Here is a 57,544-nt window from a genome sequence, read left to right as displayed (position 1 = left end):
GCGGCCCGCGATGGCGCTGGCGGGCAGGCCGAGCAGGGTGCCGGGCAGCATCATGAGTCCGGCGCCGGTCACGCTCGCGCCGAAGCCGTAGGTCACCAGCCGGGCGGCGTCCGGGGGCAGTCCGTTGGGCAGCTCGGCCAGTTTGGGCACCAGGACGTAGAAGACGAACTGGTTCGCGCCGAGCATGAAGGCCCCGAGATGGGTCATCAGGATCGGCCGGCGCGCCAGCAGCCCGATGTCGACCAGGGGATGGGCACACGACCGTTCGTGGAGCACGAAGAGGACGAACAGGACCACGCACGCCGCGAACAGCCCCAGTACGGCGGCCGAGCCCCAGCCCCGGCCCGGACCTTCCGTCAGGCCGAGCAGCGCGGTGACCAGCGAGAGTCCGAGCAGCCCGGCTCCCGGCAGGTCGAGCGGTGCGCGGCTGGTGTCGGGGCTCTCGGGGACCGTACGCAGCGTCAGCAGCAGGGTGGCGACGATCAGCACCCCACCCGCGACGAACAGCCAGCGCCAGGACGTGTGGTCGACGATGAGGCCGCCGGCCAGCAGGCCGACGCCGGCGGCTCCGGCCACCAGCCCTGAGGTCAGGCCGAGGCCGAAGGCCATGCGCCGCGGCGGCAGCGCCTCCCGGAGCAGCCCGAAGGACAGCGGCAGGATCGACAGGGCGACACCCTGCACCGCGCGGAAGCCGATGAGGGCCCCGATGTTCCAGGAGGCGGCACAGCCGATGGTGCCGACCAGGTAGACGAGCAGCACCGCGGTCAGTACGCGCCGCTTGCCGTGGCTGTCGCCGAGGCGGCTGATGAGCGGCGTGAGTACGGCGCTGGCCAGGAGCGTGGAACTGAGCACGGCCCACGAGGCGCCGACCGGCGTGGTGTTCAGCTCCCTCTGCAGGACTCCGATGCTGGGTACCAGCATCGTCTGCATCAGGGCGTAGGACAGGACCGCCACGATCAGGGTGACCAGGGTGGCCGTACCGTTCGGGCTTTTCCCGGTCGGCCGGGAACGCGGCTGGTGCGCGGGCACAGGACTCCTCGGAGATTTTGAGAACGACGTTCGCTAATGCCGGGACCCTAGCCCCGCCGTCGGGAAGGAGGCAAGGCGGGACCGCCGTCCGCCCGTGGCGCCGGGAAGCGCGGTGCGACGGGTCGTTACAGTGCTGCGAATGGAAAGCAAACGCCGTGGGCGGCCGCCCGTGCTGTCCCGGGAGAGCATCGTCGCGGCCGCGCGCCACATCGCCGATACCGAGGGCATGGAGGCCCTCACTGTCCGCAAGGTGGCCCAGGCCCTCGGGGGCGGGCAGGCGTCGCTGTACCGCCACATCGCCGACCGGGGCGAGCTGTTGTTGCTGCTGGCCCGGGATGTGGCCCTCCATCTGCCGGTCGGTGAAGAGGCGGGGGCGTCCCGGCAGTGCATGGTGGATTACTGGCGTGACGCGTACGACTACCTGGCGCGCCACCCCTGGGCCGCGCGGATTATCGCCGACGGTGAGTACGTACTGGACGAGGCGGCGCCGTTCGCCGCGTCGGCGGTGCGCGGGCTGGAGGAACTCGGCCTGCGCGGCGAGGAGGGGGAGCGGGCGTACCGTGCGCTGGTGAACCTGATGCTCGGCTGCCTGCTCAACGCCCATCCGGTTGGCCACGGTGTGACGGGTGAGGGTGCCGGTGGGGCGGGGGAGGACTCCTCCCGTACGGGTGGCCCGGCGCCGGGCCAACAGGTGGACCGCGGTGCCGACTTCGCCTGGGCGGTGGAGCGTCTCCTGTGCGGCCTTCTCGGCTGACGTCCCTTGCGAACACTGTTCGCCTAATTTAGGTTTGCCTTCCTTACGTTCGCCCTGCTGGGCACCGAGGAGGGGGCACCCTTGCCTGTCGAGACGGAATGGAACGAGTGGCCGCTGGTCACGGTGGTCGTCCGGGCGGAGCCCGCGCACGAGGCCCGCGAGGCGATCCTCGCGATGCTGCGGGCCGCCCTCGAACGGGGGCAGGGTTTCTCCGCCGTCGTCGACATGGCGCAGCTCGCGCCTGAAGCGCCTGAAGCGCCTGAAGCGCCTGAAGCGCCTGAAGCGCCTGAAGCGCCTGACGCGGCTGACGGGGCTGACACGTCTGTCAGGGCTGACGGGTCCGACGGCTCCGGTCCGCGTGACGGCTCGGTCGCCGAGCAGGCGCGCGCGGTGAAGGAACTCCGGCCCGAACTCGCCCGCACCTGCCGCGGCCTCGCCTTCGTCGTCCCGCCGACGGGGCCCGGGGGCACCGGGCAGCGCAACGCCAGCGACCGCTTCTGGGGCTGCCCGGTCACGACCGTCCAGGAAGTGGACGCTGCGGCGCGCTGGGCCCGTGAGCGTCTGGCACCGCACGCCGGGGACGGCAGCTGATGTTGACCATCATCGCGCTGACCAGTGGGATCGCCGCTCTGATACGGCGGTTACGCCGCCGCCGTGAAGCCCTTCGCGCCGCGGAGGCCGCGGAAGGTGCCGGTGCCGCGGGGCCCGTACAGGACTCTGACGGTGTGGAACCCACGGAAGGACCCTGCACCGCGGCGCCCAGGTGAACGGAAGAGGCGGCGCGGAGCGCCCGCTCACCGATCTCCGCTTCCCGGCCTCGCCCGGCGGCCCCGGATGACTTGTACGTAGAATCCGGAAATCTGTGCCCGAATCTCCATGAGGCGCAGGCCGAACCAGGAAGAGGAGGTCGCGTGCGTCGGCTCATATCGTCGTTCGCCGCGCTGTGCGGGCTGTTGGCCCTTGCGGCGGTCCTGCCCGTGACGGAGGCGCAGGCCGCGGACACCGCTGACACCGCGGACACCGCCAGGTCCGCGGGGCAGCGGTGGGCCCTGAAGTCCCAGGCGAACGGCGCGTACGTCACCGTCGAGGCCGGCGGCAGCGGGAACCAGCAGGGCAAGCTGCGTGCCGACGCTGACGGGACCGGGCCCTTGCAGCAGTTCACGCTGCACACCGGCGACAAGGGCAGCACCGTGAGCCTGCGGTCCGATGCGACCGGTCTGTTCGTCAGCGCCGAGGTCAAGGACGCGGGCAGCCACAGCGGAATGCTGCGCAACCGCGGGGCGAAGATCGGTGCGTGGGAGAAGTTCCTGCTGGTGCCGCAGCCTGACGGAACGTTCGCGCTGAAGTCGAAGGCGAACGACAAGTACGTCAGCACGGAGATCAACGGCACCGGCGGCGACCACGCTCTGCTGCGCGCCCGCTCCGACCGCGTCGGCGCCTGGGAGCGCTTCGCCTTCGAGCGGGTGAACGGCAGCAGCGCGCCACCGCCCCCCGCGTCCCCTCGCGCGGCGCAGCTCAACGTCATGACCTGGAACGTCTGCGGCAACAACAACACGCAGTGCGGCAACGCGCACACCGGCGCCGACAAGCTGACGGCCGAGCTGGTGTCCCGGCTGCGCCCATCGGCCGGCGGACCGCTGCCGGACGCGGTGTTCCTCCAGGAATTCTGCGAGAAGCACGCCAAGCCGGTGGAGCAGGCGCTGGAGCAGGCGACCGGCCGCGGCTGGAACGTGTTCTTCGCTCCCATCCACTACCACGCGGGGACGCTCAAGGCCCAGAAGCAGTGCGACACCGCCGGTGACACGGACCGCGGGGCCTATGGGATCGGGCTCGCCGTGCCGGACGAGAGTTCCTGGTTCCAGGGGTACGACCTGACCTCGCCGGACACCAATCAGCGGGGGGCCAGGACGGAGCAGCGTTCGGCCCTGTGCGCCGCGCTTCCGAGCCGCGCGCTGCTGCTGTGCACCGCCCACTTCAGCGCGGGCGGACCCGCGTACGACGACGCGGACGGAAGTTTCCGTCGCGCCCAGGCGGCCGAAATGCTGCGGATCGTCGACCGGCCCGGCTACCGCGCCGTGTTCGGCGGGGACTTCAACGTGGTCCCGCCGGACGCCGCCAAGGGCGAATCCCGCTCCGTGCTGGAACCCGTGTACGCGCAGTACGGGGAGTGCGCCCAGCTCGGCGATTTTGGCGCGCCGCGCGACGGCCGGCCGACCATCGGCGACATGAAGATCGACTACCTCTTCGCCCCGAAGAACGCCCCCTTCACGGCCTGCGCCGTCTCCCCGCAGGCACACCCCTCCGACCACCACTCGCTCTACGGGACGGTCTCCCTCCCGGCGGCCTGAGAACCCGGCACGACCCCCTCCGCACCACCCTGAACGAATCGAGAATCGAACCGTGCACAGCAGAACCCCGCGCCCGGCGTGGATAGCCACCGTCACCGCGACCGTGGTCGCAGCGGGCGCACTCACCACCGCCCCGGCGCAGGCCCTCGCCGGGGACGCCGCCCAGGACAAGGCGTACCCGTTCACCGCGAAGCTGGACATCGGCAACGGCGAACGCAGCTGCTCCGGCGCGCTGGTCGACGCACACTGGATCCTGACCGCGGCCAGTTGCTTCGCCGACAGCCCCGGCCAGGGCTTCCAGGTCCCCGCGGGCAAGCCCACCCGGAAGACCACGGCCACCATCGGCCGCACCGACCTGACCACCCAGGCCGGTCAGGTACGGGACATCGTCGAGCTGGTCCCGCGCGCCGACCGCGACCTGGCGCTCGCCCGGCTCGACAAGCCGGTCACGGACGTCACTCCGGTCGCACTGGGGACCACGGCCCCCACCGCGGGCGAGGAACTGCGGGCCACCGGATACGGCCGCACGAAGCACGAGTGGATCCCCGACCGCCTGCACACCGGCGCCTTCGCCGTGGACTCGGTCGCGGACGGCCGAATCGGTGTCACCGGCAAGGCGGGCGCCGGCATCTGCAAGGGCGACACCGGCAGCCCCGCTTTCCGGGAGAAGGACGGCCGGTACCGGCTCATCGCCGTCAACACCGCCTCCTGGCAGGGCGGATGCTTCGGAGCCGACGCGAGCGAGACCCGCAACAGCGCTGTCGCGACCCGCGTCGACGACGTCAACGAGTGGGCCCGCACCGTCGTCCGCAGGCTGGCACTGAAGTCCGTCGCGAACGGCAAGTACGTCACCGCCGAGATCAACGACAGCGGGAACCAGCAGGGCAAGCTGCGGGCCCGCGGCGACAAGGTCGGCTCCTGGCAGCGCTTCACGCTGCAGGACGACGCGGCGGACGGCACGGTGAGCCTGCGGTCCGAGGCGAACGACCTGTTCGTCAGCACCGAGGTCAAGGACACGGGCAGCCACAGCGGGATGCTGCGCACCCGCGGCACCACCGTCGGCTCCTGGGAGAAGTTCCTGATGGAGCCGCAGCCCGACGGCACGTTCGCGCTGAAGTCGAAGGCGAACGACAAGTACGTCAGCACGGAGGTCAACAACACCGACGGCGACTACGGCCTGCTGCGCGCCCGCTCCGACCGCGCCGGCTCCTGGGAACGCTTCACCGTCGAACGGGTGGACACGATGCGGACGGCGCCGTCCGCCGGGTAGACGGGCGATGCCGTGGGACGGCGGGCGGGCCGGGAGACTGCCCGTCCACCCGAACACACCCCACGCCTGCGGGGAAGATCCGTCCTGACCTGCGACTCGAAGGAGACTTTGCTCGTTCCTTGGCCACGTGCAGCGTGGCCTCGGGCCCCTCGGCCACGGTCTGCGTGATCCGGTACGCCTCCACCGACGTGGCGTCCGGTCAACAGAGTAGGAGGCTTCCGCAGCTGTCGCACAGGAGGAGGCTTGCGCAGCTTCCGCTGTGCAAGCCGCCGTCGGCGCGGACGGTCTTGCGGACGGGCAGGAGCTGAAGATCCAGGAGGGCCATGTCGGCCTCCTTCTTCCGGGGCGAACACAAGGGGCGGGAGAAGAACCCACCGGGATCACAGACGGTGATCATTGCTTCGTGTGCGGTGCAGTCTAGGGAATCGCAGGCGACCGGGGCACTGGCCGGTCGGACACATTCCGATGCAGGGGCATGGGGCGAGCGATGCTCCTGACTCCGGGGCGGAGCAACCAGCTCATTACCTCAGCTGAGGAGCCCGAGGCTGCACAGCGTCAAGAGGAAAAGCGTCAAGGCCACCCCGCAAGCCGCGGCGGCCCGCACGATGCAGGCAGGTGGCCGAGCCTCGTCCAGGTGAGCGAGAACGCCGGCCGCCAAGCCGACGATGACCGCCAGAAGCGCCGCCATCAGGATGAGCAGCAGTCTGATGCCGAACGAGAACCCCACCGTGAACCTCCGCTGGACCGGCGTGCGTTGAGTCGTCACAGCGTCGGCGCAGGTCGGTCGGGGCGTCTAGAATTCTGGGCTACCTCATCACTTGCTTGGACTAATCGGGACTATGGGGGCTCATGTGGGGCGACGCCCGGAACCGCTCGATCTCGATCACCCTTTGGGGGCCTTCGCTCACGGTCTTCTGCGTCTGCGTGACGAAGCCGGTTATGCGGGGTGGCGGGACACATGTGTGGATGCCCTTATCCGTCGCTGACGAAGCTCACGCAAGCGGATGTGGTGCATATGAACCCGGATTGAATCTGCACTCGCTGACTGAAGGCGTAGTGAGGGTGTATCTGAATGGAGAAGTGAGCGGCGTGCATCAAGCTGAACTCGTGCGAAATGGCCGACTTTCCTTGCTCTTCGCGCTGAATGAGTATCAAGATGGCACACGAAATCTTCGTGTGCCATTGACGAATGCTTTCGATTGGATTGAGTTGGCGTACAGTTATGCTTGCCATGCAAGTAGTCGGGATGAGTTGAGTAGTTGATGCAGTGAACCGCTCCCGGCGCATCTCCAGCCCTGATTCCGGGGCATTGGCGGTGAGTGCCGACAGGGTTCGGCGGGTGGCGGTGGTAGTCGGTGCCAGTGCGGGGGCGTCCATGGTGGCCGTCAGGGCGAAGGCGTGTCGGGGTGCAGGTCAAGCCGCATCCCGCTGCGGAATCCCCGTCGCCGAACATCGGCGGATTCATGTCTTCCGTTTTTCGGTGGTGTGGTTGTCGGCCTGAACCGCATCCTCGTCCGGGAAACTGGGCAGCCTTCCAGGGGAAGGGGCAGGACCGGCGGTGGGGGCGTTGCGCCTCGTCCCGCGTCGGTGTCCGCCGTCCGGGCGGGTGGTGCCGGGTGGGTGGCAACCGCGCTGGCTTGAACGGTAGTTCGGGGAGAAGCGAACTGGCGCGCGAGCGCCCCCCTCGGGGGAAGGTGGCGCGGGGTGGCGAAACGCCGAAGTGCGTCCGTACCCCACCCTCACAACAACTAGCGTGCGTGCTCCGTGAACTGCCGACGGCCGATCCGGAGAGCGCCGATGTCTGCTGCATTTCCCCAGGGGACCCCTGCCACCCAGGAGACCCAGGGCCCCCTGGGCCCCCATGGTCCCCGGGGGGCGGACCCCACGGCGGCGGCCACCCGGCGCCGGGAGCGGGAAGGCGGGCGGCACGGCCGGGCCGCGTTCCCGGAGACGGCCGCCGATTCGGCCATACGGACCCGCCTGGTGCGGCTCGCCGCCGTGCCCTGTCTCCTGGTCGCCGCCACCTGCTCGGCCGCCACCGCCTTCGTCGTACGGGTCGGCGGCGCCGGGCTGACCGGCCGCGAGTGGGCCGTACTGCTCGGCGCCTGCGGCCTGGTCTGCGCCATCGTCACGGCCGCGGGTGCCGCGGCCAACAGCGAGGCACGCGCCGCCGTGGCCCGCCACGCGCGCCTGCGCGAGGTCTGCGCCCGCAGCCAGCACGACCTCTACGACCTGCTGGACCGGGTCCGCCAGGGCGAATGGCTCCAGCCCCGGGAGAGCGAACCGCTCGCGCCGCCCACCGGCGACACCCTCGACCTGCTCACCCACGACGTGGCCGCGGCGGGCCGGGCGGCCGAGGCGGCGGTGATGGACGCGGTGGCCATCGTCCGCGGCAACGCCAGCGGCAACGAGCAGAAGGTCGAGGTGTTCGTGAACCTCGCCCGGCGCCTGCAGTCCCTGGTGCACCGCGAGATCGAGCTGCTGGACGAGCTGGAGAACCAGGTGGAGGACCCGGACCTGCTCAAGGGGCTCTTCCACGTCGACCACCTCGCCACCCGCATCCGCCGGCACGCCGAGAACCTCGCCGTCCTCGGCGGCGCCATCTCCCGCCGCCAGTGGAGCCGCCCGGTCACCATGACCGAGGTGCTGCGCTCCTCCATCGCCGAGGTCGAGCAGTACCCGCGGATCAAGCTGGTGCCGCCCATCGAGGGCACGCTGCGCGGCCATGCCGTCGCCGACGTCATCCACCTGCTCGCCGAACTCGTCGAGAACGCCACCGTCTACTCCGCCCCCCACACGCACGTCCTGCTGCGCGCGCAGCTGGTCACGGCCGGGCTCGCCGTCGAGGTCGAGGACCGCGGCCTGGGCATGTCACCGGTCGAGCAGACCCGGATGAACGGGCTGCTCGCCGACCCCGACCACGTCGACGTGGCCGAGCTGCTGAGCGACGGGCGCATCGGGCTGTTCGTGGTCTCCTCGCTCGCCCGGCGGCACGGCATCGTGGTCCGCCTCCAGAGCAACATCTACGGCGGGGTGCAGGCCGTGCTGGTCGTACCGAAGGGCCTGCTGGGCCCGGAGTCCGAACAGCCGCAGGAGGACGAGCAGTACGCGGACGCCGGGGAGATCACCCTGACGGTTCCCGAACCGCCCTCGCTCACCGGTGCGGACTCCGCGTCCGGCTACCGGAGCGGGTACGCCGACGCCGGCCTCGCGGAGCCCGGCCCGCCGGGCGGGCCGCGCCGCAGGCTCGTCCAGGCCGCTCACGGAGCGCCGGTCGCCGGGGCCGCCACCGGCGCGTACCCGGACATCGCGTACGGCGAGGGCGTATGGCCCAGCGCGACCGAGACACCGCACACCGGCCCGCGCGCCGCGCACGCGGCCGCACCACCGCACGCCACCGCGCCACCGCCCGGAGCCGCGCCACCGCACGCCACCACGCCACCGTCCGGAGCCGCGCCACCGCCCGGCACCACCGCCCCCGGCCCGGTCCTCCTGCCGCCCGCCCCGCCCGTCGCGGCGGACGACGGCGCCCGGCCGAGCCTGCCGCGCCGCCGCAAGCAGGAGCATCTGGTGCCGCAGCTGCGCGGCGAGCCGATCCTGCCGTCCGCGGGGCGCCGCGACGGCGAGCCCGAACTTGAGCACGACCCCGGTCTGATGGCCGCGTTCCGCCGCGGTGTCAGCCTCGCCGACGACAGCTACGGCCGTCCCGGCGACCACGACGGTTACGACAGTTACCGGGCCGGCGCCGACGCCGGCCACGACAGGCCCGAACCCCGCCGAGGAGACGACCGCGACCATGGTGAGTGACGTGCACACGCAGGCGCATGCGCACCTGCAGGGAGGCCAGCACACCGACCTGTCCTGGCTGCTGACCGGACTCGTGAACCGCGTACCGCACGCGACCAGCGCGCTTCTGCTGTCCTCCGACGGCCTGGTCAAAGCGGCCCACGGGTTCGACCCGGACAGCGCCGACCACCTGGCCGCCCTCTCCTCCGGCCTGTACTCGCTGGCCCGCAGTGCCGGGGTGCGCTTCGGCAACGGCGACGACGTACTCCAGGTCGTCGTCGAGCTGGCGTCCACGTTCCTGTTCGTCTCCACGGCCGGATCGGGCGCCTGCCTCGCCGTGCTGGCCGGCCGGGACGCCGATGTGGCGGTCCTCGGCTACGAGATGGGGATGCTGGTCAAGAGCGTACGGCCCTACCTCGCGACGCCGGTGCGGCAGCAGGCTCCGGCGGGTGGTCGCTGACCATGGGCGTACGGCGCCGCCGCAGACCAGGCCGGGAGATCCCGTGGCTGGACGACGAAGCCGGCCGCCTGGTCCGCCCGTACACGGTCAGCAACGGCCGGACCCGCCCGACCGCGCACTTCGACCTGCTGACCATGGTGATAGCCACCGGCGAACGGCCCGTCACCTGCCAGGGCCCCGACTACGCCGCGGTCCTGGGGCTGTGCGGCGGGCCGGTGTCGGTCGCCGAGATCGCCGCGCACATACATCTGCCCGCCGTGGTCACCAAGGTCCTGCTGGCCGACCTGGTCGACTGCGGGGCCCTGGCCGCCCGCGCACCCGTACCGGTGTCCGCCTGCGGGTCGGGCCCGAACCGTACCGACCGAGCCCTGCTGGAGGCGGTGTTGCATGGACTTCGCAAACGGCTCTGACGCCTTGTCCGCCGATGCCCGGCTCCCGTCCGCGGCGGGCTCGTCCCCCGTCGGGTCCGCGGCGGGCTTCGGCGCCGACCCGTTCCCGTTCCCCCTGGCGCTGAAGATCCTGGTGGCCGGCGGCTTCGGCGTCGGCAAGACGACCTTCGTCGGCGCGGTCAGCGAGATCGAACCGCTCAGTACGGAGGAACTGCTCACCCAGGTCAGCGTGGGCACGGACGACCTGGCCGGTGTCGAGGACAAGAACACCACCACCGTCGCCATGGACTTCGGCCGGATCACCCTCGGCCGCGAGCACGTCCTCTACCTCTTCGGCACCCCGGGGCAGGAACGCTTCTGGTTCATGTGGGACGAGTTGTCCAACGGTGCGCTCGGCGCCGTCGTCCTCGCCGACACCCGCCGCCTGGACCAGTGCTTCGCCGCCGTCGACTTCTTCGAACGGCGCGGCATCGCGTTCGTCGTCGCGGTCAACGAGTTCGACGGCGCGTACCACTACAAACCGGACGAGGTGCGCTCCGCCATAGACCTCCCGTCCGGCACCCCGGTCGTGCTGTGCGACGCACGTCAGTGCAGCTCTTCCACCCACGTCCTGGTCTCGCTCGTCCAGCACCTGCTCACTCCCGCCCTCGCCGCCACCCCGGAGCTCCCGTGACCCGTCCCGCCCCACGCGTGTCGTACGCCTCCTACGACCCCACGCGTCATCTGCTGCTCACCCCGGAGGACCACGAGGCGCCGGCCCGCGTCGCCCGGCTGCGTGCGCTGGGCATCGGCGAGTCGCCGCTGCCCGCCTTCGACGAGTTCGCGCGCAAGCTGGCCCGGACGACCCGGGCGCCGTACGCCATGGTCAACTTCATCGACGAGCACCGGCAGTACTTCGCCGGGCTGTACACACCCGGCGGCGAGCAGGCGCCCGTCGAACTGGGCCCGGCGCCGCCGAGCGCCCAGCCCGGCCGGGTGATGGCCCGCGACCACGGCTACTGCCCGCACGTCATCGTCCGCCGCAAGGCGCTCGTACTGGAGGACGTGTGCGACTACCCGCGCTTCGCGGGCAACCCGGTCGTGGACGAGATCGGCATCCGCTCCTACCTGGGCGCACCGCTCATCGACCGTACGGGCATGGCCCTCGGCACGGTCTGCGTGGTGGACCTCGAACGCCGCCCGTGGGGGCGCGAGGGCCTGGAGACCATCAAGTCGATGGCGGCCGAACTCGTCGAGCAGATCCACCGCATGGAGCGGCAGCGCGGCGAGGAAGGCTGAACGGGGCGGGCGGCGCGGACCCCGGGAAGAAGGCCCGCGCCGCCGCCTCCCTAACCGGTCGGCTGCAACTCCGTCCGCTCCCGCTGGAGAGAGGTATGCCGGCCGGCGGCGGGCTCTGCGGGCCCCGGGACCCGGTCGTCTTCCGCGGCGTCCGACGGCTCCCTGCGGACCAGGCTCGCCAGCCGCCCGGACCACTCGCCCTTGGCCGTGCCGAGCGCCAGTTCGCCCAGGCGCAAGAGCTGGATGTCGGAGGTCCCGGCCGGGGCGACGATGTGGTGGGCGTCGCGCAGGTAGCGCTCCATCGGGCGGTCCGTGAACAGCCCGCACGCGGAGTGGATGTCCATCGCGTCGCGCGCCGACTCCAGGGCGGACTCGACGTTGACCAGCTTGGCGTTCATCAGCTCCGCGTCGCACGGCAGGCCCTGGTCGAGCAGGTGGACGGCGTAATAGGCGGACAGCCTGGCGATGAGCAGCCGGGACTGGATGCGGCCGAGCTTGATCTTGATGTTGCCGAGGTCCGCCAGCGGCTTGCCGTAGCGTTCCCGCTCCGCGCAGAACCGCGAGGTCTCGTCCAGCACGGCCTGGTGGATGCCGAGCGACACCGCCGTCAGGTTCGGCCGTCCGTACAGCACGCTGGAGGAGTACGCGACGGCCAGCCCGTCGCCCTCCCGGCCGAGCAGGTTCGCCGCCGGGACCCGGCAGTCCTCGAAGACCAGCTCGCCGAAGCTGAAGCCGTGCAGCCCCATCGCCTGCTGCTGCTCGCCGACCCGCAGACCCGGCCGGTCCGCCTCCACCAGGAACGCCGACAGGCCCTTGGAGCCCTCGCCCGTCCGGACGACGACGCCGTGCAGGTCGCCGACGTGGCTGTTGCCGACGTAGGTCTTGCGGCCGTTGAGGACGTAGTCGTCGCCGTCGCGGACCGCGCGGCTCGTCATGCCGAGCACATGGCCGCCGGACTGCGGCTCGGTGACGGCGATGGTCGGCAGGCACGCGCCCGAGGCGACGGCCGGCAGCCAGGTCTTCTTCTGCTCCTCGCTGCCGAAATGGATGATCTTCGCGACGCCGAGCTGGGACGCCTGGACCATGGCGCCCATGGCGCCGCTCACCCGCGACAGTTCCTCGATGACGAGGGTCTTGGCCAGATGCCCCGCGCCCATTCCGCCGTAGGCGCGGTGCACGGTCGCGCCGATCCACCCCTGGCGGGCGATCAGGCGCGGCAGGTCGTGGCAGACGGCGCGGGCCGCCTCCATCCCGGCTATCCGGGGCCGGACCTCGCGCTCGGCGAAATCCCGCACCCGGCGCCGGAGTGCTTCATGGCGCTGGTCGGTGAAGTATCGATGCAAGACGAGCCTCCTTCGCTGGACGCTCCCGCGCTGTGCGGCTCCCAGCCTGCTTTCCGGGCGGCGCACTCCGGTTGTGCGCCCCCGGTCGCCCTGGTCTCCGCCCAAGCCGATCCGAACCGTGATGGGTTGCTTACCTCGTGCAATACCCGTTGGCATACCTGCTGCACGGCGCATAAAACATCAACACCGTGCATTTATGCGAGCAATGGGAGCGCGCAGAACGCGTTCACCACCCCTGTGGTTTACGGTGCGTGGAACACGTCCGGCGGTGTTCTCGTGGGGTGGCGAGGGGAGGCGCGACGCCGATGGCCCACGGCCCCCGCCACCCCGTCGTTCCTTGGTCCCGTACCCCGCCGACCATGGAGTCCGTCAGCCTCTGGAGGCACCTCATGACCGACGATCTGAGCCTGGGCGTCATCGGCTTCGGGCTGCGCGGTGATCTCGCGCTCACCGCCCACCGGCCGGGATACGGCGCCCGGGTCGCCGCGGTGGCCGACACCGATCCGGACGCGCTGGCGTACGCCACCCGGCGCCTCCCGGGCGCCGAGACGTTCACCGACCATCGGGAGCTCCTACGCCACCCCGGCCTCGACGCGCTGCTCCTCCTCACCCCCGACCACACCCACGCCGACCTCGCGCGCCAGGCACTGCGTGCGGGCCGCCCCGTCTTCGTGGAGAAGCCCCTCGCCATCTCCGTCGAGGACTGCGACGCGATACTGCGCACCGCCTACGAGACCGGCACCCGCCTGTACGTCGGCCACAACATGCGCCACATGCCGGTCATCCGCCTGATGCGCGAACTGATCACGCGCGGCGACATCGGCCGGGTCAGGACCGTATGGGTACGGCACTTCGTCGGACACGGCGGCGACTACTACTTCAAGGACTGGCACGCCGAGCGGCGGAACACCAACGGACTGCTGCTCCAGAAAGGCGCGCACGACCTCGACGCGCTGCACTGGCTCGCGAACGGCTACGCGCGGCAGGTCCAGGCGCTGGGCGACCTGATGGTGTACGGCGATCCCGCGATGCGGCGGGCGCCGGAGGAGCCCCGGCCGGAGGACTGGCTGGAGCACGACGCGCACTGGCCCCCCGGCAGCCAGCGCGGCCTGAACCCGCGGATCGACGTCGAGGACGTCTCCCTGGTCAACATGCGCCTGGACAACGGGGTGCTGGCCTCCTACCAGCAGTGCAATTTCAGCCCCGACTACTGGCGGAACTACACCGTCATCGGCGACGCGGGCCGCCTGGAGAACTTCGGTGACGGGCCGGGCGGTTCGGTACGGGTGTGGAACTCCCGCCAGTCCGGGTACCGCGCCGACGCCGACGCCGTGTACCAGCTGCCGGCCGGCGAGACGGACGACGAAGCCGGGCACGGCGGCGCCGATCCGCTGCTGATGGACGAGTTCCTGCGGTTCGTCCGGCACGGCGGGCCGACCGACACCTCGCCGGTCGCCGCCCGGATGGCGGTGGCCGCGGGCGACCGGGCCACCGCGTCGCTCCGCGACGGCGGCACCCCGCGCGAGGTGCCGCCCCTGGCCCCGGAACTGGTGGACTACTTCGAACGCGGCCAGACCAAGGAGAAGTGAGGGAGCGCGGGAGGCGGCGGGCGTTCGCCGCGCGCCGCCTCCCGCGCCACGCGCCCCTTTTCGCGCGGGGCCGGCCCCTCAGTCGGCCGCCCCGCAGCAGGAGTCGCGCCGGTGCTGCCGTCCCACCTCCAGCCAGTCCACCGCGCCCGCCCCGGCCCCGACCGCCCCGGCCCCGACCGCGCGGTCGCCCGGCTTGGGGAAGGCCGCCACCAGCTCCTCCTGCTCGTACAGCCGCCCGCCCCGCAACACCGCCGCCGTACGGACCAGCGCATCGAAGTCGGTGAACGGGTCGCCGTCCACGATCACCAGGTCGGCCAGCTTGCCCTCCTCCAGCGTGCCGAGGTCCCGGTCCGCGCCGAAGACGCGGGCGGGCAGGGCGGTGGCGGTACGCAGGGCCTGCGCGGCGGTGAGCCCGTAGCGGTGCAGGGCGCGCAGCGCCAGGTGCAGGTGCAGGCCGACCGGGGTCAGCGGCTGGTCCGTGCCCAGGGCGACGAGGCCGCCGCCGCGCAGCACCCGCCGGTAGACGCCGACCTCGGTCTCGATGTCGCCCAGCTGCTTCGGGGTGGGCCGGTGGCCCGCGTTCTCCCGCGCCAGCGCGGCGTCCCACGGCGGCATGAGGGTGGTGACCCGGTCGTCGTCGGCGAGGCCGGGGTCCTCCCCCAGCAGTACGGAGGCGGTGAAGGGGGTGGCGATGAGGTGGAAGTCCGTGCCGGTGTAGATCTCCTCCACGTCCTGGTAGGCGTGGCCGGTGGCGGACACGGCGTGGCCGAACTCCAGACGCTGGGTGGCCTGGAGGTGGGTCGTCAGGTCCTGGCCGAGCTGCACGCCGGGGGACAGCAGGTGGCTGCCGGACCGCACCCCCAGCCGCTGGTGCGCGAAGCGTGCGGCTTCCTCCATGATCCAGCCGGGGGCCCTCACGTACGTCTTGACGAAGTCCCAGTCCAGCGCCGCGCCCCGCTCCAGCGACCGGCGCAGGCCCTCCCGCGTGGCGTGGGCGCGGCCCATGCTGTAGGCGACGCGGCTGCCGTCCAGCAGCTCGCCGCAGGACAGCAGGCGGGGACCGACGAGCGTCCCGGCGGCGACGGCTTCCCGGATGCGGGCCTGTTCGTAGGAGAAGCCGCCGAAGGAGACGGCGGTGGTGATGCCGTAGGCGAGCTGGAGCGCGGTCTGGCGGCCGCCGTATGTGGTCTGCCAGGGGTGGGTGTGCGAGTCCCACAGGCCGGGGATCACGGTGCGCGTGGAGGCGTCGACGTGGCGGGCGGAGTACCGCCCGCCACGGCGTCCGTGCGGCTCGACGGAGGTGATCCGGCCGTCCCGCACCACCACGTCGACGTCCTCGCGGACCTCCTCGCCGGTGCCGTCCCAGAACCGGCCCGCGTGCACGACCGTGTCCCGGGCGCGCGAACCGCGGTGGTCCAGGGTCACCCGGACCGTACGGGCGGGGCCGCCGTCCACGCCGGTCAGCCGCAGCCGGCCGGCCGACAGGTAGAGGAGGGTGCGGGAATCGCCGGACCAGGACGGGTGGTCGGCGCTCTCGTCGGTCAGCCGGCGCGGGGCGCCGTCGGGTGTGCCGTCCGGGCGTACCGGCAGCACCCACAGCGCGGATTCGGCGATCAGCGCCATCCACCGGCCGTCCGGCGACCAGACGGGTCCGGAGTCGTAGCGGTCGGAGATCGACCGCAGTGTGTGCCCGGGGTCGGGGGCGTGCAGCCGGTCCTTGCCGGTGCGGGTGTCGAGGACCCGGATGAGGTTGTAGCCCTCGCGGAAGCGCCGGTTGAGGCGGTTGCGGTCGCAGAAGGCCACATAGCGGCCGTCGGGGGACCAGCTGGGGCGGCCCGGGACCCCGCCGCCGCCCAGTGGCGCGGTCACCGTCTCCTTGCCGTCGGCCACATTCCGTACGATGAGATTTCCGGACATGTCGATCGCGGCGAGCTGCCCGCCGTCCGGGGACAGGGCGGGCTGCACCCGGCCTCCGCCCGCCAGCACCGTCTCCTCGCCGGTCGCCAGGTCGTGCCGGCGGACCGCGAACAGCCCGTCGCGGTCGTCGGCGTACAGCAGGGAGCGGCCGTCGCGGGCCCAGCTCGGCCCGAGGACGTACCGGGTGGCGTCCGCCCGGACGAGCCGCCGGGGCCTGCCGCCCGAAGCGGACACCAGCCACAGCGAGTTGAGGGCGGCGAAGGCCACCTGGCGCCCGTCGGGGGAGAGCGCGGGCAGGTGCACGCCGCGTACCGGCCGGACGCCGGTGCGCTCGAAGCCGTAGTCCTTGACCTCGTAGCGGGGCCGCCGCACCGGCAGGTCGGCGGTGAAGGGAATGGTTTCCGCGGTGTCCGGCGAGGCGGGCCGCAGCACCGTGAACTGCCCGCCGACGGTCAGCAGCAGCTCCTCGCGCGAGATCCAGCGCGGCGGTACGGGCTCCACGTCACCGTCCACCGCGACCTCCGCGCCGTCCACCACGAGGGCGCAGGTGGCGCCGGGACGCTCGGTGGTCCGCAGGTAGGTGAGCCGGGCGGCACCGCCCTTCGCGGCGGGCGCCACGGCCGGGACCATGGCCTGGGTGCCGGAGGCGGCGGTGTGCTCGGTGACGACCTCGCCGCCGCCGTCGGCCCGTACGGACGCGATGGTGCGGCTGTCCAGGGCGGTACCCGCCACCGCGCCGCGCACGAACCACAGCCGTTCGCCGTCCGGCGACCAGGTGGGGTCGAAGTCCTCCCAGGCGCCGTCCTGGTGCGGCCCCTGCTGTCCGGCCCGCCCGGTGACACGGGTCAGCTTCCGTGTCCGTACGTCCAGGACCCAGATCCGGTACGGGCTGCCCGTCACCGGGTCACCGTCCCGCTCGGAGGCGAAGGCGAGCCGGGTGCCGTCCGGGGACCAGGCCGGGCCGCGGTCGTCCCACGGGCCGTCCGTCAGCTGGCGCAGGTCCGAGCCGTCGGGGCGCAGCGTCCAGATGTGGAAGCCGCCGCCGCGGTAGGCGCAGACGGCGAGGCGGCTGCCGTCGGGGGAGAAGACGGGCCGGGTGGGCTCCAGGTCCGGCGGGGTCAGCGCGCGGGCCTCGCCGCCGTCGCGCGGAACGGACCACAGGACGTTCTGGACCTCGGCGATCAGGCGGTCGCCGCGGGGGGAGAGGGTGGCGGCGCCGTTCGTGGCGGCGGTGAAGGAGAGCGTCGGCAGCCGGGCGGCGGCGTCGGCGGCGGGAGCGGCGGCGTGGGCGGCGGCGGCGAGCGGGCCCGGCAGCCCGGCCAGGCCCGTGACCGCCGCGGCGGAGGCCGTGCCCTGCAGGAAAGTGCGCCGGGAGAAGGGCCGCGGAAGGTCCGCGGCCCGGGAAACGTCGTCAGATCTGTCCGTGGTGTCCAACGGTCCTCCAGCCATGGCGGGTTGCGTGGGTCGGTGGCCTGCGACGAGCCGACCGATCGTGTCACGCGCCGATGGCCCGAGGTCAACACCCCACGGCGGGTAGCTCTTGGCGCGTCGCGGGTTCCGGGGGGAGAGTGGGGCCGAAGATCCGCGGCGGCGGCCCGCCCCGTCCGTCGCCGCCGCCCGTGCCCGTACGTCCCGGCAGTCAGGAGAGCGCGCCATGCAGCAGGACTTCCACCAGGCCCCGGACGGTGCCCGCATCGCCACGTACACCTGGCTGCCGGAGTCCGGGCAGCCGCGTGCCCTCGTCCAGATCGCGCACGGCGCGGCGGAGCACGCCCGGCGCTACGACCGGTTCGCGCGCTTCCTGACCGGCCACGGCTACGCGGTGATCGCCTCCGACCACCGGGGCCACGGCGCGACCGCCGCCTCCACCGGCGGCCTGGGCGTCGTCGGTGACGACGCCTGGCGCGCCATCGTCGGCGACCTCAAGCACCTCGGCGACCGGGCGGGCGCGGACCACCCCGGACTGCCGCTGGTCCTCCTCGGCCACAGCATGGGGGCGATGCTGGCCCGCGACTACGCCCAGGAGTACGGCGCCGACCTGGCCGGGCTGATCCTCAGCGGCACCTTCCGCAGCCTGCCCGGAGCCGAGATCGAGACCAGCGCCGCCGGCCTGGAGGCGGAGATCGCCGAGAGCGGCCGGGCGGCGCTCTCCGGTTTCGTGCCGCACCTCTTCAGCTCCTTCAACGACCCGTACGAGCCCCGCACCGGCTTCGAATGGCTCTCCCGTGACACCGCCGAGGTGGACCGCTACGTGGCCGACGAGGAGTGCGGCTTCCCCTTCAGCGCCGGGCTGGCCCTGGACTGGGTACGGGCGGTCCGCAAGGTCAACGACCCGCGCCACCTCGCCCGCGTACCGCTCGGACTGCCCGTCCACCTTGCCGTCGGCGACCAGGACCCGTGCAACCAGCGGCTGACACAGGTCGCCGAACTCCTGGAGGACTTCCGCTACCTGGGCCTGCGCGACCTGACGTGGCGGGCCTACCCCGGGGCCCGCCACGAGATCCTGAACGAGACCAACCGCGACGAGGTCCAGCGGGACCTGCTGGCGTGGCTGGACGAGCGCGTGTAGTCCCCGGTATCCGGGGACCGGGTGTCCCCGGGCGCCCGGGGACCCGGCGTCACCACGTGAGGAAGCCGGTGATCCGCTCGCGCAGCGACCACGCGTCCAGGCCCTGGCCCGCCAGGTGCTCCTCGATCTCCCCGAAGCGGCGCAGTTCCCGGCGCCCGACGCCGAGACCGAGGACGCGGTGCGGCACCTGCTCCAGCGCCTCGTTCACGTGCCGGTTCGAGGTGCCCTCGTGGTACGGCTCGACGATCACCACGTCCGCCGCCGCGCTCGCGGCGACCGCGGTACGCAGCGCCGCGCCGTCGAAGGGCCGGACGGTCGTCGCGTACAGCACGGTCACGTCCAGGCCCTCGGTCGCGGCCAGGACGTTGTCCAGCATCGGCCCGACCGCCAGCACGACGCCGCCGCGGCCTTCGCGCAGCGTCAGGAAGCGGGCCCCGTCGACCGGCCGCGGCGCTTCGTTGCTCTGGACGGACAGCCGTACGTAGACCTTGTCGTCACCGGCAGCGGCGGCGTGCCGCAGCAGCGTCTCCGCCTCGTCCGGGTGACCGGGGACGTGCACGGTCCAGCCGTCCAGACTGTCCATGAGGGCGATGTCGCCCGGCGCCATGTGGGTGAAGCCGCCGGCCGGCCAGTCGTACGAACCGCCGGCGCTCACCAGCACCCCGCCCGTGTCCTGGTGCCCGAAGTCCAGCTTCACCTGCTCGAAGGGGCGCTCCACCAGGAAGCTGGCGAAGGTGTGCACGACGGGCCGCAGCCCCGTCAGGGCGAGGCCGCCGCCCACCCCGACGAGCAGCTGCTCTCTGATCCCGACGTTCACCACCCGCCGGGGGTGGCGTTCCCGGGCGGACCGGAAGCCGTCCACGCCGATGTCGGCGAGGACGACCGCCAGCCGCGGGTCCTCGTCCAGGAGCTGGGTGGTGACCGAGGCGAAACGTTCGCGCATGGTGTCCATCAGAATGATCCTTCTCGAAGTCGGTGCGGTGCGGTGCGGTACGGGTACGGGCCGGGCGCGGCTCAGGCCGCCTTCGGCTTGGGCTTCGGCTCGCCCACGTACTCCTTGGGCTCCACCCGGGCGACCACCGCGTGCGGCCGGTCCGGGTGGGGCGCGGTGAACGCCGCGTACAGCGCTTCGTGGTCGCGCCCGTCCACGGTCACCGCGGACCAGCCCGCGGCCTCGAACCGCGAGGCGATGCCGCCGCGCCAGCCGTGGGACGACGAGGAGTTGTCGACGACCAGGGTGTGCAGCCGGGACAGGCCCGCGGCGCCCGCGTAGGCGATGGCCTCGTGGTTGCTGCCCTCGTCCAGCTCGGCGTCGCCGATCAGGACCCACACCGCCGGGTCGGTGAGGTTCTGGGCGTGCAGCCCCAGCGCCGTGCCCACCGCCAGCGGCAGCCCGTGCCCCAGCGAACCGCTGCCGATCTCCGCGCCCGGCACCAGCACCCGGTCCGGGTGGTGGCCGAGCGGCGAGTCGTACGAGCCGAAGCCCGGCAGCCACGCGGCGGGGAAGAAGCCCTTGGCGGCGAGCACCGCGTAGAAGGCCATCGGGCCGTGTCCCTTGGAGAGGAGGAAGCGGTCCCGGGACGGGTCCTGGGCGGTGGCGGGGGAGACCCGCAGCACCCGGTCGTAGAGCACCCACAGGGCGTCGAGCGTGGAGGTGGCGGCCGGGCCGTGCTTCTCGTCGCCGGTCATCAGGCTCATCAGGCCGGGGAGTTCGGCGAAGCCGGCGTTCCGCGAAGTGGCCGCTTGCGTGGTCGTGTTCGTCATGGATGAGAGCTTGCAACTTCAAGCGGACTTGAAGTCAAGCGCTAATCTCGGGGGATGACCTCACCCCATGACCGCCTCCCGATCGGGGAGCTCGCAGGGCGCAGCGGACTGGCCGCCTCCGCGCTGCGCTACTACGAGGAACTGGGCCTGATCCACTCCGAGCGCACCGGCGGCGGGCAGCGCCGCTTCACCCGTGCCACCCTGCGCCGCATCGCCTTCATCCGGGCGGCCCAGGTGGTCGGCCTCTCCCTGGAGGAGACCGGTGCGGCCCTGGCCAAGCTGCCGGAGGACCGCGCGCCCAACGCCGCCCAGTGGAACAGGGCCGCCCGTACCTGGACCCGCCGGATCGACCAGCAGATCGCCGAACTCCAGAAGCTGCGCGGCCAGTTGTCCAGCTGCATCGGGTGCGGCTGCCTGAGTCTGCGCAAGTGCGGCCTCTACAACCCGGGCGACGCCGCCGCCGCGAAGGGCGCGGGCGCCCGCTACCTGATGGGCGACCGCCCCGAAACGGTCTGCGCCGAGGCGCCGGGTGTCAGACCTGACCCGGCTTGAAGACGTCCTGCTCGATCAGGAGCTTGTCGATCCTGGCCTTGTCGACCCGGTTGGTGACCTCCTCGACCTCCTGCCGGTCCCGTACGCACTTGGCGAGCGTGAACGCCGACGAGACCACGAAGAGCAGACCGAGCCCGAGGAACCCGCGCTCCCAGGCGCCCACGGGCAGCTTGGCGATACCGACCGTCAGCGCGACCAGGGAGAGCCCGAACGAGATCGCGGACTGCGCGAAGAAGGCGGTGGTCGTCGGCCGCTGTATCGATGGAGTGGTCATGCGCGTAGCGTCCCGCCGCCCCGCGGGGGGCGCATGAGTACGCGTACTCATCCACGCCGCGCGCCGGCGCGGGCCGGGCCGGAGCCGCCGGGAGGACCCGCTGCCCGGAACCTGGCGGTGGACACCCCCTGACATGCGGTATTGTTCTCATGCACGGCCAGCCGGGGAAAGAAACCGGCCGGACGGGTATCGGGACGTGGCGCAGCTTGGTAGCGCACTTGACTGGGGGTCAAGGGGTCGCAGGTTCAAATCCTGTCGTCCCGACCAGCGTTTTCGCAGGTCGTAGGCCGTTTCCGCAGAAATGCGGGGGCGGCCTTCGCGGCGTTTTCCCGCGGTGTCGACGGGCCGGGGCGCGCGGCCGCGGTCGCGGACCGGCCCCCGGTGGCCCGCGGCGTCGGCCACCCGCGGCGCAGGCCCGAACGGGGCGGCGTGCGGCGGCGGTTCGTGGAGGCGACCGGCTGGGAATCCTTGGCGGCGGGCCGCTGTTTCGCCGCTTTTCACTGTCCGTAAGTGGACTGGTGCGCAATATCGCACGCGTGACAGGATTCAGGCTGCGGTTTCGGCGGTGACAACTGCGTGCGGGGCGCGGGCGGCCGGGATCCGGGGGAGCACAGCCGGGGGGCGAATGCTGATGGGGGGCGCGCGGACCGGGAACGGGGCGCGGAGCGTGCGCAGGAAGCGGTGGAGCTGCCTGCGCGCGGGCGCGCGGGCCCGGCGTGTACGGCACCGGTGTGAGCGGCTGGTCAGGGAACTGGCCCTGCCCGCCACCACGGACCTGGCGGACGTGTGCGACGCCGTCGCGGCGCGTCTGGGGCGGCCCGTACGGATCGTGCCGATGCGGCTGGGCGGCACGGCCTCCGGCCTGACGGTCCGCACCGCCGACGGGTACTGGATCTTCTGCGAACTCAGGACCACTCCCTGGCACCAGACGCACATCGTGCTCCACGAACTCGGCCGGTTGCTGCTCGACCACGGCACGGCCGACAGGCACGGGCGCGGCACACCCGGGCCGCACGCAGCCGCACACGGGGAGGCCGAGGTGCTGGGCGCGCTGCTCATGGAACGGGTGGTGCCCTCGGCGGTGGACCGCGGCCCCGCGCCGACGGGGCAGGCCGCCGAGCTCGCCGCCGCCCTGGCCCCCGCGCTGCGGCACCGGCGCGCCGGACAGCGCGGCACGGGCCGCGCGGGCGGCGCCACCGGCGGTAAGGACGGCGCCGCGGGCGGCGCCGGGACAGCTGACTCGGACGGGGGATCGAGTGTTTGACGTGCTGTATCTGAGCTTCGGCGCGGTGGCCTGGACGGTCGTCGCCTTCAAGACCCGTGCCTGGCTCCGCGACCGCGGCAACGCGGATCTGGGCCTGACCTGCGTGATGAGCGCGAGTGTCGCCACGGTGTTCGTCTTCTCCGCACCCAGCGTCTACCGGTGGTTCGACCGGCTGACGGGCGTGCCGAACCTCGCGATGGTCCTCGTCTACTCCTCGGTCGTGGTGTTCGCGGCCGGTGCGTTCGTCCTGCTGCTGCGCTGGAGCAGCGGCGCGGGCGCGGAAGGGCGCGCGCGGGCCCGGCAGCGGTCCCGTACGGCCGTGGCCGCCGTGGCCACGGCCTGGGCCGCCGCGGTCGCCTGCTTCGTCTTCGGACGGCCCGACGACGTCGAACACCCCCGTGACTTCACCACGGCCTACGCCGGCTCGCCGGGGGTGATGGCGTTCCTGGTGCTGTATCTGGCCATTTTCGGCACGAGCCTCGCGGGGCTGGGCACCCTCTGCCCGCGCTACGCCGGGCAGCTCGGCCCGTCCTGGCTCGCCCGCGGCCTGCGGGTGCTGGCCGCGGGCTGCTGGCTCGGCCTGGTGTACTGCGCCTGCAAGCTGGCCGGCGTCGCGCTGTTCTGGGCCGGGCACCGGGCGCTGTGGCTCTCCGACGCGGTGGCACCGCTGAGCGCGTCGGTCGGCGCGGTGCTGGTCCTGGCCGGGCTCGCACTGCCGGCCGCGGGCACCCGGGCGTGCGCCTGGCGCCGCCTGCGCCGCCTGCACCCGCTGTGGAAGGACGTCGCCGCGCAGGCTCCGGAGGTGACCGTGCGGCACACGGTCTGGGGGGACCGCTGGCCGCTCACCGGTCTCCAGTGGCGCGCCGACCGGCAGATGGCGGAGATCCGGGACGTCCAGCGCGGCATCCGGCGGTACGTGGAGTCGGACACCATCGACATCGCGCGGGAGCGCGGCCGCGCGGTCGTGAGCGACGAACGGCAGCTGGCGGCCGTCGCGGAGGCCGCCGCGCTGCGCCGCGGGCTGGAGAACCGGGCCATCGGGCTCGTCCCCGTGCTCGGTGCCGACAGCGTGGTGGTGATGGCCGAGGAGCGGCCGGGGGAGCGCGCGCCGCAGTGGGCGGCCGCGGGCCGCCGGGAGCAGCTGCCGGACGGCCGGGCCGCCGGTCCCCGCCCCGGACGGTTCGCCGAACCCGCGGCGGAGTACGAGCACTTGGCGCGGGTCGCGGACGTCTACCACTCGCCGCTGACCGACACGGTGCTCACCGAACTGCGGCAGCGCAGCGCCGCGCAGCGACACTGAAGCCGCACTGGACCGGCACCGGAGCGGGGCGGCATCCGGTACCGGACCGGGGCGGCACGGGCACCCGGCCGGGGCGCACCGGCGGGGCCGCCGCCGACCGTTCCGGACACCGTTTCGGCGCCCCTAGAGTCGTGCACCATGCAGACCACCGCCGAGACCGGCCCCGACGACGACCCCATCGACGTGACGCACCTTCTGGACGACCCGTACACCGGCTACGCCGCGCTGCGCGACGCCGGGCCCGTACACCGCATCGCCGGACCCGACGGGCATCCCGCGTGGCTGGTGACACGGTACGAGGACGTGCGCCGGGGCCTGTCCGACCCCCGGCTCTCGCTGGACAAACGCCATGCGCACGGCGGCTACCGCGGTTTCTCGCTGCCGCCCGCCCTGGACGCCAACCTGCTCAACATGGACCCGCCGGACCACACGCGGGTGCGCCGCCTGGTGGCGAAGGCGTTCACCCCCGCCCGGGTCGAGAAGCTGCGGGAGCCCGTACGGCGGCTCGCGGACGGCCTGCTGGACGCGGTGCAGGACGCCGGGCGTACCGATCTGATGGAGAGTTACGCCGGTCCGCTGCCCATCGTCGTCATCTGCGACCTCCTGGGCGTACCCGAGCGGGACCGCCCGGACTTCCGGAGCTGGACGGATGCGCTGATCACGCCCGATCCGGCCCGGCCGGAGCAGGCGAAGGAGGCCGTCGTGGCGATGATGCGCTACTACACCGGTCTGATCGCGGCCAAGCGGATCGCGCCGGGGGACGACCTGCTGTCCGACCTGATCATGGCCAGGGACGGCGGTGCGGACGGCGGCGGCACGGACGCAGGCGCGGGGCCGGAGGGCGCCGGGGACCGGCTCACCGAGGACGAGCTCACCTCGCTGGCGTTCCTCCTCCTCTTCGCCGGCTACGAGAACACCGTGCACCTCATCGGCAATTCCGTACTCGCCCTGCTGGACCACCCCGAACGCCTCACGGCGTTGCGCGCGGATCCAGCCGAACTCTCCGGGGCCGTGGAAGAGTTCGCGCGCTACGACGGGCCGGTCCCGCTGGCCATCCGCCGGTTCCCCCTGGAGGACATCGAGATCGGCGGCGTCCGGGTGCCGGCGGGCGGGACTGTGCTGCTCTCCCTTGCCTCCGCCAACCGGGACCCGGACCGCTTCCCCGGGGCCGGCACGCTGGATCCGGGCCGAGACGCCGGGGGCCACCTCATGTTCGGGCACGGCATTCACTACTGCCTCGGCGCGGCCCTGGGACGGATGGAGACGGAGACCGCGCTCACCGCTCTCATCAGCCGTTTTCCCGGGTTGCGGCTCGATGTTCCGCGGGCCGCGCTGCGCCACCGCCGGACGCTGCGCGCACGTGGCTTGATCTCGCTCCCCGTCGCCTGGTAATCGCGGGACGAACAAGTTTTTGAGGCATAACCGTTCCTTCATGCGGTAGAAAGGTCGTGAGGCCCGCCCGGTGTGCATCCCCCGTCGCACCGGGCGGGTCCTCGTGCGTACGGGGCGGGTGCGGCGCGAAGTGCCGTGCCGCGGGCCCGGCCGGGACCTCCGGCCCGCCCGTAGCCGCCCGTGAGCCTTTGGCCTCTGATGCGCTCGATGCACTCGATGTGCCTGGTTCACCCGCATTCCGCCCGCGTCCTGCCCGTATCCCGTGCGTGTTCCGGCGCTTCGGCCGTCTGGCGTAGGCCCGTCTGCGGGCGAAGTGCGGGCTTCCTAGCGTGAAGGCATGGCACTTGACATGCTTTTGTCCCGGAATGCCGGTGTGCTGGCCGTCATCGCCGCCACCGGGCTGACGCTCACCTCCATACCGGCGGCGGCTCACGCCGAGCACGTGGCGGTGAGCCGGCGGGCCGCGGACCCCGGGGCGGAGGCGGCCGGGGGCCCGGCGGCGGACCGGCTGGCGGACCGTACGGGACGCGAAGTGGCGGGGGCCGGCGCCCCCGCGCTGCCGACGGGGGTCTCCGCCCGCGCCTGGACGGTGACGGACGTCCGTACGGGCGACGTGCTGGCGGCCAGGAACGCGCACCAGCGGCTCGCGCCCGCCAGCACCCTCAAGACCCTGTTCGCGGTCACCGTGCTGCCGAAGTTCCGTGCGGGGGCCGTCCACAAGGTCACCCCGCAGGACCTGACGGGCATCGGTCCGGGCAGCAGCCTCGTGGGCATCCAGGAGGGCCGCAGCTACCGGGTCGCCGACCTGTGGCGCGGTGTCTTCCTGCGCTCCGGCAACGACGCCGTACGGGTGCTCGCCGCGATGAACGGCGGCTGGTCGGCCACGGCCCGGGAGATGCAGGCCAGGGCGCGGCAGCTGGGCGCCCGGGACACCTCGGTGAAGTCGCCGGACGGGTACGACAGCCCGGGGCAGGTGTCCTCGGCGTACGACCTGAGCGTGTTCGGCCGCGCGGGGCTCGCCAACGCGGACTTCGCCCGGTACTGCGCCACCACGACGGCCCGGTTCCCCAGCAGGGGCAGTCCCTCGTTCGAGATCCAGAACACCAACCGGATGCTGTCCGGGGCGAGCGGGATGCGGCGCTATCCCGGGATCGTCGGGGTCAAGAACGGCTACACCAGCAACGCGGGCAACACGCTGATCGCCGCGGCCGAACGGGGCGGCCGGACGCTGCTGGTGACCGTGCTGAATCCGCAGTCCGGCGCGTCCAACGCCGTCTACCAGGAGGCGGCTTCGCTGCTGGACTGGGGTTTCCGCGCCGCGGGCAAGGCCCGCCCGGTGGGCTCCCTGCAGGCCGCCGCCGCGCCGGGCGGCCGGGCCGCCCCGTCCGCCGACGGTGCGCGGAGCGGTGCCGGGCACCGCTCCGCCACCGGGCGGCCGGTCGCCGCGGAGGTCTCCCGGGAGCCCGGACGGTGGTCGGAGACCGCGCTGTGGGCGGTCGCCGGGGGTTTCGCCGTGGCGCTCGCGGTGGGCGCGGTCTTCGGCTGGCGTATGTACGTACGCGGTCGGCGCACGTCAGGGGACGGCTCCTGAGCAGGGGGCGACCCCCGGTCGCGTGCGGGTTCACGGCACCGTCGGAATCCGGCCATTGACGCGGCCGGTCGTCGGGCCGTGACCGTACGGCCGACGCCCCGGCCGCACACCGCCCCGTCACGCGCTGCACAATCGAACCGTGAACGTGACGCGACGCGACGAGGGCGGCGACCCCGCCTGCTGGCTGGACCAGGTGTGCCAGGAGTGCGGCCGGATCACGGACCGCCCGGCGGAACCCGGCTGCGAACACTGCGGAGCCGGAGCCGGAGCCGGAGCCGGAGCCGGAGCCGGAGCCGGGACCGGGACCGGGACCGGGACCGGGACCGGGACCGAGACCAGGGCCAGGGCCAGGGCCAGGGCCGCAACCGTGCCCGGAGCCGGGCCCGCTACCGCCCCCGCCGCGGACCTGCCGGAACCGGAAGGACGGACCATGGCTGCCGGCGACCCGAACATGAACCCGAGCGAGGACCCGGACGACGGTTCGGGCGGAGACCCGGACGACGCTCCGGGCGGACGCTCCGGTGACGGCCCGAGCGAGGACCCGCCCGCCGCCCGGGACCGCGACCCCGAGGGCCGGGCCCGCAACGCCCGGCCGCGGGACGGCCTCGGCCGCCCGCTGCCGTACGGCGCCCCGGGCGTCGAGCGCCAGCCCGAGGGCGTCGAACGCAGCCCCCGTGAATCCCTCACCGAGGCCCAGGACCTCCTGGACCGCGGGATGCCCTTCCACGCCCACGAGGTGCTGGAGGACGCCTGGAAGATGTCCCCCGAGCCGGAGCGGCAGCTGTGGCGCGGTCTCGCCCAGCTCGCCGTCGGCCTGACCCACGCCGCCCGGGGCAACGCCAAGGGCGGCGCGGCGCTGCTGCTCCGGGGCGCCGGTGCCATCGCCCCGTACGAGGACACCGTCCCGTACGACATCGACGTCACCGGGCTCACGGCCTGGGCACGGGACTTGGCGGACCGGCTCGACGGGCCGGTGGCGGCGGCCGGGAACGCGCCGCGCCTGTGCGCGGTCGGGGGCGCCCGGACGGCGGAGTAGCGGACCGGCCCCGGTCAGCGCACCAATGCGGGCGACGAGGCCCCGGCCACGCGCAGCACCGGGGCGCCGGTGCCGTCCGCGGGGACGGTCCAGATGTCGCTGCCCTTCCTGCCACCGCTCTGCCCGCCGCTGCCCGGCAGCGCGTAGCCGAGCGTGCGGTCGTCCAGCCAGGCCGCCTGGTCGTCCACGCTGCGCTGCTCCGCGAGCGGGTGCTCGCGCATCGTGCGCAGGTCGAGGACGTACAGCCGCCAGGGGTCGCGGGCCCCTTCCCGTACCCGCTTCTTGAAGGCGAGGCGGGTGTTGTCGGGGGAGAGGGACGGGCACTCCACGTTCTCGCGCAGGGTGCGGGCGGCCCAGCGGCGCATGTCGCCCTCTACGAGGTGGGTGCGGCCCTTCGTCGAGACGGTGGCGTAGAAGCGGTTGTCGTCGCGGGCGAAGGTGACGCCCCAGTAGTTGACGTCCGGGGAGTGGTAGCGGCGGCCGTCGAGGGTGAGCGGGATCTCCTCCATGTTCTTGATCAGGTAGCCGGTGCGGGTGTCGAGGATCGAGGTACGGGTGGAGAAGGACGTGGTGGCGTAGGAGTCGCCGGTGGCGAACATCGTCCAGGACAGCATCCGGCCCGAGGCGGAGACCCGCGCCCGGTTGGGGATGCCGGTCAGGGCGATGCGGCGCTTCTCGCGCAGCCGTTCGTCCAGGACGACGGCGTACGACGCCGGAGGGATGCCGGGGCGGCGCTGGAGGCACAGGGCGGTGCCGCCGGCCGCGTGGAAGCGCTCGCAGGCGGGACCGCCGGTGGTGCGGTGGTCCGCCGCCGGGCCGGCGGCCTTCGCGCTCAGCGCCGCGGCGCCGGGCACGGCAGGAGGGGCGGCCAGGCGCGCGACCCGGCCGGTTCCGGCCCCGTCCTGCGTACTGCGGAAGTACAGCTGTCCGCGGTCCAGGCCGAACGCCGAGGGCGTGTCGGCGGAATCGGCGCGCCGGGCCGCCGTCACCGTGTAGACCACGGCGACCGTGGTGAGGACGGCGGTGGCCACCGCGATGGCGACGATACGCGCGCGCATCGACACCCCGGCCGGGCCCTTGCGGGCCGCGCTCCCGACGTCCCCCGCCTCCGGTGAACGTGCCGTTTCTGTCACGACCACTACGACCGCCTTTCCGTACGGGGGAGCAGCGCGGCGGCGCCCGCGAGGGCGGCCGCGAGGACGATGAAGGCGGCGGCCAGTGCCGCCCGGCTGCCCCACAGAGTCCAGGCAGCGCCGAACCCTGCCGCGGCGAGCAGCCGGCTCAGTGCCTGGCCCGTTTGCAGCAGGGCCATGCCGCTCGCCTGCCGTGCCGCCGGAAGGACCGGGCCCGCCAGGGCCATCAGCACGCCGTCGGTGGCCGCGTAGAACACTCCGGCCAGCACCAGCACTCCGGCCAGCAGGACGGTGCCGTCGCTGACGGTGAGCAGCAGCAGGTAGGCGGCGAGCAGCGCCGCGTGGCCGAGGAGGAAGGGGACCCGGCGCCCGATGCGGTCGCCGAGCCGCCCGGCGGGCACCGCGAGGAGCAGGTAGACCGCGGCGGTACCCAGCGGCAGCAGCGGGAACCAGCGCACCGCGAAGTCCAGTTGCCGCTGGAGCAGCAGGTAGACGAACGAGTCGCCGATGGTGGCCGCGCCCAGCAGGGCGGCGGCCAGCATGATGCGCCGGAAGGCGGGGTCGCGCAGCGGCTCGGCGATCCTGCTGCGCAGCGGGACCCGCGGCCCGGCGGGCACGGCCACCGGGCCGACCGGGTCGGCCCGTCCCGGTACGAACGCGACGAGCAGCAGCACGCCGAGCAGCCCGACGCAGAAGCTGACGACGAACACCGCGTCGTAGGCGTCCGCGGTCGCCCACAGCAGGGCGAACGCGGCCAGCGGACCGAGCAGCGCGCCCGTGGTGTCCATCGCGCGGTGCACGCCGAACGCCCGGCCCAGTGCGTCGGGCGGGCTGCTGAGCGAGATCAGCGCGTCGCGCGGGGCGGTCCGTACGCCCTTGCCGATGCGGTCGGCGGCGAGGGCCGCGCTGATCCCGGCCGCGCCGCCGCCCGCGAGCAGCAGGCCCAGCCGGGACAGCGCGGACAGCGCGTACCCGGTGCCGGCCACCAGCTTGTGCCGCCCGCCGCGGTCGGCGGCGTGCCCGCCCACCAGCCGTACGAGCGCGGTGACACCGTTGTAGAGCCCGTCCAGAAACCCGAACTGGAGCGGGGAGAAGCCGAGTTGGAGGACGAAGTAGAGCGGCAGCACCGCGGTGACCATCTCCGAGGAGATGTCGGTGACCAGGCTGACCGTGCCGAGCGCGAGGACCGGTCCGGCGACGCGGCCGCGCGTCAGCTGTGTGGTGGCGGCGGCCGCGCCGGTGGAGGCGAGATACATGAGGGGCGGGTCCCGGGCCGGTCAGTGGCACCGGTAGGACGGGCTGCTGTCCTTCGTGGACCCGTCCGTGCCGACCAGGTCCCAGGAGAACCCGTCGTCGGTGAAGTTCAGCTTGACCACGCCGAAGGTCTTCGTCAGCCGCTTCTCGCTGTTCGGCTGGACCTCCTCGATCTTGTACGGGTTGGCGCCGCCCATTCCGGCGAGCAGCTCGACCAGGCCCTTCGGGTCGGCCTTGCCGTCCGGGTTCTGCGGCGCGAAGCGCTCGTAGTGGTGGTCGTGCCCGTTGAGGACCAGCTCGGCCCCGGCGTCGTACAGCAGCTTCCACACCGGCCTGCTGACCGGGTCGTTGCCGTGCTCGCCGGAGGAGAACAGCGGGTGGTGCCAGTAGGCGGCCACGCACTTCTTGGAGCTGGCGGCGAGGTCGGCCTTGAGCCACTTGGTCTGGGTGGAGTCCAGGCTGTTGGAGTCCAGTGCGATGAAGTGCCAGTTGCCCTGGTCGAAGCTGTAGTAGCTCTTGCCCTGGGGGTAGGCGACGGAGCCGAAGTAGGACTTGTACCCGGCCAGTTTGCCGGCCGGGTCGTACGTCTCGTGGTTGCCGGCCACCGGGTGGGTCTTGGCCTTGAAGGCGCCCCAGGAGGTGTCGTAGTACTTCTGGAAGTCCTTCAGCCGGGCGTCGTCGTACTGGTTGTCGCCCATGGTGAGCACGAAGGCCGGGTTGATCTTCTTGACCTGGGCCGCGGTCTTCGGGTGCTCGCAGCTGCTGCTGCTCGCGGTGCACCGTTCGGCGATGTCACCGGCGGCGACGGCCGTGAAGCCGCCGGCCCGCGCCGCGGTCCGCTCCGGCGCGGCGTCCGCCTGCCCGGCCGGCGACCACAGCAGCGCACCGCCGACGAGCGCGAGGACCGCGCCCGCGGCGGTGGGTATGCCGGTGCGGGGGTTGGTGAGGAAGGGTCTGGACGGGCGGGTGGTGCGGGACTTCGCGGCGCGGGGGGTGGGCGTCATGTCCGTCTCCTCGGTCGGCAGGGGTGCCGTTCGGAGGAATCTTGACGACAGCGCATGTACGCGTCAATAAGTCCGGCGGAGAATAGTTAGGAAACTTTCCTACTCGCCATCGGGCCGTGCCGCTACACCAACTCCGCCGCGTAGAAGCACAGATGGTCCTTGATCTGCGCGACCGCGGACTTCGGCGCAGGGTAGGCCCACGCGATGTCCTCCGGGCCACCGGAGAGTGACCAGTAGGAGGCATCTCCCTTGAACGGGCAGTGGGTGCGGGTGCCGGACGGGACCAGCAGATCCGTCCGTACGTCCGCGGGCGGCAGGTAGTACCGCACCGGATAGCCGGTCTCGTGCAGCAGCAGCGGGCGGCGGCTGTCGGCGACGACCTGGCCGTCATGGACAACCCGGACGTGGTCGGTGCCCTGTTCGACGGTGATGCGGTGGCCTGGTACGGACGGCATGACGGTTCCTCTCTCGACGGTGGCGCGGCCCTCCAGCGTCGCACCGCGCGGCGCGTGGACGGCCGACCGGAGCGGGCGCGCCCCCGGCCGGCCGGGGACACGCCGTGCAACGCCCTCCTACACCTCCCGGATTCCCCGCCCCGCCCACTCCGGCGCCGCGCGGACCAGCTCCGCCAGCCGCTCGTGCGCCCCGTCGGGCAGCGGCGCGGCGCGCCCCTCGTCCTGGTGGACGTGCAGGGCGAAGATCTCCTCGGTCGCCACCGGATCGCCGGACGCGTCACCCACGTACATCTCGTGGACGAAGCGCGCCTTCTTCGCGCTCACGCCCAGGACCGTCGTCCGGACGAGGAGTTCGGCGCCCCGCGGCACCTCCGCGAGATAGCGCACGTGCGCCTCGACCGTGTAGAGCGAGTGGCCGGTGCGGGTGCGGTAGGCCGCGTCGAGGCCGGCCGCGTCCATGAGGGCGTCCGTCGCGAAGCCGAAGACCAGGACGTAGTACGCCTCGGAGAGGTGGCCGTTGTAGTCGATCCAGTCGTCCTGGACCGTCCGCCGGAACAGCGGCAGGCGCGCCGTCACCGGGCGGGCCCGTCCAGGCGGCCGGTCGCGCGCAGCACGTCGATGACGCCCCGGTCGCGCTCGGCGACGAGCTGCGCGTACGTACGGCCGTCGGCGGCCCGGTCGCAGCCGTCGACCACCGCGTCCCGCAGCGCCCGGTCCAGCTCCGGCGCCTCCAGCCGGGTCCAGGGGGACTTCAGCGACGGGCCGAAGTGGTCGAGCATGTGGGCCATCCCGCCCTCGCCGCCGGCCAGCGCGAACGTCAGCATCGGGCCCATGAACGCCCAGCGCAGCCCCGGCCCCTCGGTGATCGAGGTGTCGATGTCCTCGACCGTGGCCTCGCCGTTGGCGACCATGTGCAGCGCCTCGCGCCACAGGGCCTCCTGGAGGCGGTTGGCGATGAAGCCGGGCAGCTCGCGGTCCATGGTGATCACGGACTTGCCCGCCACCTCGTAGAACGCGGCGGCCCACTCGACCGCCGAGCGGTCGGTCCGCTCGCCGCCGACGACCTCGACCAGCGGGATCAGGTACGGCGGGTTGAACGGATGCCCGACGACCAGGCGGCCGGGGGTGGCGGCCGTGGTCTGCATGTCGGTCATCGGGTAGCCGGAGGTGGAGGAGGCGATGACCACAACGGGCGGGGTGGCGGCGTCCAGCTGGGTCAGCAGGTCGCGCTTGAGCTCCAGCTTCTCGGGGGCGCTCTCCTGCACGAACTCGGCGTCGGCGACGGCTTCGGCGAGGGTCGGCGCCATGGTGAGGCGGTCGGCGGAGGCGCCCTCGGCCAGGCCGAGCCGCTCCAGCGCGGGCCAGGCGGCCGAGACCAGGCGGCGCAGCTTGTCCTCGGCGTCCGGCGCGGGGTCCCACGCGGTGACGTCGTAGCCGCGGGCGAGGAAGTGGGCGACCCAGCCGCCGCCTATGACGCCGGCGCCGATGCACGCCACACGGCGTACGGAGGAGGGAGGGGTGGGGGACATGGGGACTCCTGGGGTGGGGCGTGGGGTACGGAGGGTGGCGGCCGGTCCGGGCTCAGCCGCGCGGCCGGGGCGCGCGCGGGGGACTTCCGGCGCGCGGGGGACGGTCCGGGCTCAGCCGCGCGGCTTGAGGCCGAGGCGTGCGCGGGCCTGGTCCGGAGTGGCGACGGTGGCGCCCAGCAGCTCCGTGATCTGCGCGGCCCGCTCGACCAGCTGCCCGTTGGTCGCCTTGACGCCCTTGCTCAGGTAGAGGTTGTCCTCCAGGCCCACCCGGACGTTGCCGCCGAGCAGGATGGACTGCGCCACCCACGGCATCTGCATCCGGCCGAGCGCGAAGCTGGCCCACTGGGCGCCCTCCGGGAGCATCGCGACCATCGACTGGAGCACGCCCGGGTCGGCCGGGGCGCCCCACGGGACGCCCATGCACAGCTGGAAGACGGTCGGGTCGTCGAGCAGGCCCTCGGCGAGCAGCTGCTTGGCGAACCACAGCTGCCCGGTGTCGAAGATCTCCAGCTCCGGCCGTACGCCCAGCTCCTGGATGCGCCGGGCGCCCGCGCGCAGCATGTCGGGCGTCGAGACGTAGAGGTTGGAGCCGTCGCCGAAGTTCAGCGAGCCGCAGTCCAGCGTGCAGATGTCGGGCAGCAGTTCCTCGACGTGCGGCAGCCGCTCCAGGCCGCCGACCAGGTCCGTGCCGGGCAGGTGCCGCAGCGGCTCGTCCGGGTCGACGACGAGGTCGCCGCCCATGCCGGCGGTCAGGTTGATGACGACGTCGGTGCCGGTCTCCTTGACGCGCTCGACGACCTCGGCGTACAGGCGCGAGTCACGGGACGGGGCGCCGGTCTCCGGGTCGCGTACGTGGATGTGGACGACGGCGGCGCCCGCCGAGGCCGCCTCGACGGCGGACTTGGCTATCTGCTCGGGTGTGACGGGCACGTGCGGCGAGCGGCGCACGGTGTCTCCGGCGCCGGTCAGCGCGCAGGTGATGATGACCTCGTTGTTCACGGGGATTCCTTCGGTGGGGAGGGGCGGGGGTGGGTGGGTTGCCTGCTCACGCGGTCAGTTCGCTGTCGACGAAGGCGAGCAGCGCCGCGTGCATGCTGTCGGGGCCGGTGCTGTCGGGCGCGGTGGCGAGCACCTGGGTGGCCAGGCCGTCGATGAGCGCCGTCAGCCGCAGCGCGGTGGTCTCCGTGTCGACGGCTCGGAAGACGCCCTGGTCGACGCCTCGGCGCAGGACTTCGGCGACGGTGGTCCGCCACTGCCGGTAGTAGTGCTCGTGCAGTCGGCCGACGGCGGTGGAGCGGGCGGCCTGCGCCCACAGGTCGAGCCAGACCAGCCACTGCCGCCGCTGCTGGTCGGTGCGCGGTGTCTGGAGCGCGATGAGGTGCAGCAGTTCGGCGCGGGCGTCCGGTGCGTCGGCCAGGCCCGCCGCGCGCCGGGCGGTGTCCTCGTCCATGCACCAGCGCACCGCCGCTTCCAGCAGCTCGTCGCGGCCGGGGAAGTGGTAGTGCACGGCGGCCGTGCTGGTGCCGCAGGCGGCGGCGATGTCGGCGACCCGGACGCCGTGGAAGCCGTGCTCGGCGATCAGCCGGACGGTCTCCCGGACGATCTGCAACGGCCGGCCGCCCTCGGGCACCGCGACCGGCTCCCGGCTGCGGGCGGGCGCGGGGGAGCCGCTCCGGGAGCCGAGCAGCCACGCCACGTCCACGCCGCCGATGTCCGCGACGCGCACGATCTCGGCGAGGGTGAAGCGCCGGGTGCCGCCCAGCGACCGGGACAGCTTCGAGGGGTCCATCACAATGCGCCGGGCGAACTCGCGGCGGCTGCATCCGAGGCTGTCGGCCACCTGCCGGACGCGGTCGCTGACATCGCCGTCGTCGGGGACCCGGGTGCCGGGGTCTTCGTCCATGGTCCGGGACCGTAACAGTGTGTTGAGATCATCGCAACGACCTCATCGGGAGGCGACGGCATACAGTCGGTGTATTCAGGGGCTGTGTGATGGTGTTGAGAACTGACTGATGCGAAAGTCAGGGGTTGGCCGGGCTGTCGGGCCTTGCCGCCCGGAATGCCCGCGAATCGGGCAAATGTGGCAAAGTTGCGGACATGGCTGACCGGGGCGCGAAGCGGCCGACCGTGTCGGTGCCGGACGACTGGCCCGCTCATCCGGACCTGACCCTGGCCCTCAACGGCATGGGCGGCTTCGACTGGGACCTCGACAGCGGCCGTATGCACATGGACGGCTCCGCTCTGGAGGTCTTCGACCTGCTGCCGGAGGAGTACGACTCCGACCCGGCCGCCCTGGGCTGCCGCCTGCCGCCCGACGAAGCCGCCCGCCTGGACAGCGTCGTCTCCCAGGCGCTGAAGGACGGCAGTGACTCCTACGGCGCCTACTTCCGCGTCCGCCTCCGGGACGGCACGGTGCGCTGGACCCACACCCAGGCCAGCATCCGCCGGGACGCCACCGGCAGGCCGCACCGCATCATCGGCGTCGTCCGGGACGCCAGTCAGGAGTACGTCCAGGCGGCGGAACGAGCGCAGGCGCACGCCCGCAAACTGCGCAACACCGGCCTCGTCGAGCGGACCACCGCGGCGCTCGCGCACGCCAGGACCGTCCGCGACGTCATCGCCGTGCTCGGCGACGACCAGGCCCTGACCCGGCTGGGCGCGCGGAACGTCATCGTCGGACTGGTCGAGGCGGGCCGCATCCAGGTGATCCACGAAGGACAGGAGGGCAGCTTCGTACCGCAGCACGAGGTCCTGCGGGTCGGGGAGGAGTTCCCGATGAGCGAGGCGGTGCGCACCCTCCAGCCGTGCTTCATCCGCTCCCGCGCCGAGTTCGCCGAGCGCTACCCGGCGCTCTGGCCGCACCTCGAAGGGATGGACTTCGGCTCCGCCGCGTACCTGCCGCTCATCGCGCAGGCCCGGCCGATCGGCGTGGTCGGACTGTTCTACCGCTCGGAGAACCCGTTCGGCGTACAGGAACGCAACCTGCTGCTGGCCCTCGGCTCCAGCGTCGCGCAGAGCCTCGCCCGCGCCATGCTCTACGACCAGGAGCACGACCTCGCCGAGGGACTCCAGCAGGCCATGCTGCCGCGCCGCATCCCCGGCATCCCCGGCGCCCAGATCGCCGTCCGCTACCGTGCCGCCCGGATCGGCCGGGACATCGGCGGCGACTGGTACGACGTGGTCCCGCTGCCCGAAGGCCGGGTCGCCGCGGTCATCGGGGACGTCCAGGGGCACGACACCCACGCCGCGACCGTCATGGGCCAGCTGCGGATCGTGCTGCGGGCCTACGCCGCCGAGGGCCACCCGCCCGCCACCGTCATGGCCCGCGCCTCCGCCTTCCTGGGCGAACTGGACACCGACCGCTTCGCCACCTGCACGTACGCGGACGCCGACCTGGCCACCGGAACGGTGCGGCTGGTGCGCGCCGGACACGTGGACCCGCTGCTGCGGCACGCCGAGGGCCGGTGCCGCGTGCTGGAGGCGGCGGGCGGCCTCCCGCTGGGCATAGCCACCGGATTCCGGGACCTGGACTACCCCGTCACCACCGTCCACCTGGGCGTCGGCGAGACCCTGGTGCTGTACACCGACGGGCTGGTGGAACAGCCGGGCGCCGACATCGACGACGGCGTACGCCACTTGGCCAGGGCGGTGCGCGACGGCCCGCAGGACGTCCAGCAACTGGCCGACCGGCTCTGCGACCTGGCGGCCGAGCAGGCCGGCGAGGACGACATGGCGATGCTGATCCTGCGGCGCGGCGGTGAGCCCGCCGCGCCGGCCGCCGGACGGCTCCGGCAGCACGTCGCCCCCGGCGACGCCCGGGGGTTGTCCGCCGCCCGCCACATGATCCGCGCCGCGGTACGGGCCTGGGGCGCCCGGGAGCGCGCCGAGGAGGTCGAACTGGCCGCCGACGAGCTGATCACCAACGCGCTGCTGCACACCGACGGCGCGGCGGTGGTGACGGTACGGATGCCGCACGGCACCGGCCGGCGGCTGCGGCTGGAGGTGTCCGACCGCTCCAGCGCGCTGCCGCGGCGCCGCGATCCCGACGAGTCCTCGATGACGGGCCGCGGACTGCTGCTGGTGGAGCAACTGGCGGATGTCTGGGGTGTGGAGCCGCGCGGCAACGGAAAGTGCGTATGGTGCGAGTTCGACTGTCCGTGACGACCGGTCCGGCCCTCGGAGGGACGGACGGACATGCCCGGCCGCCCGGCGGGGCTCACCGGGCAACCGCCCCCGGCCGGGGGCGCCGTGGACGGGCAGCGGGCAAAGGCACAGCGATCGGCCGACGGACGAGCGGCACGGCGGAATGGGGACACGCGCTATGGAACCGGGGCCTGCGCAGCAGTGGGGCGACGCCCGCCGGACAGCGGCACGGCTGGACGCCGAACACGTCCACGCCATCGCCCTGACCTGGGTCGACAACGCGGGCATCGCCCGTACCAAGACCGTGCCGACGGCCCGGCTGGCGCCCGCGGTCCAGCGCGGCGTCGGCATGTCACCGGTCTTCGACGTCTTCACCTCCGACGACGCGATCACCGCGTCCGCACACGCCGGCGGGCCCGACGGCGACCTCCGGCTCTTCCCCGACCTGGACCGGATCACGGTGCTTGCCGCGCAGCCCGGCTGGGCCTGGGCCCCCGCCGACCGGTACGACCAGCTCGGCACCCCGCACCCCGGCTGCCAGCGGCAGTTCGCCCGCCGCATGGTGGACCGCGCCGCCGACGCGGGACTGGTCCTCCGGATGGGCTTCGAGACGGAATGGGTGGTCACGCGCATGCCGGGGACGGACGGCGGCGGGCACCCCGGCGGCTCCACGGACGCCGGTGAACTCCTGGAGTACCCCTGCGCGGGCCCCGCCTACAGCATGACCCGGGTCGTCGAACTCTCCGACTACCTCCGCGACGTGGCCGAGGCGCTGGCCCTCCAGGACATCGACGTCCTCCAGCTCCACCCCGAATACGCGCCGGGCCAGTTCGAGGTGTCCACCGCGTCGGCCGACCCGCTGCGCGCCGCCGACGACCTGGTCCTCGTCCGCGAGACCGTACGGGCCGTCTCGCTGCGGCACGGCCTGCGGCCCAGCTTCGCCCCCTCGGTCGTCGCCGGGCAGGTCGGCAACGGCTGCCACCTCCACCTCAGCCTGCACCGCGGCGAACGCAGCCTGCACCGGGCCCCGGACGCCGAACGGGGCCTGGACCCCGACGCCGTACGGTTCCTCGGCGGCGTCCTGGAGGCGATGCCCGCCCTGCTCGGCATCGGCTGCCCGTCCCCCGCGAGCTACCTGCGGCTGGGCCCCTCCGTATGGGCCGGTGCCTACCAGTGCTGGGGCGTGGAGAACCGGGAGGCCGCGCTGCGCCTGGTCACCGGCGCCCCCGGTGACCCGGACGGCGGGCATGCCGAGATCAAGCCGTTCGACGCCGCCGCCAACCCGTACCTGGCGGTCGGCGCGGTGATCGCCGCCGGGCTGCACGGCCTGTCGACGGGCGCCGCGCTGCCCCCGCCGGTCAGCGGCGACCCGGGAGTCCTGGGCGTCCGCGAGCGCGCCCGGCGCGGCATCGTCCGCCTGCCGTCCTCACTGACCGAGTCCACCGACCGGCTGGCGGAGTCGGCGGTGCTGCGCGAGGCCATGGGCGAGGTGCTGCACGGCGCCGTGATCGCCGTACGCCGCGCCGAGGCCGCGCACCTGGGCGACAGCGAGCCCCACGAGATCGCCGCCGCGACCCGCTGGAGGTACTGATGGGCACGGCCGCCCCCGGCGCCGACCCGGCCCTGGACCTGCCGCCGCTGGTCGACCAGCACTGCCACGGCGTGCTGCGCGGCGATCTGACGGCCGCCGCATTCGAGTCGTACCTGACCGAGTCGGACCGGCCCGCCGCCGCGGGCACGACCTTCTTCGACACCCAGACGGGCTTCGCCGTGCGCCGCTGGTGCCCGCCGCTGCTCGGCCTCGCGCCGCACTGCCCGCCCGGTGAATACCTCGCCCGGCGGCGCGAACTGGGCGCGGCCGAGACCCGGCGCCTGCTGCTCGGCGGCACCGGCATCGGCACGTACCTGGTGGACACCGGCCTGCCCGGCGACCTCACCGGCGCCCACGAGACGGCCGAGGCGGGCGGCGGCACCGGGCACGAGATCGTCCGCCTGGAGACGCTGGCGGAACGGGTCGCGGCAGGCGTACGGGCGGCGGGGGAGGAGGGCACGGGCGCGGCAGCCGAGGTGTTCGCGGCCCGGCTCGCCGACGCCGTACGGGACGCGGCGCGCAACGCCGTGGGCTTCAAGTCCGTCGCCGCCTACCGCCACGGGCTGGCCCTGGCCCCCGAACCGCCCGCCACCGCCGACGTCGTCACCGCCGCCCGCGACTGGCTCGCCACCGGCACCCACCGCCTCACCGACCCGGTCCTGCTGCGCCACCTGCTGTGGCTCGCCACCGGCACCGGCCGCCCCCTCCAGCTGCACACCGGCTTCGGCGATCCCGACCTGCGCCTGCACCACGCCGACCCGGCCCTGCTCACCGACTTCGTCCACGCCACCGCGGGCACCGGCACCGACCTGGTCCTGCTGCACTGCTACCCGTACCACCGCCAGGCCGCCTACCTGGCGCACGCCTTCCCGCACGTGTACGCCGACGTCGGCCTGGCCCTCGGGCACACCGGGCCGCGCGCGGCGGCCGTGCTGGCCGGTTTCCTGGAACTGGCCCCCTTCGGCAAAGTCCTCTTCTCCACGGACGCCTACGGCCTGCCGGAGCTGTACACCGTCGGCAGCGCCGCCTTCCGTACGGCGCTGGCGGAGGTGCTGACCGGCTGGGTGCGTACGGGTGCCTGGTCGGCGGCGGACGCCGACCGCGTCGCGGCGCTGGTCGCGGCCGGTAACGCCCGCCGCGTGTACGGCCTTTCGGTGGGCCGGTAGCCGTACGGCCGGTGTCATGATCAGGCCACCCAGTTAAGTGTCACCACCACGGATCGTGCTTTACTGCCCCGTGCCTCCTGCCATATCCGACCCCAAGCCCCGACCTCCGCTGTACACCCGCCTCTTCGCCGACATCACCCCGCTGCGCACCTCCGCGGACTACCGACGCCTGTGGTTCGGCAACACCGTCTCCTGGGTCGGCCAGCAGATGACCGCCCTGGCCGTCTCCCTCCAGGTGTACGCCCTCACCGGCTCCACCTTCGCCGTCGGCGCGGTCGGCCTGTGCTCCCTGGTCCCGCTGGTCGTCTTCGGACTGTACGGCGGCGTCATCGCCGACACCGTCGACCGCCGCAAACTCGGCCTGTACAGCGCGGTGGGCGCCACCGTCCTCTCCGTCGCCCTCGCCGCCGCCGCGCTCCTGGACGTACGGCAGGTCTGGATCCTCTACACGGTCGTCGCCCTCCAGGCGGTCTGCTTCGCGATGAACGCGCCCGCCCGCTCGTCGATGATCCCGCGCCTCCTGCCGCCCGCGCAGCTGCCCGCCGCCAACGCCCTCAGCTCGCTCACCAGCAACCTCGGGATGATGGGCGGCCCGATGCTCGGCGGCGTCTTCGTCGGCCTGTGGGGCTACCAGGCCGCGTACCTGATCGATGTCGGCTGCTTCACGGCCGCGCTCTACGCCATGTGGCGGCTGCCCGCCATGCGCCCCGACCACGGCGGCGGGGACGCGCCGCGCCGCCCCTCGGTCCTGGAAGGGCTGCGCTTCCTGGCCACCCGCCCCAACCTGCGGATGACCTTCTTCGCCGACCTGGCGGCCATGGTGCTGGCGCAGCCCCGCGCGCTGTTCCCGGCCGTCGCCGTGCTCTGGTTCGGCGGCGACGCGAAGACGGTGGGGCTGCTCGTCGCGGCGCCCGCGGTCGGCGCCGTGCTCGGCGCGCTGTTCTCCGGGTGGCTCGGCTCCGTCCGACGCCAGGGCCTGGCGATCCTCGTCTCGGTCGCCGCCTGGGGAGCGGCCGTCGCCTGCTTCGGCCTGACCCGCCACCTGTGGCTCGGCCTGTTCTTCCTCGCCGTCGCCGGGTGCGCGGACACCGTCTCGATGGTCTTCCGCGGCACCATGCTGCAGGCCGCCGCGCCGGACCGGATGCGCGGCCGCCTCCAGGGCGTGTTCATCGTCGTGGTCGCGGGCGGCCCCCGGCTCGGCGACTTCCTGGCCGGATCGGCGGCCGACCTCGCCTCACCGGCCGTGGCGGTCGTCGGCGGGGGACTCGCCTGCGTCGTGACGGTCCTGCTCCTGGCCCTGTGGCGGCGCGACTTCGCCCGCTACGACGCCCGCGACCCGCAGCCCTGACGGCGCTCCCGGGGGCGGGCCGGGCGACCGGCCCCCGGACCCGCCGCCGTCACCGCCCGGTGCCCGGCCAGCTCCACTCCTCGACCTCCGGCAGGTCCGTGCCGTGCTCGCGGATCCAGCGGTGGTGACGCTGCCGTACGTCCGCCATCGCCTGCCGCACCCCGGCGGCCCGCACGGCCAGCCCCGGCACCCGGTCGATGACGTCCATCACCAGCCGGTAGCGGTCCAGGTCGTTGGTGACCACCATGTCGAACGGCGTGGTCGTGGTGCCCATCTCCTTGTAGCCGCGTACGTGCAGGTTGGGGTGGACGGCCCGGCGGTAGGTGAGCCGGTGCACCAGCCACGGGTAGCCGTGGTACGCGAAGACCACCGGCACGTCGCGCGGCAGCAGCGCCTCGAACTCCCGCTCCGTCATGCCGTGCGGATGCTCCTCGTTGGGCTGCAGCCGCGTCATGTCGACGACGTTGACGACCCGTACCGACAGGGTCGGCAGGTGGGTGCGCAGCAGGGACGCGGCGGCCAGCGTTTCCTGCGTCGGCACGTCACCGGCGCAGGCGAGCACCACCTCGGGCCGGCTGCCGGGCTGCTCGGTGCCCGCCCACTCCCAGATGCCCGCGCCGCGCGCGCAGTGCGCCCGCGCCTGCTCGATGTCCAGCCAGTCGAAGCACGGCTGCTTGCCCGCGACCACCACGTTGACCACGTCCCGGGTGCGCAGCACATGGTCGGCCACGCACAGCAGGCTGTTGGTGTCCGGCGGCAGGTAGACCCGTACTGTGTGCGGGTCCTTGTTGAGGATGTGGTCGACGAAGCCGGGGTCCTGGTGCGAGAAGCCGTTGTGGTCCTGGCGCCAGACGTGCGAGGTCAGCAGGTAGTTCAGGCCCGCCACGGGCGCCCGCCAGGGGACGTCGCGGGCCGACTGGAGCCACTTGACGTGCTGGGAGGCCATGCTCGACACGATGTGCGCGAACGCCTCGTACGAGGAGAACAGGCCGTGCCGCCCGGAGAGCACGTAGCCCTCCAGCCACCCCTGGCACAGATGCTCCGAGAGCACCTCCATCACCCGCCCGTGCCGCCCCAGGTGCTCGTCGGTGGGCTCGGTCCTGGCCTGCCACGCCTTGTCGGTGGCGGCGTACACGTCCTGGAGCCGGTTGGAGGCCGTCTCGTCCGGCCCGAACAGCCGGAAGTCGCGGCGGCCGGCGGTCCGCTCCATCAGGTCGCGCAGCAGGCCGCCGAGGATACGGGTCGGCTCGTGCATCCGGGTGCCGGGCTTGTCGACGGGCACCGCGTACTTCTCGGGCTCGGGCAGCGGCAGCGTACGGACGAGGCGGCCGCCGTTGGCGTGCGGGGAGGCGCCGAGCCGCCGGTCGCCGCGCGGCACGCAGGCCAGCACCCGGTCCAGAGGCCGGCCCTCGCCGTCGAACAGCTCGCCCGGCGCGTACGACCGCAGCCAGCCCTCCAACTGGCGCAGGTGGTCCGGGTTGTCCCGGACGCCGGACAGCGGGACCTGGTGGGCGCGCCAGGTGCCCTCCACGGGCGCGCCGTCCACCTCGGCGGGGCCGGTCCAGCCCTTGGGGGTGCGCAGCACGATCATCGGCCAGCGGGGGCGGGCCCGCTCGCCGTCGCCGCGGGCGGTGCGCTGGGCGTCGTGGATGCGGAGCAGCGCGGTGTCCATGGCGGCGGCCATGTCCCGGTGGACCTGCGCGGGGTCGGAGCCGGTGACGTACAGCGGCTCGTGCCCGTAGCCGCGCAGCAGCGCGTCCAGCTCGTCCTCGTCCAGCCGGGCGAGGACCGTCGGGTTGGCGATCTTGTAACCGTTCAGGTGCAGGATCGGCAGCACGGCGCCGTCGTGCGCCGGGTCCAGGAACTTGTTCGCGTGCCAGGAGGCGGCCAGCGGCCCGGTCTCCGCCTCGCCGTCGCCGATCACGCACGCCACCAGCAGGTCCGGGTTGTCCAGCGCGGCGCCGTACGCGTGCGCGAGGGAGTAGCCCAGCTCGCCGCCCTCGTGGAACGAGCCCGGCACGTCCGGCGCCGCGTGGCTGGGCACCCCGCCGGGGAACGAGAACTGCCCGAACAGCCGGGCCATCCCGGCCGCGTCCCGCCCGACGTCCGGGTTCAGCTCCCCGTACGTCCCCTCCAGCCAGGCCCCGGCGAACACCGACGGCCCGCCGTGCCCCGGCCCCCACACGCACACCGCTTCCTGCCCGTGGGCGCTGATGACCCGGTTGACGTGGGTGTACACGAGGTTCAGGCCGGGACAGGTGCCCCAGTGGCCGAGCAGCCGCGGCTTGATGTGCTCGGGGCGCAGTTCCTCGGTGAGCAGCGGGTTGCCGGTCAGGTAGATCTGGCCGGCGGCGAGGTAGTTCAGTGCCCGCCAGTGGGCGTCGAGGTCGAGCAGGTCGCTCTCGGTGAGCGGGGTCGGCGACTCCATCGGGGCCCTCCGTCGGGGGAAAGGTGATCAGGGAGCGCCTCTCCACCGTACGGGCCGCCATGCACCGGCGCCGCCCATAACGGGCCGTCCGGACGCGCCGGGGCTCGGAGCCGGGGTCGCGGACCGGTGTCCCAGAGTTTTTCCCGGGTAAAGGTTGTCCCGTAACTGATGTGGTGGGTGGAGCGCTGTCTGATCATGGGCGGGGTGATGTCAGCTGATGATCCGAAATGGATCGAGCCGTTCGTCGGGTTGAGCCCGGTGCCGTTCGACCGGCTGGTTGCGTTGGTGCGGCGGCGTGGTGGTGACGTTCAGCGGGCCGGCCGTGGCGATTGCCGTTGTAGGACCGGGTGCTGCTGGTGGCGGCCTACTGGCGGACGAACCTGACGCTCAGGCGGGTCGCGCCGTTGTTCGGGATCTCGAAGTCGGCCGCGGACCGGATTTTGGACCACCTCGCACCGCTGCTGGCGCTCTCGCCGGCCCGCCGTAAACGCGAGGACACCGCCCGCATCGTCGACGGAACGCCGGTCCCGACCCTGGACCGCACTGTCGCGGCCTCGGGCAAGAACTATCGGTACTCGACGAATCTGCAGGTCGTCACCGGCGCCAACAGCCGCCTGGTGGTAGCCGTCGGCGATCCGCTGCCTGGTAATCGCAACGACTGCCGGGCTTTCACCGAGTCCGGCGCCGAGCGGGCGTGCCGTGGTGTTCCCACCCTCGCCGACGGCGGCTGCCAGGGCACCGGGCTGCTGATCCCGCACCGCAGACAACGAGGCCAGGATCATCTCAGCCCGCAGCAAGAGGCTGAGGAGGCTGTCCGCCGTCGTGCTCGGGCACGCGTCGAACACGCCCTGTCCCGCCTGAAGAACTGGAAAGTCTTGCGGGACTGCCGGCTCAAGGGCAACGGCGTCCACCACGCCACGCGCGGCATCGCCCGCCTGGACAACATGGCCCTCACGGGATAACCCGAACCCCATACGGGATACCGCTAGTAGCGGCTTCAGTAAGGCGGACGGGACTGCCTACTTCCAGCCATCCAGCGATACCTGAGATCCACCAGTCAGGTACCGGTCAAGGGCACTTGCGGTCGTTTCGACGAACTCCTCGGGGACGGCGTCGGCGTCGACCCACCGGACTTGGGCGTGCTTGTGGGGTTCGCGGTTTTCGGGTTCGCCGGTCCATTCGTGCGCGGCAAAAACGACGGTGAGGAAGCCGTTGGGGGCTTCGACGCCCCAGGCGCCGTGGATGATGTGGGCGACCTTCAACGACTCGGGCTTCACGGTCAGGCCCGTCTCCTCGTACAGCTCGCGCACCGCGGTCTCGGTGATGGGCTCGCCGGGTTCGCTCTTGCCGACGGGGAGGTCCCACATGCCTTGGGCGAACTTGGCGTTCTGGCTGCGCTGGAGGAGGACGACGCGGTGGGTGGCCTGGTCGTGGACGATGACGGCGGCGACCAGGAGGGTCATGGAGTCGAGGGCGGGCTTGAGGGCTTTGGGCTGGTCGTCGGTCTTTGGCTGAGCCATGGCGGTCCTGGTCCCTTCGTCGGCCGGGTTGATCGGAATGTTAGGACAGCGCTTCTCGGGCGCGGCGGGCGAGTTCGATGGCGCCGGGCACTTTGCGCCGTTGGTAGACCGCGAGTGTCGATCGGATGGAGGTGATCGCTTTGCGGGTGCGGTCTGAGGTCACGCCTTCCATCAGGGTGAGGGCTTGTGTCCAGGCTGCGACCGCTTCGTCGGCGCGAGCTTGTGCGGCGAGGCTGTCGCCTAGGTCGGCGTGGGTGAGGGCGTGGACGCGCTTGTACTTCTTGGGGTCCCAGCGAACCAGGGCGTCGCGGTGCTGCTGCTCGGTGCCGACGTGATCGGCGAGGTCGGTGAGCGTGCGGGCGGTGTGGCTGGCCACGGTGCCGGCGGCCGGGCCGCTGACGAGGGAGAAGCTGGGCTGAGGGCCGTCTTCCCGGAGCAGGGCGTCCTCGGCGGCGAGCAGGGCGCGGGCTGCCGCGGAATGCTCGTCGGTGGCGGCGAAGGCGCGTGCGTGGGTGATGTGGAGCAGGGCCTCGGTCTGGCTGTCGATGTGGCCGAGTCCGCGGGACAGGGCGCCTTCGACGAGGTCGACGCAGTGGTGGGGCTGCTTGAGGCTGAGGGCCTGGTGGGCGAGGGCGCGCATCATCCAGGCGGCGTGGCCGTGCGGGTCGGCCTCGCAGGCGAGCTGGTACCCGACCTGGTAGTAGCGCTGGGCGGCGCCCTCTTGGCCGAGGTCGTGATGCTTCCAGCCCGCGAGGTAGGCCAGTTCGGCGACGGCGCCGAAAGCGTTGCGGCGTAAAGCGTCGGAAGTGAAGCGGGCCCGGAGAACAGGGGCGGCGGTGTCGGCGAGGTAGGCGGTGACGGTGGTCAGGCCGTGACCACCACCCAGTCGCTCGTCGGCCGCGCTGAAGGCGGCTGTGATCTGGCGGACAACCTCGATGTCCTCCGCCCCGACCAGCGATCTTCGGGTGCGGGCGCGCAGGAGGCGGGAGGTGGCTTCCTGGTCGTACGCCAGCGGCATGGCGACGCCTGCCGTGGTGAAGGCGGCCACGGCCAGGAAGCGGCGTCGTTCGACGTCGGCCCGGCCCAGGTCAGTGGCGGTGATGACGGGGTCGGAGTCCTCCGCGATGGCGGTCTCCGGATCGCGCAGGCCGATCTCGGCGAGGGTGATGGTGCGGGCGGCGCGACGGGAGAGTGCTTCGGCCAGGTACTGCCCGGTCCGTCCGGACGGCTTCCGCGTGCCCTTCACCCAGTGGGATACGGCCGACTTGTTGGTGTGGATGATCTCGCCGTTCTCCGCCGCTACCCGGCGTACGCCCCTCGCCAGCGCTTCATAGGTATGGCCGGACGCGGCGATGGCTTCGCGCAGACGGACGTTGGGCTGGTTGAGTGCCGCCACGACCTTCCCCGATCCGAGGCTGTAAACCGCGTATACCGCTTGGCCTTTCCTCCACCGTACCCACTGTGCGTGACGGCAGGTTCACTTATCAGCAGCCGCCCGGAACGGCTCGACCGGTCCAGGCTCCCCGCTTGTCCGGGCGGCACCCCACAGTTCCGTACGCGCCGATCCGGCTCGGGCATTCCTGTGCCCGGCCCCGGCCGATCAGAGACGGAGACACCGGTGACCACCATCGACACGACGACCATCACGGTCGAACTCCCCGAGGCGTTCGATCCGCGCTGGAGCCGCCTGCCAGGCATTCAGGTCCACGGCCGGCGCATCACCATCGACCCGGCCGAGTACTTCTTCCGCTTCGAGTCCAGCACATGGCTCATCGCCGGCTGGGAGCTGGTCAAGTCCCAGCTTCTGGAAGCGAACGAGACCACGGAAAGTGCGGTCGAGCAGCTTGCGCTGGACTTCATCAAGGCCCACAGCGCGTCCACCTCCGACGCGGGCCGTGTCCTGGCCACCGCGTACGAGGTGTACGCGTACCTGTTCCGCGACGAGCACCTCGACGGGCTCGGCCTGCCGAAGATCACCGCCGAGCATCTGGGGATGCTGAGGCAGGCGGCGACGCTGATGGCCCTCAACAAGGTGGAGCTGGACGGACACATCTCCAACGTCGGACCGTGCTGGTTCTTCCCCGCCGCCACCTCCGTCGTCTTCGACCTGGACGACGAGATGGGCAGCACGCTCGACGAGGTCTACCACGGCGGCTGGTTCAACGAACACCGCCGCATCGAGTCCATCAAGGCTCACGCCGCCCTGGGCGGACGGCTCGTGCACGGCTGCCAGTCCGTGCCGGACCAGTCCGGCGGCGTCATCGCGCCCTACGGTGCGTCGATGGCCACCTTCCGCGAAGACCTGGCCGCCTTCAAGGCCGGCTGGATCGAGCAGGTCTACGCCCACCGCGTGATCCGAGCCGCGTAACACCCAGCAGGCTCCGGGGCGGGCCGGCCCCACTCGCCCGCCCCGGACGCCACCACACCGCAAGGGAGCCCCCACGCATGGACGAGAACTTCAACGCCGAACTCCTCGCCGACCTCTGCACTCTCACCGGGCGGCCCGCCCCCAAGCGTGATGAGGTGCGGGTGTGGTCCATGTCGGGTGTCGAGCGCCTGACCTTCCCCGACGGCAGTACGGCCATCTACAAGTACGCCAGGAGGCCCTTCGACAGCGAGGACCAGGCGCTGCGGCTGGCCCGCACCCTCGGAATCCCCGTGCCCCATATCCATGCCTCCGCGAGGATCGGCGGCTGGCTCGGCATGCTCCTGGAGGACCTCGGCACCCCCATCCACGACGCGGACAGCCTCGACGGTGCCGCCGCGGCAGTCGTCCTCCACCGCACCCGGGCCGCCTCCGCACTGTCCATGCTTGACGCGGAAGCACTGGGCGCCTTGCCGAGCCGCGCCTTGGACCACCTCGACCAGCTCCGCAAGGCCGATCGCTGGCAGGACACCGAAGACATCAAGCACGCACTCGACCAGATTGCCCAGGCAGCCGATGCCCGTGCCCAGGGCACCACGGTGGAGCCCTTCGGCTGGGTGCACTCCGAATTCCACCCCACCAGCCTCCACATCGGGAAACGCGGCTGGCGGCTGCTGGACTTCGCCCGCGCCTTCACCGGCCCCGGACTGCTCGACCTAGCCAGCTGGGACGGCACCCTCGACGCACCTGACCCAGCTCGCCTGCGCGACTTCATCGAGTCGTACGTCAACGAGGGCGGCGCCCCCGACGCACTGGCCGAGCGAGGGGGCCTGGCCGCCGAAAAGTGGGCGCTGGGCTGGCACCGGATGTGGGCGGTCGAGTGGTTCATGGAGCAGTCCATCCGATGGATCAACGATCCGGCCGCCGACCCCGCCTACATCAACGTCGTCCGCCGCCACCTCACCGGCGTCCTCCAACTACTGGAGGTCTAGGTGCTCGCCCAAGCCACCCCCTGGCACACCCACGCCCTCCAGCGCGCCGCCGCCGGACCCGCCGCGCCACTGGCCGCGCCGCCGCGCATGGAATGGGCCACCGCCCCAGGGCTCGGCCCCGGCGCCGAGGTACTCGGCAGTGATCTATGCCAGCGCCGCGTACTGGAACTCGGCTGCGGCCCCGGCCATAACGTCGCCTACCTGGCCGCACGCCGCAGCGCCCGCGTCACCGGAGTCGATCTGGTCGGCCTGCAGGTCCGCCGTGCACGCTCGCACTACGGGCGACTGGCCGGCGCCGGCTTCGTTGCCGGTCACGCCCTCCACTACCTGCAAGCCAGTCGCGAGCGGTTCGACGCGATCTACTCGGTCTTCGGAGCCATCGGCCTCGTCGCTCCCCAGCTACTGTTGCCCGCCATCGCCGTACGCCTGCGACCCGGCGGTGCCCTCGCCTTCTCCGTACCCCATCCCAGGCGTGCAGGCAGGTATCCCTCTGCCGACAGCCTGCCGCGTCGCGACTACGTGACCCTGCCCGATCGGACCCGTCAGCCCATCGCCCGGTGGGAATTCGACGCCGAGCGCTGGACGGAGCACCTCGCCCGAGCCGGACTGTCGCTCACGTGCGCCCAGGAACTGCGCGACCCTCGCCGAACCAGCTTCCCGACCACTTTGCTGATCGCCGCGCGCAAGGACTGACCCGACTCAACCTCGCGGAGCACCGATGCGCCTTCCCTACCTCCTGCTCGACATCGACGGAGTCCTCATCCCCTTCCCAAGCCAGGACGGGGCCATCCCGGAGACACACCTTCGCCACGATGTCCTTCCGACCGGCCGTGACCCCAGTGATCCCGTCACCATCTGGCTCAACCCCGCGCACGGCCCGATGCTCACGGACCTGATGAGGAACCGGCTCTTCACCCCGGTGTGGTGCACCAGTTGGCGCCAGGACGCCACCACCATGATCGGTCCCCTCCTCGGGCTCCCGCCGCTGCCCCACGTCGACCTGCCACGCCTGAAGATCACCACCAGCCACCCCAACGGCTATCTGTGGAAGCGCGACCATGTCGACGCCTGGCTCGGTGAGGCACCCGCAGCTTGGATCGACGACGACTTCACCAGCCTTGACCATGGATGGGCCGCGGAACGTACAGCCCGCGGTCTGTCGACTCTTCTCGTTCAGCCTGATCCCCACGTTGGGCTGTGCGCCGATCACCTTGGCCAGGTCGTGACGTGGGCAGGTCAGTTGGCCGCCGTGCCGACCAGTGAACCCGGCGTTTCGTGCGGGGCCGTAGTGAATGCCGCTGCCGACGTAGACCACGGCCCTCGGTAGGTGCGATCGCCAGCGGCGCGGACGTCAACGTCGTCGAGACCAAGAAGGCACGCGAGGCTGCAGCCACGGTGACGCCCTGGAGAGTGTCGCGCTGTGATGTGTGCTCGATCCGTGCGGAGGAGGCCCGTCAGGCGTCTCCAGACCAGCGAGCGGCACTTGGCGTCATGACACCGACCAGCTGTTCCTCGGAGCCCGGTTCACGTACGGCCGCATGAAAGCGTCCATCGTCTCGCCGGCTTCGCGCATCGCCAGTCGGCTGATTCCATCAGGAACCTCGCGGTCGTAGTGGACGAAGAGACGCCCGTCCACGGAGTGGTCTCCAAGCGGTCGACGAGGTTGTCGTAGCGGCGCTTGCTCAGTTCGTCCTTCGCGGGCATCGCGGTACAGCTCCCCACTCTCGGCGCACACCTCATGTGTGCTGAATCCGTGACGGAAGTCAGAGGCCCTGTCGCCCTCGGTGGGCGACAGGGCCTCTGACCTGCTGCTTAAGCGTGCTACCGGCAGGATTCGAACCTGTGGCACCCGCTTCAGGAGTCTTCCTGATCAAAGCCGTGACTTGGGGAAACGTCGGACGCAGTGTGTCTGGCCCGGGAAATTACTCCTACCTAGTTCTCAGGTGTTTGTAGGGTTTTTTCGTCCTCATGTGCGCCGAATCCGTTCCGCGGGGCCACTCGCCCATGGTGTTCGCGAGGGCGTGGAGTCCCCAGCTAGGGATATCGGGTCAGCGCCTGTGAGCACCATCCTTGAGATGACGCAGGACGTGACCCTAGGAAGGGCAAGCCGATAAGTCCTTCGGGAGGCTCACGCCTGTGCGAATGACAACCTCCGTTCGAACCCATCGGCGACACTGGCAGCTGTGGTGCTGCACGATCGCCCGCCGCCGCAAGCCGGCTCCGCTGTGACGCTGTTTCTGTTAGTCAGCATCGCATGGCATGACGTTCCTTCCCGACGCAGATGCATCAGGCCATCCGCTCATGCACTGCCTCTGCCTTCCTGGGCTACGTCTCCTCCTCGGACTCCTGAGCCTCATTGAGTTCTTCATACCGATCCGCCCAATCTGCGAGCGTGCGGTCAATACGGTCGAGCTTTCTCCGAAGGGACGAGACTTCTTCCGAGTCCCACCCGTCCCTGTCCACAAGGTTGGCGCCACCCTCTTGGTCGGGGACTGTCTGCATGCTGGCCAAGGACTTCTTCAAATTCTCGGCGCTTGCGCAAACCCCGGCCCAGCACTGACTTGCAGCTTTGTACCCGGTCGTCATTCGCGCCAGCGCTTCGCCATTGTAGGTGTGGCGCACCAGGGCATCGGTCAGCTCGCGAGGCTTGCCATCGGCCGTGATCACCAGTGCCCCATCGTCGTCTACCTCGTACAGCTTCTGACCAAGCCGTCCTGCTCGTACGACCTCGTATGCCTGTAGTACGCCGCGTCGGCGCGAGAGCATGGCGCGAAGCACCGCAGCTGGACTCCGGTCGTCCTCGTCTCCAGATCCGCCGAACACTTCACGTTGCAAGCCCATCGGTTCCGCGATCGACATATGGTAGGCGGCCTTCACCGCGAGCTCCGTCTGTGCGATGCTCAGCCGCCCGTTGTCACCGAATCCGGAGTCCACCTCCTCCAGAGACTCATCCCGTAGACGCTCCAGCGATCGAGAGCCCTCGGCGGACCCTTCCAGTGGCGAATCGGCTAGCGATTCCCTGATTTCGGGCATCCGGTATGCCCGTTGCAGCACTGCGCGTCGCGGTCGAATGAACTGGGGTGAGTCGTTCTTCTCTGTGCGGACTGGGCGGAGGATCAGCTCGACAGCGATGTCGACACGATCCTCATGCTTGGGTCGCTGCTTTGCTGTCAGTGAGCGAATGCCGTCGTTAACACGACGCGCAGTACCGGTCCTGCCACCTAGCAGTGCACGGACGATTTCTGCCACCCGGACATCGCGATATCGGCTGAAGCCTTCAGCTTGGGCTTCCTCTTCGGTGATTACTCCAGCAAACCATCGTTTTTCCGATGCAGAGATGTGAGCGGAGCGGGTCCGCGTAGGCTGGGCCAATGTGTCAAGCACGGCGTCGGCCTTCGCCTCGTTCTCCACGGCCGAGCCGTACGGCTTGGGCGGACGGATGTGGGTCAAGCCGATGAAGTTACGTACCGCCGTGTGGAAACGATGATTCGATCGTGTGTCGGCGCGGAACCCCACGACTACACGCGCGGGAATGGTTAGGGCGCGTACCCTCGCCTGCTCCTCCTCACTGAGTCCGCCCCAGCCTTGCTTCTGAACCAGTCGGTTCCACCGGTTGACTTCTTTGCGAAACTTCCGGTCATCGCCGCCCCACTCGTACGCGACCTTCGACGGTGAATATCCGAGCAGATCATGCACTGCACTGATACGACTCGAACCGTCTGCGGCGATCAACAGTGGTGCCGCAGGATGGCCGTTTCGGTGATGTGCAGTCAGCGGAACAATAGTCAGTGGTTGGAGCACGCCTTCCACCCAGATGTCCTCGCTGAGGGGATTCTCCCTCACCAAACGCTCCTTGGCGTCTTCCAGCCGCTGAGCGAGTGCGTTGGGCTCCTCCACGCGGATCTCCAGCTCTGCCGCGCCGCCCAAGGCCGAGCTGGGCTCGGGCAACTCCCACATGCTGGCTCTGCCCCCACCCAGTGCGTAGCTTCTACGGCCGTACTCCCGTGGGTTAGTTGGATGAGGCACGACTGCCGCAGACCACAGCCGCGTCTCTGCGATTAGCAAAGTACCGCCCTGCACCCGAAGTTCGGCCGCCTCGGCCAGTCTCCTCCGCATGTCGTCTGGGCGCACTGCTGCTCGCGACAGAATGCGGACGGGGCCTTCAGAGAGCCCCCGTCCGAAAAGCGCGGAGGCGAGGTTGTCGACAGCGGCGCTCCGGGGGAGGGTCCACCGTGCTGGCTGCCAGCCGTCTTCGGCGTTGTCGGCCTGGTCAAGAGACTTATCGGTCACTGGTTGCCTCCGTGATTCGGTCCGCGAGAAGGAGCGCCTGACGTGCCCGCCTTCGGTTTTCATGGATCGCGGGTGTGCCCCCTGGAGTTCGCGAAAGCTGCGCAGCGTGCTCGCTGAGTGCCGCGCGTACCTGGTACCACCCCTCCAGCGTGAGGGGGACCATGTAGAGGCGCTCACCGTGCAGGTTGACGACACTGCAGTGCAGCTCCTGCTCCGTGATGTCAGTCCAGTGGGCGGCGAGCCTCCCCAGGGTGATCCCCGCGCCCTGATCTGCTGGGGCTTCGGGTGGGGTGACCGCGTGGCACTCCTCGGCTGCATGCTGGAGCACGGCTGCAACGAGCCACACCTGGGCCTGATCGAGAGGAATGGGGAACGTGATGGTGTCGGACACGGAAAAGGTCTCCGGCAAGGTCAGCCGATGGGGCCATCGGCATGTCGGCGTCCAGCTGTCCGGTCGTGGGTACGCCGGACAGAGCGAGAGCGCGGACATGCTGACCGCCGACCTCCACCCGTGTCGGTCCACGGAATAGTAAGCGCCGGGACGTCTGGTGCTGTTCGAGCCACACACCAGCCGGCCCGAAGGGCGAGGTGGTCATGAACCTCATTCCCGAGGGAGCACAGCGAGACGGTTTCGGCTGCTCGGCCGATAGTTCGTGTTTCAACCGAGAGGGCCGCTCCATCATGGCGCGGGGGCATCGAACGAGTCGCTCGGCGGGGAGCGTAGTGGGACCGTCACTGTGTGTGCAAGGTAGTCGTCCCACGTAAACCTTGAGCCTCTTCGTGCCCCTGAGGGTGAGGGGCAAGTCCAAGGTGGCGTCTCTACCTCGGATCGCAGAATTGTTCGCCGTAGTGGCCTACTCGTAAGTCCATACTCGGCCAGCCTGGCGGTACTCCTTCCCGGGGCATCGGTTCGACGCCAGCTCGCATGCGGTTGGTGTACAGCGGCGCGTCTAGGTGGTCGATCTCGTGGTGGATGAGGCGGGCGAGGCCGCGTTCGTAAACGGTGGTCGTGGTCTCGCTGGCCAAGGTCGTGCTTTCCACCGTAATGTCCAGTGCACGGGGGCCAGAGCCGCACGTCGAAGAACGACAGGCACCCCTCGCACTGCTCGTCTGTCTCTTCGGAGCTGGCGGTGATCCGCGGGTTGAGGAGGACGATGGCGGAAGTGTCGCAGGGCGGCTGGACGACAGCGGCGGCACGTCCGATGCCGATCTGCGGGGTGGCGATGTCCATACCTGTGGCGAAGGGGCCCCGGCAGTATTCGAACCTGAGACACCCGCTCAGCCGGTGTCTCAGAGCAGGACCGGTGTCAGATCGGGGTCCTCGAAGCCCTCGTCGTCGAACGGGTAGAGCGGGCGGACCACCCGGTGGTGGCCCAGGCGCAGCAGGTCCTGGTCCACGCCGCCGGGGGTGAGGGCGAGCAGCCAGTCGGCGGCCATCGTGTGCAGCTCCGGCTCCAGGTAGCCGGTCTTCACGGCGACGATGTCGTACGCGGCCGGGTCCAGCGTGCCGAAGTCCGCACGGGTGTGGAAGGGCTTGCGCCGCTCGGTGAGGACGGCCGTCACCCCGCCCCGGGTGACGGCGGCGGTGCGGCCGCCGCCGTCGTACGCCGGGTTGCCGCGCGGGGCCCCGGGGGCCGGTGCGGCCGGGGCCTCCAGGGCGGTCACCGTGCCGGTCAGCTCGTACGGCTCGGCGTGCGGGCCGGTGCCGGCGCTGACGTGCCCGCCGACCTTCAGGGTCACGCGCGCGCCCACCCCGGCGTCGAAGCAGGCGGTCACGGCGGCCGGGTCGGTGATGCCCGGGTGCAGCGCGGTGACCTGCCCGGATGCCAGCTGCTCGTGGGCCAGCAGGCGTTGCAGCAGGTACGCGAGGTCCCCGGCGCCGCCCGCGGTGGGGTTGTCCCCGGAGTCGCTGATCAGGAACGGGCGGGCGGTGGACGCCGCGGCGCGGGCGATGCAGTCGTCGGCGTCGCCGGTCGGGCCGACGAAGACGAAGTCGCGGCGCACGTCCCAGTATTCCCGGGCCAGGCTGCGGGCCTGCTCCAGCGTCAGGTCCGGGTCGTCGCCGGTCACCACGACCGCGGCCCGGCAGCGCGCCTCGTCGGCCCAGGCGTAGCCCACCCAGACCGCCGCGTCCACGATGCCGTCCATCGCCTCGACCGAAGCGAGCCTGCCGTACAGGGACTTGGCCGGTTCCAGGCGGGTGCTGGTCTTCTCGCCTGGGAGCAGGACCGGCACCTGCACCCAGGCGCGGTACGGACGGCCCTTGCCGGACGCCAGCCGCCCGACCAGGTTGCGGGCGGCCCGCTCGCGGGTGTCCCAGGCGTCCTCGTGCGGGGCGAGGCGGTGCGCGGTGAGCAGGTCGAGCCGGTCGGCGAGGCGGCGTGAGACGTTGCCGTGCAGGTCCATGGCGGCGGATATCAGGACGTCGGGGCCGAGCGCGTCGCGTACGGCGCCGGTCAGGTCGGCCTCGGCGTCGTCCAGGCCGACGACGCTCATGGCGCCGTGGATGTCGTAGACCATGCCGTCCAGCGGCCCGGCCTCCCGGATGCGCGCGACGAGTTCGGACGTGATCCGGTCGTACGTCTCCCGCTCGACGGGCCCGCCCGGCAGCGCCACCGCGTGCACCAGCGGCACCCACTCCACCCGGTCCGCGAGGTCACCGTCCGGGCGGGTCCAGGTGTAGCGGTCCAGCAGCGCGGCGCCGCGGGTGACGCGGAAGTCGTCGTAGGCCGAGCGGTGCGGGCAGAACTGGCTGGACTCGATGGCCATGCCGCCGATGGCGATGCGCATGCGGGGGTGCACCTTCCGTCGGGGCCGTGGGAACCGTTGGGGCTGTTGGGGTCGTTCGGGGAGCTACGTACGGGAGACGGGCAGGGCCGGCAGCCCGCCGTCGGCCGCCAGTTCGCGCAGCGCGGCGTGTCCGGCGCCGAGCAGCCCCGCGTCCGGGCCGCAGCTCGCGGCGACGATGGACAGCTCGCTCGTCGCCATCGGCAGACAGCGCTCGTACAGCACCCCGCGCACCGCCGCGACCAGGGGCTCGGCCGAGGCGAGCGCCCCGCCCAGCACCACGGCCTCCGGGTTGAAGAAGTTCACCACGACGCCCAGCACCGCGCCGATGTGCCGCCCGGCCTGCCGCACCAGGGTCGTCGCGTGCGGTTCGCCGTCCTCGACGAGCCGCAGGATGTCGGTGGCGGAGTGCGCCTCGATGCCCTGGCCGCGCAGCGCGGCAGCGATGGCGGCGCCGCCGGCCACGGTCTCCAGGCAGCCGATGTTGCCGCAGGAACAGGGGCGTTCGGCGGCGGCGTCCACCCGTACGTGGCTGATGTCCCCGGCGCAGCCGCGGGCGCCCCGGTAGAGCCGGCCGTGGCTGATCACTCCGGAGCCGATGCCGCGGCCCGCCTTGACCACCACGAGGTGCCGCAGCCCGGGGTGGGCGGCCCGGTGCTCGCCCAGGGCCAGCACGTTGGCGTCGTTGTCGACCAGGACGGGCAGGCCGAGCCGTTCGGCGAGCCGGTCGCCCAGCTCGTACAGGTGCCAGCCCGGCATCCGGGACGGCGCGACGACCCGGCCCGACGCGGGGTCGACCGGGCCGGGGAAGCCGACGCCGACACCGCAGACGGTGCGCCCGGCCGCGCGCTGGCGGTCGGCCAGCGCGGTCAGCCGTTCGGCGAGCAGGCCGACGGCCGGTTCCGGGCCGGCCGTCAGGTCGAAGGCGCACTCGTCGACGTCGAAGCCGGTGCCGGTCAGGCCCACCGCGCCGGTACGGATGTGGTGGCTGCCCAGGTCGGCGGCGAGCGCCACGGTGCCGCCGTCCGGGACGCGCAGCAGCCGCGGGCGGCGGCCGCCGCGCGAGGCGCCCTCGCCGGACTCGGTCAGCAGTCCGGCCTCGACCAGTTCCTGGACGCGGGCGGAGACGGTGGAGGCGGCGAGCCCCAACTCCCGTACGAGGGCGGCGCGCGAGCGGGCGGTGCCGGTCGCGACGAGTTCGAGGACGTGCGCGGCGGACCCGGGCTCGGCGTCGGTCATGGCGGTGCCCTTTCGGCCGGGGACGGCGGAAAACCGCGGGAATGCTGGGCCCGATTCCCCTTCTTTCTTCGATCACCGAAGAAAGAAGGGGAATCAAGTGCCTTTCAGTCCACACCAATTGCCGATGTTCCGCCAGACCCCTGACTTCTTTTCACGGCCGTCCGTACTTTTCTCGCACCCTTCGACCCGCTCTACACGGCCGAGAAAAAGGGTGCGGGCCTGACCACGGACAACCCGCGCAACCTCGCCGAACAGCCGCGCTACAGCGACGGCGACACCAAAACCGTCAGCGGCCCCTGGAACATCGAGAAGTGGACCACCTCGGGACAGCCCTAGGCGCTGTTTCTCGGATCATGTGCGGAGCCAGATGATGAGTGCTGCGAGGGTGACGGTGC

49 protein-coding genes, 1 tRNA gene and 2 pseudogenes (1 of these 52 cut by a window edge) are annotated in these 57,544 nt (G+C 72.1%); 27 read left to right on the top strand and 25 right to left on the bottom strand.

All coding sequences use genetic code 11. The features are described from left to right. Positions 1-1,029, bottom strand: the 5' portion of a protein-coding gene (locus A6A06_RS23695) for an MFS transporter (RefSeq protein WP_073763378.1). 495 nt of this gene lie to the left of the window's left edge; only the first 1,029 of its 1,524 coding nucleotides appear in the window; it begins with the start codon at positions 1,027-1,029; the stop codon falls past the left edge of the window. Positions 1,030-1,168: 139 nt separating this feature from the next. Between A6A06_RS23695 and A6A06_RS23690 the strand changes: the two genes are divergently transcribed. The 4 genes from A6A06_RS23690 to A6A06_RS23675 all read left to right on the top strand — a co-directional run bounded on the left by A6A06_RS23690 (position 1,169) and on the right by A6A06_RS23675 (position 5,401). After that, complete coding sequence (locus A6A06_RS23690) at positions 1,169-1,783, top strand: TetR/AcrR family transcriptional regulator (protein ID WP_073763377.1); 615 nt, start codon at positions 1,169-1,171, stop codon at positions 1,781-1,783. 81 nt (positions 1,784-1,864) lie between these two features. Continuing rightward, positions 1,865-2,374, top strand: a complete 510-nt coding sequence (locus tag A6A06_RS23685) for a hypothetical protein (protein ID WP_073763376.1) — start codon at positions 1,865-1,867, stop codon at positions 2,372-2,374. 320 nt (positions 2,375-2,694) lie between these two features. Continuing rightward, a complete protein-coding gene (locus A6A06_RS23680; RefSeq protein ID WP_073763375.1) occupies positions 2,695-4,131 on the top strand; it encodes an endonuclease/exonuclease/phosphatase family protein in 1,437 nt (478 codons plus the stop codon). A 52-nt stretch (positions 4,132-4,183) separates the two neighbouring features. Beyond that, positions 4,184-5,401 carry a trypsin-like serine protease gene (locus A6A06_RS23675; protein WP_073763374.1) on the top strand — a complete coding sequence of 406 codons (1,218 nt, stop codon included), beginning with the start codon at positions 4,184-4,186 and terminating at the stop codon, positions 5,399-5,401. Positions 5,402-5,600: 199 nt separating this feature from the next. Here the strand turns inward: A6A06_RS23675 and A6A06_RS43990 are convergent, their stop codons facing one another. Together A6A06_RS43990 and A6A06_RS23670 are read right to left on the bottom strand one after the other, a co-directional pair. Further along, entirely contained in the window at positions 5,601-5,726 is a 126-nt protein-coding gene (locus A6A06_RS43990; protein WP_199931111.1) for a SapB/AmfS family lanthipeptide, read from the bottom strand. Positions 5,727-5,927: 201 nt separating this feature from the next. Further along, entirely contained in the window at positions 5,928-6,128 is a 201-nt protein-coding gene (locus tag A6A06_RS23670; RefSeq protein ID WP_073763373.1) for a hypothetical protein, read from the bottom strand. A gap of 1,070 nt (positions 6,129-7,198) precedes the next feature. Between A6A06_RS23670 and A6A06_RS23665 the strand changes: the two genes are divergently transcribed. Genes A6A06_RS23665 through A6A06_RS23645 form a run of 5 tightly spaced genes read left to right on the top strand, consistent with a single transcriptional unit; the run spans position 7,199 to position 11,314 of the window. Beyond that, complete coding sequence (locus tag A6A06_RS23665) at positions 7,199-9,208, top strand: sensor histidine kinase (RefSeq protein WP_242440908.1); 2,010 nt, start codon at positions 7,199-7,201, stop codon at positions 9,206-9,208. Further along, positions 9,198-9,647 carry a roadblock/LC7 domain-containing protein gene (locus tag A6A06_RS23660; RefSeq protein ID WP_073763371.1) on the top strand — a complete coding sequence of 150 codons (450 nt, stop codon included), beginning with the start codon at positions 9,198-9,200 and terminating at the stop codon, positions 9,645-9,647. Before A6A06_RS23665 ends, A6A06_RS23660 begins: the two co-directional genes overlap by 11 nt. 2 nt (positions 9,648-9,649) lie before the next feature. Further along, a complete protein-coding gene (locus A6A06_RS23655; protein ID WP_073763370.1) occupies positions 9,650-10,057 on the top strand; it encodes a DUF742 domain-containing protein in 408 nt (135 codons plus the stop codon). Then, complete coding sequence (locus A6A06_RS23650) at positions 10,035-10,709, top strand: GTP-binding protein (protein ID WP_242440907.1); 675 nt, start codon at positions 10,035-10,037, stop codon at positions 10,707-10,709. Before A6A06_RS23655 ends, A6A06_RS23650 begins: the two co-directional genes overlap by 23 nt. Further along, positions 10,706-11,314 carry a GAF domain-containing protein gene (locus tag A6A06_RS23645; RefSeq protein ID WP_199931110.1) on the top strand — a complete coding sequence of 203 codons (609 nt, stop codon included), beginning with the start codon at positions 10,706-10,708 and terminating at the stop codon, positions 11,312-11,314. The genes A6A06_RS23650 and A6A06_RS23645 overlap by 4 nt, the downstream gene beginning before the upstream one ends. A gap of 50 nt (positions 11,315-11,364) precedes the next feature. On the opposite strand, the gene A6A06_RS23640 is transcribed toward A6A06_RS23645, so the two are convergent. Then, on the bottom strand, positions 11,365-12,657 hold the full coding sequence (locus A6A06_RS23640) for an acyl-CoA dehydrogenase family protein (RefSeq protein WP_073763368.1): 1,293 nt from the start codon (positions 12,655-12,657) through the stop codon (positions 11,365-11,367). Positions 12,658-13,046: 389 nt separating this feature from the next. On the opposite strand from A6A06_RS23640, the gene A6A06_RS23635 reads away from it, so the two are divergent. Continuing rightward, positions 13,047-14,246: a Gfo/Idh/MocA family protein gene (locus A6A06_RS23635; protein ID WP_073763367.1), complete on the top strand. Its 1,200-nt coding sequence runs from the start codon at positions 13,047-13,049 to the stop codon at positions 14,244-14,246. Between the two features lie 78 nt (positions 14,247-14,324). Here A6A06_RS23635 and A6A06_RS23630 read toward each other — a convergent pair whose 3' ends face one another. Then, on the bottom strand, positions 14,325-17,597 hold the full coding sequence (locus A6A06_RS23630) for an amidohydrolase family protein (RefSeq protein ID WP_073763366.1): 3,273 nt from the start codon (positions 17,595-17,597) through the stop codon (positions 14,325-14,327). A gap of 220 nt (positions 17,598-17,817) precedes the next feature. Here A6A06_RS23630 and A6A06_RS23625 point away from each other — a divergent pair, with 220 nt between their 5' ends. Next, positions 17,818-18,732: an alpha/beta fold hydrolase gene (locus tag A6A06_RS23625; protein ID WP_073763365.1), complete on the top strand. Its 915-nt coding sequence runs from the start codon at positions 17,818-17,820 to the stop codon at positions 18,730-18,732. A gap of 49 nt (positions 18,733-18,781) precedes the next feature. Here the strand turns inward: A6A06_RS23625 and A6A06_RS23620 are convergent, their stop codons facing one another. Further along, on the bottom strand, positions 18,782-19,684 hold the full coding sequence (locus tag A6A06_RS23620; protein ID WP_073763364.1) for a transketolase family protein: 903 nt from the start codon (positions 19,682-19,684) through the stop codon (positions 18,782-18,784). Positions 19,685-19,746: 62 nt separating this feature from the next. Beyond that, positions 19,747-20,496, bottom strand: a complete 750-nt coding sequence (locus A6A06_RS23615; protein WP_073763363.1) for a transketolase — start codon at positions 20,494-20,496, stop codon at positions 19,747-19,749. Positions 20,497-20,550: 54 nt separating this feature from the next. Between A6A06_RS23615 and soxR the strand changes: the two genes are divergently transcribed. After that, positions 20,551-21,048, top strand: a complete 498-nt coding sequence (gene soxR / locus A6A06_RS23610; protein ID WP_073763362.1) for a redox-sensitive transcriptional activator SoxR — start codon at positions 20,551-20,553, stop codon at positions 21,046-21,048. Here the strand turns inward: soxR and A6A06_RS23605 are convergent. Further along, on the bottom strand, positions 21,029-21,322 hold the full coding sequence (locus A6A06_RS23605) for a YiaA/YiaB family inner membrane protein (protein WP_073763361.1): 294 nt from the start codon (positions 21,320-21,322) through the stop codon (positions 21,029-21,031). The two genes, soxR and A6A06_RS23605, sit on opposite strands and share 20 nt — an antisense overlap. A 190-nt stretch (positions 21,323-21,512) precedes the next feature. Between A6A06_RS23605 and A6A06_RS23600 the strand changes: the two genes are divergently transcribed. The 6 genes from A6A06_RS23600 to A6A06_RS23575 all read left to right on the top strand — a co-directional run bounded on the left by A6A06_RS23600 (position 21,513) and on the right by A6A06_RS23575 (position 27,905). Then, positions 21,513-21,589, top strand: a tRNA-Pro gene (locus tag A6A06_RS23600). 400 nt (positions 21,590-21,989) lie between these two features. Beyond that, positions 21,990-22,586, top strand: coding sequence for a hypothetical protein (locus A6A06_RS23595; RefSeq protein WP_242440906.1), 597 nt, complete (start codon positions 21,990-21,992; stop codon positions 22,584-22,586). After that, the gene (locus tag A6A06_RS23590) at positions 22,579-23,886 is read left to right on the top strand and encodes an MAB_1171c family putative transporter (RefSeq protein ID WP_073763359.1); all 1,308 of its coding nucleotides are present in this window, start codon (positions 22,579-22,581) and stop codon (positions 23,884-23,886) included. Before A6A06_RS23595 ends, A6A06_RS23590 begins: the two co-directional genes overlap by 8 nt. A 138-nt stretch (positions 23,887-24,024) precedes the next feature. Next, positions 24,025-25,278 carry a cytochrome P450 family protein gene (locus tag A6A06_RS23585; RefSeq protein ID WP_073763358.1) on the top strand — a complete coding sequence of 418 codons (1,254 nt, stop codon included), beginning with the start codon at positions 24,025-24,027 and terminating at the stop codon, positions 25,276-25,278. A 337-nt stretch (positions 25,279-25,615) separates the two neighbouring features. Further along, positions 25,616-26,869, top strand: coding sequence for a D-alanyl-D-alanine carboxypeptidase family protein (locus A6A06_RS23580; protein ID WP_242440905.1), 1,254 nt, complete (start codon positions 25,616-25,618; stop codon positions 26,867-26,869). A 451-nt stretch (positions 26,870-27,320) separates the two neighbouring features. Then, entirely contained in the window at positions 27,321-27,905 is a 585-nt protein-coding gene (locus A6A06_RS23575; RefSeq protein ID WP_079194389.1) for a DUF309 domain-containing protein, read from the top strand. 14 nt (positions 27,906-27,919) lie between these two features. On the opposite strand, the gene A6A06_RS23570 is transcribed toward A6A06_RS23575, so the two are convergent. From A6A06_RS23570 to A6A06_RS23535, 8 genes are all read right to left on the bottom strand, one after another. Then, positions 27,920-29,044, bottom strand: a complete 1,125-nt coding sequence (locus A6A06_RS23570) for a hypothetical protein (RefSeq protein WP_242440904.1) — start codon at positions 29,042-29,044, stop codon at positions 27,920-27,922. After that, positions 29,044-30,294, bottom strand: coding sequence for an MFS transporter (locus tag A6A06_RS23565; protein ID WP_073763356.1), 1,251 nt, complete (start codon positions 30,292-30,294; stop codon positions 29,044-29,046). Before A6A06_RS23565 ends, A6A06_RS23570 begins: the two co-directional genes overlap by 1 nt. A 21-nt stretch (positions 30,295-30,315) precedes the next feature. Then, entirely contained in the window at positions 30,316-31,296 is a 981-nt protein-coding gene (locus A6A06_RS23560) for a metallophosphoesterase family protein (protein ID WP_073763355.1), read from the bottom strand. Positions 31,297-31,418: 122 nt separating this feature from the next. Next, complete coding sequence (locus tag A6A06_RS23555) at positions 31,419-31,751, bottom strand: DUF427 domain-containing protein (RefSeq protein WP_073763354.1); 333 nt, start codon at positions 31,749-31,751, stop codon at positions 31,419-31,421. 117 nt (positions 31,752-31,868) lie between these two features. Further along, positions 31,869-32,327, bottom strand: coding sequence for a thioesterase family protein (locus tag A6A06_RS23550; protein WP_073763353.1), 459 nt, complete (start codon positions 32,325-32,327; stop codon positions 31,869-31,871). Continuing rightward, complete coding sequence (locus A6A06_RS23545; RefSeq protein WP_073763352.1) at positions 32,324-33,280, bottom strand: 3-hydroxyacyl-CoA dehydrogenase NAD-binding domain-containing protein; 957 nt, start codon at positions 33,278-33,280, stop codon at positions 32,324-32,326. Before A6A06_RS23545 ends, A6A06_RS23550 begins: the two co-directional genes overlap by 4 nt. Positions 33,281-33,391: 111 nt before the next feature. Continuing rightward, the gene (locus A6A06_RS23540; protein WP_199931203.1) at positions 33,392-34,285 is read right to left on the bottom strand and encodes a 3-keto-5-aminohexanoate cleavage protein; all 894 of its coding nucleotides are present in this window, start codon (positions 34,283-34,285) and stop codon (positions 33,392-33,394) included. A gap of 40 nt (positions 34,286-34,325) precedes the next feature. Next, positions 34,326-35,183, bottom strand: a complete 858-nt coding sequence (locus A6A06_RS23535) for a TetR/AcrR family transcriptional regulator (protein ID WP_073763350.1) — start codon at positions 35,181-35,183, stop codon at positions 34,326-34,328. Between the two features lie 194 nt (positions 35,184-35,377). On the opposite strand from A6A06_RS23535, the gene A6A06_RS23530 reads away from it, so the two are divergent. From A6A06_RS23530 to A6A06_RS23515, 4 genes are all read left to right on the top strand, one after another. Continuing rightward, a complete protein-coding gene (locus A6A06_RS23530; RefSeq protein ID WP_073763349.1) occupies positions 35,378-37,441 on the top strand; it encodes a SpoIIE family protein phosphatase in 2,064 nt (687 codons plus the stop codon). Positions 37,442-37,601: 160 nt separating this feature from the next. After that, a complete protein-coding gene (locus A6A06_RS23525) occupies positions 37,602-39,014 on the top strand; it encodes a glutamine synthetase family protein (RefSeq protein WP_073763348.1) in 1,413 nt (470 codons plus the stop codon). Beyond that, the gene (locus tag A6A06_RS23520; protein ID WP_073763347.1) at positions 39,014-40,180 is read left to right on the top strand and encodes an amidohydrolase family protein; all 1,167 of its coding nucleotides are present in this window, start codon (positions 39,014-39,016) and stop codon (positions 40,178-40,180) included. The genes A6A06_RS23525 and A6A06_RS23520 overlap by 1 nt, the downstream gene beginning before the upstream one ends. Before the next feature lie 70 nt (positions 40,181-40,250). Continuing rightward, a complete protein-coding gene (locus A6A06_RS23515; RefSeq protein ID WP_242440903.1) occupies positions 40,251-41,528 on the top strand; it encodes an MFS transporter in 1,278 nt (425 codons plus the stop codon). Between the two features lie 49 nt (positions 41,529-41,577). On the opposite strand, the gene A6A06_RS23510 is transcribed toward A6A06_RS23515, so the two are convergent. After that, positions 41,578-43,956 (bottom strand): phosphoketolase family protein, encoded by a 2,379-nt coding sequence (locus A6A06_RS23510; RefSeq protein WP_073763346.1) that lies wholly within the window; start codon positions 43,954-43,956, stop codon positions 41,578-41,580. 195 nt (positions 43,957-44,151) lie between these two features. Here A6A06_RS23510 and A6A06_RS23505 point away from each other — a divergent pair. Beyond that, a pseudogene (locus tag A6A06_RS23505) lies at positions 44,152-44,918 on the top strand (transposase). Between the two features lie 57 nt (positions 44,919-44,975). Here A6A06_RS23505 and A6A06_RS23500 read toward each other — a convergent pair. Together A6A06_RS23500 and A6A06_RS23495 are read right to left on the bottom strand one after the other, a co-directional pair. Beyond that, positions 44,976-45,476: an NUDIX domain-containing protein gene (locus A6A06_RS23500; protein WP_073763345.1), complete on the bottom strand. Its 501-nt coding sequence runs from the start codon at positions 45,474-45,476 to the stop codon at positions 44,976-44,978. Between the two features lie 40 nt (positions 45,477-45,516). Beyond that, positions 45,517-46,872 (bottom strand): helix-turn-helix domain-containing protein, encoded by a 1,356-nt coding sequence (locus A6A06_RS23495; protein ID WP_073763344.1) that lies wholly within the window; start codon positions 46,870-46,872, stop codon positions 45,517-45,519. A gap of 222 nt (positions 46,873-47,094) precedes the next feature. On the opposite strand from A6A06_RS23495, the gene A6A06_RS23490 reads away from it, so the two are divergent. From A6A06_RS23490 to A6A06_RS23475, 4 genes are all read left to right on the top strand, one after another. Continuing rightward, positions 47,095-47,844 (top strand): hypothetical protein, encoded by a 750-nt coding sequence (locus A6A06_RS23490; RefSeq protein ID WP_073763343.1) that lies wholly within the window; start codon positions 47,095-47,097, stop codon positions 47,842-47,844. A gap of 77 nt (positions 47,845-47,921) precedes the next feature. Next, the gene (locus tag A6A06_RS23485; RefSeq protein WP_073763342.1) at positions 47,922-48,833 is read left to right on the top strand and encodes a phosphotransferase family protein; all 912 of its coding nucleotides are present in this window, start codon (positions 47,922-47,924) and stop codon (positions 48,831-48,833) included. Beyond that, complete coding sequence (locus A6A06_RS23480; RefSeq protein WP_073763341.1) at positions 48,834-49,526, top strand: class I SAM-dependent methyltransferase; 693 nt, start codon at positions 48,834-48,836, stop codon at positions 49,524-49,526. It begins immediately after the preceding gene. Positions 49,527-49,551: 25 nt separating this feature from the next. Beyond that, on the top strand, positions 49,552-50,160 hold the full coding sequence (locus A6A06_RS23475) for an HAD domain-containing protein (RefSeq protein ID WP_073763340.1): 609 nt from the start codon (positions 49,552-49,554) through the stop codon (positions 50,158-50,160). Positions 50,161-51,158: 998 nt separating this feature from the next. Here A6A06_RS23475 and A6A06_RS42000 read toward each other — a convergent pair. From A6A06_RS42000 to A6A06_RS23450, 6 genes and pseudogenes are all read right to left on the bottom strand, one after another. Beyond that, positions 51,159-52,730: a hypothetical protein gene (locus tag A6A06_RS42000; RefSeq protein WP_199931107.1), complete on the bottom strand. Its 1,572-nt coding sequence runs from the start codon at positions 52,728-52,730 to the stop codon at positions 51,159-51,161. Between the two features lie 382 nt (positions 52,731-53,112). Then, positions 53,113-53,514 carry a hypothetical protein gene (locus A6A06_RS23465; RefSeq protein WP_073763338.1) on the bottom strand — a complete coding sequence of 134 codons (402 nt, stop codon included), beginning with the start codon at positions 53,512-53,514 and terminating at the stop codon, positions 53,113-53,115. A 428-nt stretch (positions 53,515-53,942) separates the two neighbouring features. After that, on the bottom strand, positions 53,943-54,164 hold the full coding sequence (locus A6A06_RS43570) for a hypothetical protein (RefSeq protein WP_274535888.1): 222 nt from the start codon (positions 54,162-54,164) through the stop codon (positions 53,943-53,945). Between the two features lie 88 nt (positions 54,165-54,252). Then, positions 54,253-54,354: pseudogene (locus A6A06_RS43565) on the bottom strand (peptide deformylase); the annotation flags it as partial. Between the two features lie 59 nt (positions 54,355-54,413). Next, complete coding sequence (locus tag A6A06_RS23455; RefSeq protein WP_073763337.1) at positions 54,414-55,913, bottom strand: M81 family metallopeptidase; 1,500 nt, start codon at positions 55,911-55,913, stop codon at positions 54,414-54,416. A 63-nt stretch (positions 55,914-55,976) separates the two neighbouring features. Beyond that, the gene (locus tag A6A06_RS23450) at positions 55,977-57,149 is read right to left on the bottom strand and encodes an ROK family transcriptional regulator (RefSeq protein ID WP_073763336.1); all 1,173 of its coding nucleotides are present in this window, start codon (positions 57,147-57,149) and stop codon (positions 55,977-55,979) included. Between the last annotated feature and the right edge of the window lie 395 nt (positions 57,150-57,544).

Origin of the sequence: Streptomyces sp. CB02923 (assembly GCF_001905005.1) — a bacterium.
Lineage (GTDB): Bacteria > Actinomycetota > Actinomycetes > Streptomycetales > Streptomycetaceae > Streptomyces.
This window is presented reverse-complemented; position numbering and strand designations above follow the sequence as displayed.

Coding starts and splice junctions, on each gene's coding strand:
- A6A06_RS23690 (WP_073763377.1), top strand. CDS start 1,169: ATGGAAAGCAAACGCCGTGGGCGGCCGCCCGTGCTGTCCCGGGAGAGC.
- A6A06_RS43990 (WP_199931111.1), bottom strand. CDS start 5,726: ATGGCCCTCCTGGATCTTCAGCTCCTGCCCGTCCGCAAGACCGTCCGC.
- A6A06_RS23665 (WP_242440908.1), top strand. CDS start 7,199: ATGTCTGCTGCATTTCCCCAGGGGACCCCTGCCACCCAGGAGACCCAG.
- A6A06_RS23660 (WP_073763371.1), top strand. CDS start 9,198: ATGGTGAGTGACGTGCACACGCAGGCGCATGCGCACCTGCAGGGAGGC.
- A6A06_RS23655 (WP_073763370.1), top strand. CDS start 9,650: ATGGGCGTACGGCGCCGCCGCAGACCAGGCCGGGAGATCCCGTGGCTG.
- A6A06_RS23650 (WP_242440907.1), top strand. CDS start 10,035: ATGGACTTCGCAAACGGCTCTGACGCCTTGTCCGCCGATGCCCGGCTC.
- A6A06_RS23635 (WP_073763367.1), top strand. CDS start 13,047: ATGACCGACGATCTGAGCCTGGGCGTCATCGGCTTCGGGCTGCGCGGT.
- A6A06_RS23625 (WP_073763365.1), top strand. CDS start 17,818: ATGCAGCAGGACTTCCACCAGGCCCCGGACGGTGCCCGCATCGCCACG.
- A6A06_RS23620 (WP_073763364.1), bottom strand. CDS start 19,684: ATGGACACCATGCGCGAACGTTTCGCCTCGGTCACCACCCAGCTCCTG.
- A6A06_RS23615 (WP_073763363.1), bottom strand. CDS start 20,496: ATGACGAACACGACCACGCAAGCGGCCACTTCGCGGAACGCCGGCTTC.
- soxR (WP_073763362.1), top strand. CDS start 20,551: ATGACCTCACCCCATGACCGCCTCCCGATCGGGGAGCTCGCAGGGCGC.
- A6A06_RS23605 (WP_073763361.1), bottom strand. CDS start 21,322: ATGACCACTCCATCGATACAGCGGCCGACGACCACCGCCTTCTTCGCG.
- A6A06_RS23585 (WP_073763358.1), top strand. CDS start 24,025: ATGCAGACCACCGCCGAGACCGGCCCCGACGACGACCCCATCGACGTG.
- A6A06_RS23580 (WP_242440905.1), top strand. CDS start 25,616: ATGGCACTTGACATGCTTTTGTCCCGGAATGCCGGTGTGCTGGCCGTC.
- A6A06_RS23575 (WP_079194389.1), top strand. CDS start 27,321: ATGAACCCGAGCGAGGACCCGGACGACGGTTCGGGCGGAGACCCGGAC.
- A6A06_RS23565 (WP_073763356.1), bottom strand. CDS start 30,294: ATGTATCTCGCCTCCACCGGCGCGGCCGCCGCCACCACACAGCTGACG.
- A6A06_RS23560 (WP_073763355.1), bottom strand. CDS start 31,296: ATGACGCCCACCCCCCGCGCCGCGAAGTCCCGCACCACCCGCCCGTCC.
- A6A06_RS23555 (WP_073763354.1), bottom strand. CDS start 31,751: ATGCCGTCCGTACCAGGCCACCGCATCACCGTCGAACAGGGCACCGAC.
- A6A06_RS23545 (WP_073763352.1), bottom strand. CDS start 33,280: ATGTCCCCCACCCCTCCCTCCTCCGTACGCCGTGTGGCGTGCATCGGC.
- A6A06_RS23535 (WP_073763350.1), bottom strand. CDS start 35,183: ATGGACGAAGACCCCGGCACCCGGGTCCCCGACGACGGCGATGTCAGC.
- A6A06_RS23530 (WP_073763349.1), top strand. CDS start 35,378: ATGGCTGACCGGGGCGCGAAGCGGCCGACCGTGTCGGTGCCGGACGAC.
- A6A06_RS23525 (WP_073763348.1), top strand. CDS start 37,602: ATGGAACCGGGGCCTGCGCAGCAGTGGGGCGACGCCCGCCGGACAGCG.
- A6A06_RS23520 (WP_073763347.1), top strand. CDS start 39,014: ATGGGCACGGCCGCCCCCGGCGCCGACCCGGCCCTGGACCTGCCGCCG.
- A6A06_RS23510 (WP_073763346.1), bottom strand. CDS start 43,956: ATGGAGTCGCCGACCCCGCTCACCGAGAGCGACCTGCTCGACCTCGAC.
- A6A06_RS23500 (WP_073763345.1), bottom strand. CDS start 45,476: ATGGCTCAGCCAAAGACCGACGACCAGCCCAAAGCCCTCAAGCCCGCC.
- A6A06_RS23485 (WP_073763342.1), top strand. CDS start 47,922: ATGGACGAGAACTTCAACGCCGAACTCCTCGCCGACCTCTGCACTCTC.
- A6A06_RS23475 (WP_073763340.1), top strand. CDS start 49,552: ATGCGCCTTCCCTACCTCCTGCTCGACATCGACGGAGTCCTCATCCCC.
- A6A06_RS23455 (WP_073763337.1), bottom strand. CDS start 55,913: ATGCGCATCGCCATCGGCGGCATGGCCATCGAGTCCAGCCAGTTCTGC.
- A6A06_RS23450 (WP_073763336.1), bottom strand. CDS start 57,149: ATGACCGACGCCGAGCCCGGGTCCGCCGCGCACGTCCTCGAACTCGTC.